The sequence below is a fragment of the Paraburkholderia sp. WS6 genome (genome assembly GCF_030464835.1).
GTDB classification, from domain to species: Bacteria; Pseudomonadota; Gammaproteobacteria; order Burkholderiales; family Burkholderiaceae; genus Paraburkholderia; species Paraburkholderia madseniana.
In genome coordinates this window covers 115,343-171,327 of the sequence record NZ_JALQCK010000019.1, presented here as the reverse complement: position 1 = coordinate 171,327, position 55,985 = coordinate 115,343, and the positions used below count along the sequence as shown (strand labels likewise).

47 protein-coding genes and 1 pseudogene (1 of these 48 cut by a window edge) are annotated in these 55,985 nt (G+C 61.6%); 23 read left to right on the top strand and 25 right to left on the bottom strand.

What is annotated here, in order from left to right:
- Positions 1-131: 131 nt before the first annotated feature.
- Both M0D64_RS22935 and M0D64_RS22930 read left to right on the top strand, forming a co-directional pair.
- On the top strand, positions 132-1,286 hold the full coding sequence (locus tag M0D64_RS22935; RefSeq protein ID WP_201124249.1) for an IS110 family transposase: 1,155 nt from the start codon (positions 132-134) through the stop codon (positions 1,284-1,286).
- Between the two features lie 547 nt (positions 1,287-1,833).
- A pseudogene (locus tag M0D64_RS22930) lies at positions 1,834-2,049 on the top strand (transposase); the annotation flags it as partial.
- Positions 2,050-2,140: 91 nt separating this feature from the next.
- Here the strand turns inward: M0D64_RS22930 and M0D64_RS22925 are convergent.
- Entirely contained in the window at positions 2,141-2,275 is a 135-nt protein-coding gene (locus tag M0D64_RS22925; RefSeq protein WP_154566170.1) for an entericidin A/B family lipoprotein, read from the bottom strand.
- A 176-nt stretch (positions 2,276-2,451) separates the two neighbouring features.
- Between M0D64_RS22925 and M0D64_RS22920 the strand changes: the two genes are divergently transcribed.
- The 6 genes from M0D64_RS22920 (at position 2,452) to M0D64_RS22895 (ending at position 10,659) form a co-directional block, all read left to right on the top strand.
- Positions 2,452-2,763, top strand: coding sequence for a hypothetical protein (locus tag M0D64_RS22920; protein WP_154566169.1), 312 nt, complete (start codon positions 2,452-2,454; stop codon positions 2,761-2,763).
- An 853-nt stretch (positions 2,764-3,616) separates the two neighbouring features.
- Positions 3,617-4,543, top strand: a complete 927-nt coding sequence (locus M0D64_RS22915; protein WP_154566168.1) for an ABC transporter substrate-binding protein — start codon at positions 3,617-3,619, stop codon at positions 4,541-4,543.
- Positions 4,543-6,159 (top strand): amino acid ABC transporter permease/ATP-binding protein, encoded by a 1,617-nt coding sequence (locus M0D64_RS22910; RefSeq protein ID WP_266239640.1) that lies wholly within the window; start codon positions 4,543-4,545, stop codon positions 6,157-6,159. Before M0D64_RS22915 ends, M0D64_RS22910 begins: the two co-directional genes overlap by 1 nt.
- Positions 6,160-6,223: 64 nt before the next feature.
- The gene (locus M0D64_RS22905; RefSeq protein ID WP_171929281.1) at positions 6,224-7,474 is read left to right on the top strand and encodes an acetamidase/formamidase family protein; all 1,251 of its coding nucleotides are present in this window, start codon (positions 6,224-6,226) and stop codon (positions 7,472-7,474) included.
- 283 nt (positions 7,475-7,757) lie between these two features.
- Complete coding sequence (locus M0D64_RS22900) at positions 7,758-10,166, top strand: acetamidase/formamidase family protein (RefSeq protein ID WP_266259354.1); 2,409 nt, start codon at positions 7,758-7,760, stop codon at positions 10,164-10,166.
- A gap of 79 nt (positions 10,167-10,245) precedes the next feature.
- Positions 10,246-10,659, top strand: a complete 414-nt coding sequence (locus tag M0D64_RS22895; RefSeq protein WP_266239642.1) for a RidA family protein — start codon at positions 10,246-10,248, stop codon at positions 10,657-10,659.
- A gap of 123 nt (positions 10,660-10,782) precedes the next feature.
- Here the strand turns inward: M0D64_RS22895 and M0D64_RS22890 are convergent, their stop codons facing one another.
- From M0D64_RS22890 to M0D64_RS22875, 4 genes are all read right to left on the bottom strand, one after another.
- Positions 10,783-12,252, bottom strand: a complete 1,470-nt coding sequence (locus tag M0D64_RS22890) for an MFS transporter (protein ID WP_266259352.1) — start codon at positions 12,250-12,252, stop codon at positions 10,783-10,785.
- 136 nt (positions 12,253-12,388) lie between these two features.
- Complete coding sequence (locus tag M0D64_RS22885; protein ID WP_266259351.1) at positions 12,389-14,356, bottom strand: aconitase family protein; 1,968 nt, start codon at positions 14,354-14,356, stop codon at positions 12,389-12,391.
- Positions 14,357-14,462: 106 nt separating this feature from the next.
- Positions 14,463-15,365 carry a LysR family transcriptional regulator gene (locus tag M0D64_RS22880; RefSeq protein ID WP_266239645.1) on the bottom strand — a complete coding sequence of 301 codons (903 nt, stop codon included), beginning with the start codon at positions 15,363-15,365 and terminating at the stop codon, positions 14,463-14,465.
- A gap of 297 nt (positions 15,366-15,662) precedes the next feature.
- Positions 15,663-16,871: an MFS transporter gene (locus M0D64_RS22875; RefSeq protein WP_266239646.1), complete on the bottom strand. Its 1,209-nt coding sequence runs from the start codon at positions 16,869-16,871 to the stop codon at positions 15,663-15,665.
- Positions 16,872-17,032: 161 nt separating this feature from the next.
- Between M0D64_RS22875 and M0D64_RS22870 the strand changes: the two genes are divergently transcribed.
- Positions 17,033-17,971 (top strand): LysR family transcriptional regulator, encoded by a 939-nt coding sequence (locus M0D64_RS22870; RefSeq protein ID WP_266259350.1) that lies wholly within the window; start codon positions 17,033-17,035, stop codon positions 17,969-17,971.
- Between the two features lie 20 nt (positions 17,972-17,991).
- Here the strand turns inward: M0D64_RS22870 and M0D64_RS22865 are convergent, their stop codons facing one another.
- Positions 17,992-20,652, bottom strand: coding sequence for a winged helix-turn-helix domain-containing protein (locus M0D64_RS22865; protein WP_266259349.1), 2,661 nt, complete (start codon positions 20,650-20,652; stop codon positions 17,992-17,994).
- Positions 20,653-20,846: 194 nt separating this feature from the next.
- Between M0D64_RS22865 and M0D64_RS22860 the strand changes: the two genes are divergently transcribed.
- Positions 20,847-22,085, top strand: coding sequence for an MFS transporter (locus M0D64_RS22860; protein WP_266259348.1), 1,239 nt, complete (start codon positions 20,847-20,849; stop codon positions 22,083-22,085).
- Between the two features lie 173 nt (positions 22,086-22,258).
- Here the strand turns inward: M0D64_RS22860 and M0D64_RS22855 are convergent, their stop codons facing one another.
- Positions 22,259-23,500 carry an ammonium transporter gene (locus M0D64_RS22855; RefSeq protein WP_216674285.1) on the bottom strand — a complete coding sequence of 414 codons (1,242 nt, stop codon included), beginning with the start codon at positions 23,498-23,500 and terminating at the stop codon, positions 22,259-22,261.
- Positions 23,501-24,051: 551 nt separating this feature from the next.
- Between M0D64_RS22855 and M0D64_RS22850 the strand changes: the two genes are divergently transcribed.
- The 3 genes from M0D64_RS22850 to M0D64_RS22840 are packed head-to-tail and all read left to right on the top strand — an operon-like array spanning position 24,052 to position 27,925.
- Positions 24,052-24,783: a gluconate 2-dehydrogenase subunit 3 family protein gene (locus M0D64_RS22850; RefSeq protein ID WP_266239650.1), complete on the top strand. Its 732-nt coding sequence runs from the start codon at positions 24,052-24,054 to the stop codon at positions 24,781-24,783.
- Positions 24,783-26,561 carry a GMC family oxidoreductase gene (locus M0D64_RS22845; RefSeq protein WP_266259347.1) on the top strand — a complete coding sequence of 593 codons (1,779 nt, stop codon included), beginning with the start codon at positions 24,783-24,785 and terminating at the stop codon, positions 26,559-26,561. The genes M0D64_RS22850 and M0D64_RS22845 overlap by 1 nt, the downstream gene beginning before the upstream one ends.
- Entirely contained in the window at positions 26,558-27,925 is a 1,368-nt protein-coding gene (locus tag M0D64_RS22840) for a cytochrome c (RefSeq protein ID WP_266259346.1), read from the top strand. Before M0D64_RS22845 ends, M0D64_RS22840 begins: the two co-directional genes overlap by 4 nt.
- 135 nt (positions 27,926-28,060) lie before the next feature.
- Here the strand turns inward: M0D64_RS22840 and M0D64_RS22835 are convergent, their stop codons facing one another.
- From M0D64_RS22835 to M0D64_RS22805, 7 genes are all read right to left on the bottom strand, one after another.
- Positions 28,061-28,918, bottom strand: a complete 858-nt coding sequence (locus M0D64_RS22835) for a helix-turn-helix domain-containing protein (protein WP_266259345.1) — start codon at positions 28,916-28,918, stop codon at positions 28,061-28,063.
- 142 nt (positions 28,919-29,060) lie between these two features.
- Positions 29,061-29,609, bottom strand: a complete 549-nt coding sequence (locus tag M0D64_RS22830; RefSeq protein ID WP_266259343.1) for a carboxymuconolactone decarboxylase family protein — start codon at positions 29,607-29,609, stop codon at positions 29,061-29,063.
- A gap of 195 nt (positions 29,610-29,804) precedes the next feature.
- Positions 29,805-31,025, bottom strand: coding sequence for a porin (locus tag M0D64_RS22825; RefSeq protein WP_266239655.1), 1,221 nt, complete (start codon positions 31,023-31,025; stop codon positions 29,805-29,807).
- A gap of 80 nt (positions 31,026-31,105) precedes the next feature.
- Entirely contained in the window at positions 31,106-31,648 is a 543-nt protein-coding gene (locus M0D64_RS22820) for a hypothetical protein (RefSeq protein ID WP_266259342.1), read from the bottom strand.
- An 89-nt stretch (positions 31,649-31,737) separates the two neighbouring features.
- Complete coding sequence (locus tag M0D64_RS22815; RefSeq protein ID WP_266239657.1) at positions 31,738-33,081, bottom strand: MFS transporter; 1,344 nt, start codon at positions 33,079-33,081, stop codon at positions 31,738-31,740.
- Between the two features lie 113 nt (positions 33,082-33,194).
- A complete protein-coding gene (locus tag M0D64_RS22810; RefSeq protein WP_266259341.1) occupies positions 33,195-33,554 on the bottom strand; it encodes a protocatechuate 3,4-dioxygenase in 360 nt (119 codons plus the stop codon).
- The gene (locus M0D64_RS22805) at positions 33,551-34,396 is read right to left on the bottom strand and encodes a gallate dioxygenase (protein WP_154558466.1); all 846 of its coding nucleotides are present in this window, start codon (positions 34,394-34,396) and stop codon (positions 33,551-33,553) included. The genes M0D64_RS22810 and M0D64_RS22805 overlap by 4 nt, the downstream gene beginning before the upstream one ends.
- 467 nt (positions 34,397-34,863) lie before the next feature.
- Here M0D64_RS22805 and M0D64_RS22800 point away from each other — a divergent pair, with 467 nt between their 5' ends.
- Both M0D64_RS22800 and M0D64_RS22795 read left to right on the top strand, forming a co-directional pair.
- A complete protein-coding gene (locus M0D64_RS22800) occupies positions 34,864-36,111 on the top strand; it encodes a LysR substrate-binding domain-containing protein (RefSeq protein WP_266259340.1) in 1,248 nt (415 codons plus the stop codon).
- Between the two features lie 87 nt (positions 36,112-36,198).
- Positions 36,199-36,555 carry a hypothetical protein gene (locus M0D64_RS22795; RefSeq protein ID WP_266259339.1) on the top strand — a complete coding sequence of 119 codons (357 nt, stop codon included), beginning with the start codon at positions 36,199-36,201 and terminating at the stop codon, positions 36,553-36,555.
- A gap of 310 nt (positions 36,556-36,865) precedes the next feature.
- Here the strand turns inward: M0D64_RS22795 and M0D64_RS22790 are convergent, their stop codons facing one another.
- From M0D64_RS22790 to M0D64_RS22740, 11 genes are all read right to left on the bottom strand, one after another.
- Positions 36,866-38,485 (bottom strand): methyl-accepting chemotaxis protein, encoded by a 1,620-nt coding sequence (locus tag M0D64_RS22790; protein ID WP_266259338.1) that lies wholly within the window; start codon positions 38,483-38,485, stop codon positions 36,866-36,868.
- A gap of 109 nt (positions 38,486-38,594) precedes the next feature.
- Positions 38,595-39,725 carry a porin gene (locus tag M0D64_RS22785; protein WP_233464743.1) on the bottom strand — a complete coding sequence of 377 codons (1,131 nt, stop codon included), beginning with the start codon at positions 39,723-39,725 and terminating at the stop codon, positions 38,595-38,597.
- A gap of 189 nt (positions 39,726-39,914) precedes the next feature.
- Positions 39,915-40,046, bottom strand: coding sequence for a hypothetical protein (locus tag M0D64_RS22780; RefSeq protein WP_266259337.1), 132 nt, complete (start codon positions 40,044-40,046; stop codon positions 39,915-39,917).
- A gap of 101 nt (positions 40,047-40,147) precedes the next feature.
- Positions 40,148-41,161, bottom strand: a complete 1,014-nt coding sequence (locus M0D64_RS22775) for an ABC transporter substrate-binding protein (RefSeq protein WP_154558469.1) — start codon at positions 41,159-41,161, stop codon at positions 40,148-40,150.
- 279 nt (positions 41,162-41,440) lie between these two features.
- A complete protein-coding gene (locus M0D64_RS22770; RefSeq protein WP_166618145.1) occupies positions 41,441-41,599 on the bottom strand; it encodes a hypothetical protein in 159 nt (52 codons plus the stop codon).
- 148 nt (positions 41,600-41,747) lie between these two features.
- A complete protein-coding gene (locus M0D64_RS22765; RefSeq protein WP_266259335.1) occupies positions 41,748-42,317 on the bottom strand; it encodes a phasin family protein in 570 nt (189 codons plus the stop codon).
- A gap of 104 nt (positions 42,318-42,421) precedes the next feature.
- Entirely contained in the window at positions 42,422-42,619 is a 198-nt protein-coding gene (locus M0D64_RS22760) for a hypothetical protein (RefSeq protein WP_266259334.1), read from the bottom strand.
- 576 nt (positions 42,620-43,195) lie between these two features.
- Complete coding sequence (locus M0D64_RS22755) at positions 43,196-44,302, bottom strand: 4-oxalomesaconate tautomerase (RefSeq protein WP_266259333.1); 1,107 nt, start codon at positions 44,300-44,302, stop codon at positions 43,196-43,198.
- 15 nt (positions 44,303-44,317) lie between these two features.
- Positions 44,318-45,013: a 4-carboxy-4-hydroxy-2-oxoadipate aldolase/oxaloacetate decarboxylase gene (locus M0D64_RS22750; RefSeq protein WP_266259332.1), complete on the bottom strand. Its 696-nt coding sequence runs from the start codon at positions 45,011-45,013 to the stop codon at positions 44,318-44,320.
- Positions 45,010-45,738, bottom strand: a complete 729-nt coding sequence (locus M0D64_RS22745; protein WP_266259331.1) for a PIG-L deacetylase family protein — start codon at positions 45,736-45,738, stop codon at positions 45,010-45,012. Before M0D64_RS22745 ends, M0D64_RS22750 begins: the two co-directional genes overlap by 4 nt.
- 240 nt (positions 45,739-45,978) lie before the next feature.
- A complete protein-coding gene (locus M0D64_RS22740; RefSeq protein WP_266259330.1) occupies positions 45,979-48,150 on the bottom strand; it encodes a tetratricopeptide repeat protein in 2,172 nt (723 codons plus the stop codon).
- 273 nt (positions 48,151-48,423) lie between these two features.
- Between M0D64_RS22740 and M0D64_RS22735 the strand changes: the two genes are divergently transcribed.
- The 8 genes from M0D64_RS22735 to M0D64_RS22700 all read left to right on the top strand — a co-directional run.
- The gene (locus M0D64_RS22735; RefSeq protein WP_266259329.1) at positions 48,424-48,825 is read left to right on the top strand and encodes a DUF2946 domain-containing protein; all 402 of its coding nucleotides are present in this window, start codon (positions 48,424-48,426) and stop codon (positions 48,823-48,825) included.
- 83 nt (positions 48,826-48,908) lie between these two features.
- Positions 48,909-51,290, top strand: coding sequence for a TonB-dependent receptor (locus M0D64_RS22730; protein WP_266259328.1), 2,382 nt, complete (start codon positions 48,909-48,911; stop codon positions 51,288-51,290).
- Between the two features lie 140 nt (positions 51,291-51,430).
- Positions 51,431-52,951 (top strand): PepSY domain-containing protein, encoded by a 1,521-nt coding sequence (locus M0D64_RS22725; RefSeq protein ID WP_266259327.1) that lies wholly within the window; start codon positions 51,431-51,433, stop codon positions 52,949-52,951.
- 36 nt (positions 52,952-52,987) lie between these two features.
- Positions 52,988-53,437, top strand: coding sequence for a copper chaperone PCu(A)C (locus tag M0D64_RS22720; RefSeq protein ID WP_266259326.1), 450 nt, complete (start codon positions 52,988-52,990; stop codon positions 53,435-53,437).
- Positions 53,438-53,596: 159 nt separating this feature from the next.
- A complete protein-coding gene (locus M0D64_RS22715; protein ID WP_266259324.1) occupies positions 53,597-53,860 on the top strand; it encodes a DUF2282 domain-containing protein in 264 nt (87 codons plus the stop codon).
- 34 nt (positions 53,861-53,894) lie between these two features.
- Positions 53,895-54,794: a DUF692 domain-containing protein gene (locus tag M0D64_RS22710; RefSeq protein WP_266259323.1), complete on the top strand. Its 900-nt coding sequence runs from the start codon at positions 53,895-53,897 to the stop codon at positions 54,792-54,794.
- Positions 54,778-55,665, top strand: coding sequence for a DNA-binding domain-containing protein (locus M0D64_RS22705; RefSeq protein ID WP_266259321.1), 888 nt, complete (start codon positions 54,778-54,780; stop codon positions 55,663-55,665). Before M0D64_RS22710 ends, M0D64_RS22705 begins: the two co-directional genes overlap by 17 nt.
- 114 nt (positions 55,666-55,779) lie before the next feature.
- Positions 55,780-55,985, top strand: partial view of a DeoR/GlpR family DNA-binding transcription regulator gene (locus tag M0D64_RS22700; RefSeq protein ID WP_266259319.1) — the 5' end (the start) only. Its footprint extends 589 nt past the window's final position; only the first 206 of its 795 coding nucleotides appear in the window; it begins with the start codon at positions 55,780-55,782; its stop codon lies off the right edge, out of view.

Sequence of the window (55,985 nt, the reverse complement as noted above, 5' to 3'; positions counted from 1 at the left end):
CCCGCTGCGCGGTTACTATCCGGGCCCGGGCGCGGCAACGACAGCGCCCAACAAGATCCTATGTACAGGAGGGGTCGACGAACTGATACGTAAAATCAACGTGTCGAGTCCTGTTCAAAGGAGAGAGCATCATGCGCACCGATCAGACGTTCACGACGGGTGGTGAAGAGGTGGTGCTGGCGGTCTCACTCGAGCTCGCCGCGGCAAAGTGGAAGGTCGCGCTGCACGATGGCCGGCGCGAGCAGCCGGCCGTACACACGGTGGCGCAACCGCAAGCCGCCGCCCGCCTGCAGGCCGTGCTGGATTTGATCGGCCGGTACAAGGACAAGTGGTCGCTGCCCGCGGGCGTGCGGGTCGTCGTGAGCTACGAAGCCGGCCAGGACGGGTTCTGGATCTGTCGCGCGCTGCATGCGCACGCCATCGAGTGTTATGTGGTCGATCCGGCGAGCATTCCGGTTGAACGTCACAAGCGGCGCGCGAAGACCGACCGGCTTGATGCGATCAAGCTGGTAATCAACCTGCGCGCATGGCTGCGCGGCGAGCGCGACCGCATGCACGTGGTTCACGTGCCGTCGCCGCAGGACGAGGCGTCGCGCCAGCTGATGCGCGATCGCGGCCAGTTGCAGAAGGAGGTGCTGCAGCATCGCGACCGGATGCGCAAACTGCTGGTCACACTGGGTTGCTGGGATGAGGTCGATCACAAACACTTCGCCGACCGGCTCGCTCGTGACGAGGTGAGGTGCCACGACGGCACGCCGCTGCCGCCCGAATTGCGCGAGCGGCTGCTACGCGAGTGTGAACGGCTGGCGCTGGTCAGGCAGCAACTCGCGGCGCTGGAGAAGACGCGACAGGCGAGTGTGCCGGCACCCGCGCGCCAGCGAAGCGATGACCTGGCGCGCCTGAAGGGGATTGGCGAAGTGGGTGCGTCGCGCCTCGCGCTCGAGCTGTTCTGGAGGGAGTTCGACAACCGGCGTCAGGTCGGTTCGTGCACCGGCCTCGTCCCGCAACCCTACGACAGCGGCGAGAGCCACACCGATCAGGGCATCAGCAAGCAGGGCAACCGGCGCGTTAGGTCACTGCTGGTCGAGATGGCGTGGTGCTGGCTGCGCTACCAGCCCGGCAGTGCGCTGACACAGTGGTTCAACCGGCGCACGCAGGGCACGGGACCGAATCGGCGGGCGCGGCGCATCGCCATCGTCGCGGTAGCGCGGCGCCTCGCGATAGCGCTGTGGCGCTATCTGAAGGACGGGATGATCCCTGAAGGAGCGCAGTTGAAGTCGGCGTAAGGCCCCCCAAAGGTTTGGCAGGCAGAAGGTAACGGTAGGTTAGGCAACTATGCAGCACATACGGTCTGGAGTGAACATGCCCGCTAAACGGCCGGGTTGCTAATGCAACCGATTCTCAAGATGGGGCGTGTTCCCGGTAGGTGATTCCGGCGTAACGCGCATACTGGATGAGGCTGGCCTGGTGCCGGCGGATAGAAGGCGGTGAGACACTGGAGTCTCACGGGCGCGACCATCGGCTTCAGACCACAATGGATCGCAGCAATGGTTGACGGCGGTCCCGGGAACAGGCAGCCGCCCTTGCCCCCCGCTACGGCGCTTCCGAACTGGACCCGCCCGAAGGACCTGGTCGATGATTCGTGAGTCAGGTCGTGAAAGGCCTTGACAACTTCCTGCTCATAGAAGGCCGTTTATAGGTGTGCAGTCTGTCTCGCCGCTCAATGCTGGCTGGGTCCCTGACAACTTCGGAGTCCAATCGATGGATGAATGAAAACCGAGCTTGCTAAAAAGGGGAAGTCCTTATAGGTGAGCGGCCGCTCTTTTTGCGAGGTTGGGACATTCGGAGAAGCATCCGGCCGTGCTGCTGAAGATCTACATCTACGGCTATCTGAACCGGGTTCAGTCGAGCCGCCGCCTGGAACGCGAATGCCAACGCAATGTTGAATTGATGTGGCTCACCGGCCGTCTTGCGCCGGACTTCAAGACCATAGCTGACTTCCGCTGTGACAACGGCACCGGCATCCGCAACGTATGTCGCCGCTTCGTCTGCTGCGATGATTGGGAGCGAATGAGTTTGTTGAGTTCGGCTCCTGACTTCGGGTCTTGACTTCGTTGGCGCACTCGCTCAGTTGGTTCCCTTACTTGGATTCCTGTGCCTCATTCTTGATCGCCTGGCCTCCCTTCGAAATGTCCTGGCCTGCGCCCGCCATCGTGTTGCAGCCGCCGAGAACTACGGTACCAGCAATCAGCATCCATGCAATCAATCGAATCATTATCTTCCCCTTGTTCAAATCAGGATCGGACCAGATTAATTTTAGACGATTTTGCCGTCGGCGCTGCCTGTTTCGCCTGTTGGCATCGCTTGACGCGGCATCCGGTGAAGTTCGTTAAGTCTGCTAGGGGTTCCCTTTGATTATGCGTTTTACGGGAGTAGCACGATCTTGGTCTCATGCCGATGCGCTCGTGGAAACCGGCGTTTTGCCCTGTTCCCTTCATTTCGGAAAACGTGGCGTTACCCGTCGATTGGTACGTCGAACCGCGTCCGACAACCTGGGCATTTGAATGGCTCGAAGTTACCTTGCGCCGGCAATGCTGCGAGCGGCTGCTCCTCGCCGGCGAGGTAGCAGACTGGGCATGGAAACGCTTCGTGCGATCGAAGTCGGTGCCACCGATCGATAAACCGCTGAATATCGATAGGCTGGGTGCCGTTCGCTTCGAGGTGGTCGAGAAGCACGTGGAACAGAGCGGGGCTTTGCATTGAGACCTCTGCGGCAATTTCCAGCCATCGTAGCATCCGCCGCCCATGCGCGGCCCGCGCTCAAGCAGTTCCGCGCGCAAGCCACCGTGGATGTTCAGTGCTAGTGTAGTGGTGGGGATTTTTCCCAGTCACCGGGAGAACGCGATGCCGTCAGACCCCGCCACAAAATCCGCCGAGCCACCTTCGCCGCGAGACAAGCCGCTTCCTGCCGCGGCGCCGCAGGCCGAGTCATCTGCACGGGACGCAGATAAAGACGAGCCGGTACCGCATGAGCGCCCGCCAGTCCGATCAGACGACAACTGACTTTCCGCCGCGCCCTCGGTTTAACGGAAGGGTTCGTGTGTGCGGAGGTCAGAGGTCTCTCGACAGGTAGTAGCTACGCACCAGTGAAATCTGAGAGCGACTCGACTGCCTATCTCGGCCGGACTCTCGAAGGTCCGTTCTGCTCAGTTAGCTGCCCTTGCCCTGCTCGAGGGACGCTGCGGCGGTTTCGTCCATGACGTTGGTCACGCGCTGCACCGATTGCGTGTTCTCATCCATCGCAGCGCCGGACGCTTGACGAGCTCGGCGCCAGCTCGCACGCCCCCCTCGAAGTCCTGGATAGTCAGTGTTGTCGCCTCCTCCGGAGCGTCGGCGGCGAAATGGCATTTCGGTCGCGCGGAAGATCTACTGATCGATCTTTCGTGTGACGCTCGATTGCGGTTCGCTGTATGCCAACCTCCTTCGCCTCTGTGCAAACATTTGTGCGCGCTGGAACAAGTATGCGGAATTTCGTCTATCTACCCTTGCGCTGGTGCGATGCAACAAGGCGTACATGGTGTGGGCCATTGCCATCTGCCGCTCAGGGAGTTCCGGGATGTATATCAATCTTGTCGATCACGGGCATGGAGTGCTGCGCGCAGGCGCTCTTGCCCGCCGCTGGCGCGAGCTGGTTCTTGGCGCCGTCAGTCTGCTGGCGCTGCTGATCTCGAGTCACGCACAGGCTGCCGCGCCGGCGCCTGCCGAATGCGCGGCGCTGCAGGCGAAATACCCGCAATTCAAGGGCAAGACACTAATCAACGCGATCAACCCACACACGCCGGGCTATGAAGCGCTGGACCCGAACGACCCGAGTAAATACATCGGCTTCGACATCGACCTCGGCGAAGCGATCGGCAACTGTCTTGGCTTCAAGATGGCGTACAAGCCTGTCTCGTTCGCGGCGCTGCTGACCACGCTGCAAAGCGGCCAGGCCGACATCGTAATCTCCGACATCTATGCGACCGAAGAGCGCGCGAAGGCGGCGGACTTCATCACCTATTCGAAAGTGTTCGACGGCGTGCTCGTCGCGAAGGGAAATCCGAAGAAGATCAGCGGCATCAACCCGACAATGTGCGGCACGACTGCCGCAGAGAACACCGGCTACGTTGAAGTGCCGCTGATCCAGAATCTTGCGCCGGCCTGCAAGGCGGCGAACAAGTCGGAAGCGGCCGTGCAGCTGTATGACAACAACGCGAACGCGATCCAGGCGATTCTCTCGGGCCGCGCCGACACGTACATCAACGATGTGAACACGGTGGACCAGGCGGTCAAGGCGTATCCGAACCAACTCGAAAAGGCTAGTGCAGTGACACTGCCGTATTCGATCGGTATCGGCGTTCCGAAAACTAATCCGGCAATGCGCGCAGCCGTGATGGCAGCGCTTGTCGCGATCCAGAAGGCCGGCATCCAGACTGACTTGCTGAAGAAGTGGTCGCTCGGTGTTGAAAACCTCGAAACCCCCAAGCTGATTGCCTCGAACTGATGAATCTGTTTCTGCACTATCTCGGTCTGCCGTATCTGCTGAGCGGCATCGGTTTTACGATCGCAGTCACGGCCCTCGGGCTCGCGGGCGGTCTGATCGTGGGACTGGTGCTCGCGAGCATGCAACTGAGCAAGGTGGGGCCGCTCGCCGCGATCGCGCGCGGCTACACAGTGATTTTTCGCGGCACGCCGCTGATTCTGCAACTCGTGTTCGCGTACGACGCGCTGCCGCACATCGGGCTGAAGTTGAGCGCGATGGGCGCAGCGGGTCTCGCGCTCGCGGCGAACGAGGGGCCGTTCATCGCGGAGATCCTGCGCGCTGGCGTGCTCGGCATCGACCGCGGGCAACTGCTCGCGGGGCAGGCGCTCGGCATGACGCCGACCGTGCTGCTGCGCCGTGTGATCGCGCCGCAGGCCATCCGCACGATGATCCCGGCGCTCGGGAACGAGTCGGTCAGCGCGTTGAAAAACTCGTCGCTGGCCTCCGTGATCGCGGTCGACGAACTGACCTTGCGCAGCACCCAGCTCGCGTCGTCGACGTTCGATTTCTTTTCGATCTTCTTCGCGTCCGGGCTGATGTATCTCGTGCTGACAGGCGTGATCGCCGCGATCCAGTTGTTCGCCGAAACCGCGCTCGATCTCGATCGTAGCCCGTCCGGGCGCTTCGCACGGCTGCTGCCGTGGCGCCGCGCCGGGATTGCGGCGAACTCGACCGGCGCGGCCCCGACGTTACCCGTCGATGCGCCGTTCGGACCGACGCCGTCGCCCATGCCCAACGCGGATGACCTTCACGCAGAGCGCGCGCAGCGCTACACGGCGCTCCAAAAGCAGAGCGCGACCGTGCAGGTGAAGGGTCTGCGCAAGCGTTACGGCGGGCAGACGGTACTCGACGGTTTCGACCTCACAGTCCGCTTCGGCGAGGTTATTGCGCTGCTCGGGCCAAGCGGATCGGGCAAAAGCACGCTGCTGCGCTGTATCAATCACCTGGAGCAGTGGGATTCGGGGGAAATCCGCATCGCCGGCAAGCGCCTCGGTTTTCGGGTCGATGGTCAGCAGATGACCCAGGGCGATATCGCCAACGAGCGTGCGAGTGCCGGTGTCGGCATGGTGTTCCAGCATTTCAACCTGTTCAGTCATCTGACGGCGTGCGAGAACATCGCGGGGCCGTTGCGCTGGGTGCACGGCATGGCGCCCGCCGATGCCGAGCGCCGCGCGCGCGAACTGCTCGAACGCGTCGGCCTCAGTCATCGCGCCGATGCGTTGCCGCGCCATCTGTCCGGTGGCCAACAGCAGCGCGTCGCGATCGCCCGCGCGCTTGCGCCCAATCCTCGCGTGCTGCTGCTCGACGAACCGACGTCCGCGCTCGACCCCGAACTCGTCGGCGAAGTACTCGACGTAATCCAGCGGCTCGTGAACGAAGGCGGTCTGACGATGATCATCTCAACGCACCAGTTACGCTTCGCCGATCAGGTCGCGGATCGCGTCGTGTTCATGAGCGGCGGCGCGGTGGTCGAACAGGGGCCTGCGCACGAAGTGCTCACACACCCTCGCCATCCTTTGACGGCGCGATTCTTGAGCGTGATGGGCGCCGACGACCGACTCAAAGTCGCGTCGTGACGGCACGCGCCATTCAGCATCGCCCGGCCCTTTGCGCCCGGCGCCTTACGAGGTTCGAACAAACATGAAGCACCATACTCTCCCCGTGTCGCCCGAAACGGTTCATTGGGGTTACTTCAGCAAAAAAGTCGAGCCGGCGTTGACGGTGCGCTCCGGCGACCGGATCACGATCGAGACGCTGACACACCATGCAAACGACGATCACGAACGCATGGTCGCGGGCGACCCCGGCGCCGAAAGCATCTTTCACTGGACCCGGGAGCACAAGGCCATGCCGCGCCGCGGCGCGGGCCCAACCGACGGACCCTTTACGCTAGGTTCGGGCGAAGGTGTCGGCGTGCATCTGCTGACCGGGCCGGTCGCGATTGAAGGGGCCGAGCCCGGCGACGTGCTCGAAGTGCGGATTCTCGACGTACGGCCGAGGCCGAGCTGCAATGCGTGTTATCGCGGCCGTTGTTTCGGTTCGAACGTCGCCGCATCCTGGGGCTTCCACTATCGCGATCTGATCGAGGAGCCGAAGCCGCGTGAAGTCGTGACGATCTTCGAGCTCGATACCTCCGGCGAGCCGTTCGCACGTGCGGTCTACAACTACGTGTGGACGCCGCAGACCGATCCGGACGGCGTCGTTCATGCGATGATCGATTATCCGGGCGTGAAGGTCGATCATTCGCTGGTTCGCAAGCGAGAGAACATCCTGTCGAACGTGAAGGTGCCGGCCAGGCTGCATTTCGGCACGATGGGGCTGGCGCCGACGGAGGCCGACTACGTCAGCTCCAATCCACCCAGCTACACCGGCGGCAATATCGACGACTGGCGTGTCGGCAAGGGGGCGCGGATGTATTACCCGGTCGCCGTCGAAGGCGCATTCTTTTCGGTCGGCGATCCGCATGCGGCTCAGGGCGACAGCGAGCTCGGCGGTACCGCGATCGAGACCTCGTTGACGGGGGACTTCGAATTCGTGCTGCACAAAAAGAACGACCTGGGCGGCACGATCCTCGAAGGCCTCACGCACCCGATGCTGGAAACCGACGACCAATGGTCGGTGTACGGCTTCACCTTCCCGAACTACCTGGCGGCACTCGGCCCGGCCGGACAGATCGAGGTGGCGCAGCACTCCAGCCTCGACAAGGCGATGCGCGACGCGTTTCGCAAGCTGCGCCGCTTCCTGATGACCGTACACAGGCTGAGCGAGGACGAGGCCATCGCGCTGATGTCGGTCGCCGCGGATTTCGGCGTCACGCAAGTCGTCGACGGCAACTGGGGCGTACATGGCTCGATTCGCAAGAATGTCTTCGTCGACGGCGCGGGGGACTGAGCGTTCCCGTGTGGGCCGCGAGGCGATGCGGAGCCCACAAGGGCTGGCGTGCCGGATGCATCGGTACGGTGCATATGCGCGCTGCTGGTGCGGTCTCGCGCACGACTGTGGCGGCCTCGCGCGCGCTGCCGCTCAGGGCCGGCCGGGCATCATCGATGCAGTCGACGTGCGATGGCGCGAATATTGCTCTTCTGCGATGACCCGTCCGGCTCCCCGAATCCATCCAAGGGTAGCGGGCGCCCTGCGACGCGCTCGCGCCGCAGGCATCGGCCCTGGAGTCCACTTGGATCTGCTGCGCTTTACTACCGAATCCTATCCGGAAGTCGAACGGCTGCGCGCCTGGCGGGAAGCGCTCGACAGGATGGGATGGCGTAGCGGCGCGATACCTCCGGCACGAGCGTTGCACGGGACGATCCAGACGCAGCGGTCGGTCGGGGGCTTCGATCTGAGCCTGCTGGCGTCCGTTGCGCAGACGCTCGAGCCGAATGCTGCCGGCGGCGACAGCGTGCTGATCATGCTGCACCTTGACGGCGTGGCGACGCTGCTCGCCGACGGCCGACGCCAGCCCCTGACGTTGAACGACCTCGTCTATCTGCCGTCACGCGAGGGTTGCTCGCTGGTTTTCGCCACGGATTTCCGCGCCTTTGTCGTGCGTATACCGCGTGCGGCGATCAGAGGGCGGCTGCTTGCGCCGTCGTCGATGTGTGCCGGGCGGATCGCCGGAGATGCCGGCATCGGACATGTGTTTTCCGGTTTTCTGGCGTCGCTGGCGGAAAGCGTGGACACGTTGTCGGCCAACGAGTTGCGTCCGCTTGAACTCGCGCTGATTGAGTTCCTGGTAGCGATTCTCGTAGTGCATCAGCGCGAAACGCCGATCAGCGGGCTGACATCGTCGCAGGCGGCCATCTTCTCGCGCGTTTGCCGCAGTATCGATGAGCGGCTCAGCGACCCGAAAATCAGTCTCGCGCTTCTCGCCACAGAAGAGCGCGTCTCGCAGCGCTACCTGCAAAAGCTGTTCGAAACCGCTGGCCAGAGCTTCTCCACCTATTTGCGGCTGCGCCGCCTCGAACGTTGCAGGGCCGAACTAGTCGATCCGCTACACGAAAAGATGTCGATCTCGGATATCTGCTTCCGTTGGGGTTTCAACGATCCCGCGCATTTCAGCCGTGCGTTTCGCGACCAGTATCACACCTCGCCGCGTGCCTTCCGTAACGAAGCGAGCCTGGATCTGGCCCGGCATCTGGTGCAGCGCATTTCGCGCGGACTGCCGTTCAACACGGAAGCGCTGCTGCTCCATGCGCAAGCCGCGGCGCAGGCCAGCGCGCAAGCGCGGCCGCGGGAAGCAACGCTCGACGATGCGGGTACGGTCGTGGCCAGCCCCACCGTCGAGACGCGGACCGAGTCCACAAGGGGCGTCGCCCGCCGGCCGGGCAAGCCGCGCCACCACCTGTTGCGTGCGACGGCAAACACGGTGCACTGGGGCTATTTTTCGCACGACCTGAAGCCGGTGCTCGAAGTCGACAGCGGCGATACCGTGACGATAGAGACGCTGACGCAGCATGCATCGGACGACTGGGCGCGCATGGTTGCCGGTGACCCAGGCGCCGAAAGCGTGTTCCACTGGACCGCAGAGCGCAAGAACGTGAACCGGCGCGGTGCCGGACCGATCGATGCATCGATCTACGGACGCGGCGCCGGCGAAGGGTTCGGGGTGCATATCTGCACTGGTCCGATCGCGGTGCGCGGCGCCGAACCGGGCGACGTATTGGAAGTCAGGATTCTCGATGTACATCCGCGGCGCTGCGCGAATCCGCAATTCAGCGGGCGCGCGTTCGGCAGCAATGCGGCCGCGTGGTGGGGCTTCCATTACCGCGAGCTGTTGACCGAGCCTAAACCGCGCGAAGTTGTCACGATTTATGAACTCGACGCCGAGCCGCAGCCGCACGACGGTCCGCCATATGCACGTGCGGTCTACAACTACCGCTGGACGCCGCAGCGCGATCCGTTCGGTGTGGTGCATCCAACGATCGATTATCCGGGCGTGCCCGTCGACCATTCGACGGTCGAGGAGAATCACGGGATCCTGAAGGGTGTCAAGATTCCCGTGCGCCCGCATTTCGGCCTGATCGCGGTCGCGCCGCAACAGGACGGCCTCATCGATTCGATCCCGCCGTCCGCGTTCGGCGGCAACCTGGACAACTGGCGCGTCGCGCAGGGCGCAAGCGTCTATCTGCCGATTGGCGTTCCCGGCGCGTTGCTGTCAGTCGGGGATCCGCACGCGTCGCAGGGCGATTCGGAGCTGTGTGGGACCGCCATCGAATGCTCGCTGACCGGCGACTTCCAACTGGTGTTGCACAAGAGAGCGACTCTTGCCGGTCAACCGTATGCGGACCTCACGTATCCGCTCGTCGAAACCCCCGAAGAGTGGGTGCTGCACGGCTTCAGCCATGCAAACTATCTGACTGAATTCGGCACGCACGCGCAGAGCAAGGTCTACGAGAAGTCGACGCTAGACCTGGCGATGCGTGACGCGTTCATCAAGACACGCCGCTTTCTGATGACGACCAAGGGTCTCACCGAAGATGAAGCAATCTCGTTGATGTCGGTTGCGGTCGACTTCGGCGTGACACAGGTTGTCGACGGCAACTGGGGGATGCACGCGATTATCCGCAAGGCCTTGTTCGCGGATTAATTATTGTGTGACGTTCGCTATGGCGCTGCCAGGCGTCGTACGCGTACGACGCTTTTCTTTGTTCATGGAGTTACGGTAGATGGATTTATCGACGAGATTCTGGATGGTTGAGGATGCGCCTACGCCAGTCGGTCCCTTTTCTCATGCCACCGAGCAGCACGGCTGGGTGTTTCTCACTGGCCAGATGCCGACATCGCCTGACGATGACAACGCCCCGCTTCCCGAAGGTGTTGCCGCACAGACAACCCGGGTGATGGACAATCTGGTTCTCGTGTTAAAGGGGATCGGGCTTGGGCTCGAAGATGTCGTCTCCGCGCGGATCTTTCTGACCGAGTTCAAACGCGATTACGCGGCGATGAACGCGGTCTATGCTGCCTATTTCCCGCCTGCGAAATTGCCGGCGCGGACTTGCATCGGCGTGACTGGATTGGCGCGTGACGCGCTCGTCGAAATTGACTTTATTGCACACAGGCAGACTTCAGCAGCCGCTTGATATCGGTGGGCGGATGTTGACCATTCCGGTGCCGGATTCATGACTGTCAGCAGCGGGTCGGCCGTTCTTCTTGCCTGGGCCGTCTGGATGAGTCGGGAGCACTCATTCGTGCCCCACGCCCGACTACCTGGAAATCTTCTCCAGCTCGAGCCCCTTCGTCCGCGGCCCCATCAAGCCGATCACCAGCATCACAATCAGCATTGCCCCGGCGATGAACACAAACACACCAGTCGTCCCGAAGTGCTTCAACACGGCAGCGATCAGAAAGGCCGTGAAAATCGCCGAGAAGCGGCTCCACGAATAGACGAAACCCACCGCCCGCGCGCGGATACTTGTCGGAAAAAGCTCGGTCTGATACGCATGGTAGCTGTACGAAATGATGTTGCCCGCGAGCGTCAGACACACACCAAGGCTCACCAGCAACACCGCACCAGACGCCTGGCTGAACCACAAACCGCACACGATATTCACCGCCGCCATTACCACGATCACCGTCTTGCGCTCGAAGCGGTCTCCGATGAAAAGTCCGATCACCGGACCGATAGGCGCGGCCAACGCGATCACGCTCGAGTACATCAGGCTCGTGGTGATCGTAATGCCCTGCTTGATCAGCAGCGTCGGCACCCAGTTCGCAAAGCCGTAAAAACCGACAGTCTGGAAGATATTGAAGATCGTCATCATCAGCGTGCGGCTGCGGTACGGCGGCACCCACATATCGCGGAAGCTGCCGCGCGGCGCGACCGGCGCGGGCGGCGCCGGCGGCGGCAGTTCACGGCCGTATTCGCTGCGTACTTTCGCTTCGAGTTCGCTCATCACGCGATCGGCTTCGGCGAGACGCCCTTGTTGCGCAAGCCAACGCGGGCTTTCCGGCAACGCGCGCCGGATCCACCAGACAAACAGCGCACCGTGTGCGCCGATCAGCACCACCCAGCGCCAGCCGTCGAGGCCGAACAGCGTGCGCGGCACCAATAGATAAGAGAGAAAAGCCACCACCGGGACGGCCGTAAAACCAACGGCCTGCTCGCATGCGAAAGCGCGGCCACGAATCTGCTTGGGCACCAGCTCCGAGATATATGTGCCGATCGTCACGAGTTCGACGCCGATACCGACGCCCGCCACGAAGCGCCAGAAGTTCAAACCCGTCGCCGTTTCCTGAAACGCCATTACGACGTTGGCCGCCGTGTACCACAGCAGCGAATACGTGAACACGGCGCGGCGGCCGAAGCGATCCGCCAGAAAGCCGCACGCGATCGTGCCGATGAACAGCCCGCTGAACAACGCGGCGATGAAACTCGCAACGCCAGTCGAGCCGAACAGGCCGTGCGTCGTTGCGGTCAGCAGGCCGCTTTTGACGAGACCAGGCGCAACGTAGCCCGAGTACAGAAGGTCGTACAGTTCGAAGAAGAAGCCGAGGCTCAGCAGCACCACCAGCTTCCACACGGAACGCGTGGCGGGCAGCCGGTCGAGGCGCGCGGAGATGCTGCCGGCGTCGAGCGTGGTGGATGCAGCGGACGCCGCAGCAGTTGCGCTTGCGGAAGACGCCGCGCCGCCGGCGCTGCGCGCGACGGACCCGGCGTGATCGAGGGATGCCATATTGTTTGTCTCCTGGTGATGCAGGTCATTCAGGCGATGCACGATGATGCTCGCCGCGGCCGGTCTTGTGCCGGCCTTGGGTACTTTCGTATGTCACACGCACCGCGATGCCGGGCCGCAAGGTCCGGCCAGCATTCTAGCGGCGCGCGTGCTTCAATTGTTCGAAGGTGGTGATTTTTCCGGCCAGCGCGCTCGCCGCAACGGTGTACGGGCTCGCGAGCCACACGTTGCCCGGCCCCGAGCGGCCGGGGAAATTGCGGTTGATCGCGCTGATCGTCACCTCGTTCGCATCGGCCGACTGACCTGGTCCGCAGTTCGCGCACGAACCGCAGCCCGGCATCACGAGCGTCACGCCCGCGCGCTCGAAAACCGGCAAATAGCCCTGGTTCTCGCAGTAGGCGCGCACGGCCATGGTGCCGAATTGCAGGAAGAGACGCGTGCCCTCGGGCACATGCATGCCCTGCTCCACGCCCCAGCGCAATACCTCGTGATAGAAGTCGAAGTCTTCGCGCTTGCCCGCCGTACACGAGCCGCCATACGCGATATCGATTGCGACGTCCTGCTTCAGTTGCGGCGCCGGCACGCCATTGCCCGGATCGCCCGGACGCGCGAGCATCGGTTCGATGGCGGTGGCGTCGATGCGGATCGTGTCGCGATACGTGGCGCCCGCATCGCTTTTCATCCAGTTTTCAAGGGCGAAATCGACGCCGCGACGCTCCTTCAGGAACGCCACGGTGCGTTCGTCCGGTTCCACGATGCCCGTGAAGCCGCCCAGTTCCGCGACCATGTTGGTGAGCGTGGCGCGTTCGTCGATCGACATCGCGCGCACCGCGGCGCCGCCATACTCGAACACGAGGCCGATCGCGCCGCCCGAGCGGATCACGTCCATCTGCAAGAGGTGCAGCACGAGGTCCTTCGCAGTGACGCCGTCGCGCAACGTGCCGTCGATTTCAATGCGCAAGGTCTCGGGCACCTTGCAACGCACGTAGCCCGTCACCCAGCTATTGGCGATTTCCGTTGCGCCCGCACCGAATGCAAGGCAGCCGAGCGCGCCGGAATGCGGCGTATGCGAGTCGGTGCCGCATGCAACCTGTCCTGGCAATGCGTACTGCTCGGCCATCAACGCATGACAGATGCCTTCCGAACCCGGCGAGTTGTCGAGCGCGCCGTGCGAGCGCACCGGATAGTCGCGCGAGAACGACGTGTGCCCTTCCATCAGATTGGCAACGCCCGGCAGCAATCCGTCGCGCACGTGCGGAATGCTTTGCGAAGCGAGCACCAGGTGATCCTGGAACGCGATGATGTGATCCGGCGCATGCAGCGGCGCGGGCTTGCCGAACGCGCGATGCATCAGATGCGCGCACATGCCGGTGAAGTAGTCGTGGCTGAAGCGCCAGTCGGCGGCGATGAACACGCCGTCGCCGCGCTGCGCGCTTTCAATGCCGGGATGAAGATGGCGTTCGATGATCTTCTCGACCAGCGTCTTCGGCTCAGGGGCGGTTGCGGTGCTTGCCGCGTTTGCCGGGTTTGCCATTTCCCGCACACGCGGCGCCGGCCAGTTCGCGAACTTGCTGTACGCAAGCAAGCCACCGCTGCGAATGATCTGCTGCGTGAGCGCGTCGCGGCCTTTGAGAAACTCGTCGATCGGCACCGTCTCTCCCGCGATCAGACGATCGAGCACGGAGAAATCGGTGGTCGTGAGAATGCCGATGTTGTCGCAGTTCTGCTGATAGATACGCTCGAAACTCTCCGCGACGATCAGGCGAATGCCCGCCGACAACTCTGCCAACGGGCTCGATTCGCGCGACGACCCCTTGCCGTAGCGCTTGCCCGCCACCGTCACCTGGAAGCCACCGTTCTTGACCGCATGGCGGCCGATCGGCATGCGCTCGCCGGCCTTGAAGCCGACGTACGGATACTGGCCGAGGCGTTCGTCATAGGTGAGCATGACGGTGACCGGTGTGATTTCGTCGGTGGAGACGTTATCGCGCAGCGCACCGGCGGTGGCGCGCGTGAAATTTTCACCGGCAAGTTGCGCCTCGATCACCGCGGGGTCCTGTGACAGGTACAGCACGCGGCCGTCCAGACGAATCGTATCGCTCATGAGCATTCTCCTTGCGCCCACTATACGGCGCGCGCAGGCAATGCCGAAGTGCCGGTCCAGCAACACAGACGTCTCGTTTGGAGAATGGTGCGAGGCGCCCTGCGGGCTAGGGCTTGCTGCCGAGGAACCCCACCAGTGCCGCCGCGCTGGCGCTTAACTGATCTCGCGACTTGAAGATCATGATGAGATGCCGCACCGCCCAGGCGTCGCTCAAGGACAGCAGGCGCACGTCGAGCGCATTCACATAGAGCAGTCCCACCTGCTCGGGCACGATTGCGATGCCGAGACCGGCATGGACCATCCGGCACAGTGCGTCGAGACTGCTGACGCGGATCTTGACGTCGATCTGCCGCCCAGCGCTGGCCGCCTGCTGTGCGAGAAGTTTGGTCAGCGCACTCTCACTGCGCAGGCCGACGAAGCTGTCGTCGAGCAACTCGTCGAAGGCCACGCGCGAAGCGGAGGCCAGACGATGGCCGCCCGGCACCAGCACCGCCAATCGGTCTTCCCGATACGGCACCTGCTCGAAAGCTTCACTGCCCGCCACCGGATTGCAGATGCCAAAGTCGGCGCCGTGTTCGTCGACGATACGCAGCACGTCGGCGCTGTTCTCTTCCTCCAGTTCGATCGACACCTCCGGGAACGCGCGCCCGAAAGCCGCCACGTCCTCCGGCAAAAACTGCACGATCGACGAGAGATTCGCCACCACCCGCACCCGCCCCTTCGCCCCCGAGGAGAAGCGCGACAACTCGGCGCTCATCTGTTCGATGTTGCCGATGATCGCCTGCGCATAGCGCAGCACGGTCTCGCCGACCGGCGTTACCGTAATGCCGCGCGACTGGCGCTGAATCACCGGCAAGCCGATCAGCGCCTCGATTTCAGCAATGCGCCGGCTCACCGCGGACGAGGCGATGAACTCACGCTCAGCCGCGCGCGCGATGTTCTGCTCCTGGCAGACGGCGACGAACAGGCGCAGCGAGGTGAGGTCGAGCTTTTTGAGGAGGTTTTCCATGGTGCTGCGTTTTACATTTGAGAGTGCAAAGGCATTGCCTTTTTCTACATTTGAATAAAGCGGTGACCGCTCCGCGAGCAAAGTCGCCGCCTTTTTAACGCCCGATTTGCCTCTATCCTACCCGTCGGCGTGTCTCGCCCCTGAAGCGGCTGCTTCGAACAATAGGTGAGGTTTGCTATGAGCATCAATGAACGTTGTTACCTACTTCGGCATTGCTCCTGCCATCGTCGTGATCAGCGAGCAGTCCATCCATACGCCTAAGGCAGTGCGATCAGTTTGATTCGAACGCTAGATCGCCTATCGCGCTTCATGCACCTTATGGTCGGCGCTTCTCTCGCGTTCCGCCGCAAACGGCCGCGGACCGGACGCGGGAATGATCTGCAGCAGCATTGAGGCGCTGGCAAAAACGAGCCCGACACCGCACACGCCCGGCCAATGCCACACGCTCCATGCATAGTTGCCAAGCGTCGCGCCGAGCGCCCCGCCCGCAAAGCGGATCGTCATATAGAGCGTGTTGGCGCGACTCATCGCGGTGCTCCGAACTGCCAGATTGCGCGCCATGTTCGAGACATGCGAGCTTTGCAAGCCTAGGTCGAGCAGGACCACGCCGACGATTAGCCCGCCGATGCTCGCGCCTTTCCAGGCAAGCAGCATATACGAGGCGATGAACACGATGCTGGCCACGAAAATGACACGACGCGGATCGTGCCTATCGGTCAGCTTTCCAACGGCATAGGACGCGCTCGCGCCGGCGACACCGACAAGCCCGAACAATCCGGCTGTCTCGCTGCCGTAACTGGCGTTGAGGCCGTGCAGGTGAAACGCGAGCGTCGTCCAGAAGGCGCTGAATGCGGCGAATTGCAACGCCGCGATCGAAGCGGTCTGCCGTACCACGGGCTCCTCGCGCAGCAGCGCAAGCAGCGAACGCATCAACGCACCGTAGCTGCCCGAGAAGGTCGGCTCGACGCGCGGAAGCACGCGCGCAAGCATGACGGCAACGGCCACCATTGCGACTGCCGCGAAGGCGTAGACAGCGCGCCATCCGAAATACGCAGCGATCACGCCCGATACCGTGCGAGAGACGAGGATGCCGCAAAGCAGGCCCAACATCACGATTCCGACGGCCTTGCCGCGGCCTTGGGGTCCTGCAATCTGCGCCGCAAGAGGCGTGAGCAGTTGCGGTGCCACACTTGCCATGCCCGCGGCAAAGCTCGCCGCCACAGCCCAAGGCAGCGTGGGCGCCGCCGCCATCGCAACGAGGGCAACGACGGACGCCGCCAACGTGAACGCGAAGAGCTTGCGAAGCTCGACCTTGTCGCCCAGCGGAATGAACAGGAGCAGGCCGAGCGCATAACCAGCCTGCGCGGCGATGGAAACCACGCCGGCCTGCCCTTCAGCAACCCTGAACGTATGCGCGAAATCGACGAGCAGCGGCTGGTTGTAATAGTTGTTGGCGACGACGAGCCCGGCTGCGAGTGCCATGACCCAGTAGATCGACTGTTTCATCTGCGTCCATCCTTTGCCGGAAATGTTCGAAGAGCTCACGCGCTCCAGGCGTGGCGCGCGGGCTTTTGCGGTTTGCTCAAAGGGGAATGTAGACTATTCCCCGATTCGGGAGTACGGTCATAAAGCGATAATGACTCTTCCGCTTCGAGGAAAGGTGACCAATGGACCGATTCGACGCGATGAACGTGTTTGTCCGAGTGGTGGAAACCGGCAGTCTGTCTGCCGCTGCACGTGCGATTCCGATGTCGCTCACTTCGGTGAGCCGCCACTTGTCGGCGCTCGAAAAGCAATTCGGCATGCAACTGCTGCGGCGCACGACACGGCACATTGCGCTGACGAACGAGGGGCGTCTATTTTTTGAGCGCGCGAAGTCGATCCTCGCGGAGCTGGACGAAGTGGGCACGTTACTCAGCGCGGGCCAGAGCGAGCCGGCGGGCCGTTTGCGCATCGCTGTGCCCACGCTGCTCGGCCGAACCGTCATCGCGCCGCTCTTGCCGTGCTTCCTTGCGCGCCACACCGCGGTTTCGGTCGAACTGCTGTTGATCGACCGCGCCGTGAATCTCGTCGAGGAGGACATCCACCTCGCGATTCATGTGGGCCGCCTGCCCGATTCAGCGCTCGTGGCACGCAAGCTCGGTGACGTGCGCATGGTCGTTTGCGCCGCGCCGTCTTATATCGAACGCCGCGGCGCGCCTTGCTCGCCTGACGAGCTGCGCCGGCACGACTGCCTCGTTTTCTCCGATCAGCCCGGCCCCGTCGATTGGCGCTTCAAGTCCGCAGGCACCCGTCATTCCGCCCGCATTACAGGTCGCCTCTGGGCCAACGCGCTCGACGTGCTCGCGGCCGCGGCGATCGACGGTGCGGGCATCGTGCGCGCCCCGTCGTGGCAAGTGGCAGCCGACATCGAGTGCGGCCGGCTGCGGCGTATCCTGCAGGACTACGAGACTATGCCTGCACCTGTGAATGTGCTCTTCGAACGCGCGCGACGCACGTCACCCTCTGTGCGGGCCTTCCTAGACTACCTGGTCGAATCGACGGAAACGGGCCCGCTCGCGGGCATGTCCCGCTTCGGCGAAGCGCTCGGCGCGGCAAACGGGTGATACCGCATTACGCCGGGCGCCTATGCGACATGTTCGTTCGTGAGTCTTAGCTCCCACGCCTTGGCGCCCTGAGCGCGCGCCAGCGTCAACGCTTGCTGCAAAATCAACGCCCGTGGCGCTCGCCGAGATGACCTCTTCTCCGAGAGCGTCCGAGACTTGACTCTCATCAGTTCAGGGGCGTTCCAAAACTGTCCAGTAGCGTCGCCGGCCAGCCGGGCATTAATGAGGCTGGCTGCTTCTCGCATACGGCCCTGTTCCAGCATTGCGCTCGCAAAGTCGGATAAGAAAACGGAATAAGCCGGATCAAATCCACGGGCTTGCAGCGTCTCCAGTGTCGATCGAAGCTCGACGAAAGAGACAGCGTTCGGATCCTGGAATACTTTCGCCCAAAGTGAAAAAGCCGAACCATAGAGTCCCCAAAAGTCCAGACCGTGAGTTCCTGCCACTTGGATAAGCTGCTGGGACACACGCTTGACGCCTTCTACGTCTCCCGAAAGTGCGCCCACGTTACAGCTTCCCTCCGCAAGGGCGCAGCATAGGGTGCAGGCGTGATCCAGTGCCATCGCCTCGTCAATCGCTATCTGGGCAGCCCGTCGCGCTTTGGCCGGGTTTCCCATTACCCACAGAATGCGCGAAAGAAAGGCCCAACCTGCCACGCGCTGGTCCATTCCAAATCTGAAATGGGAGCCATGACGTTCGTCGCGCGTATAACTGTCGAGCATGCACTCAATTTCAGACAAAGCTTCAGTGTGATTTCCCAGAAAATGATGAGATGTCCCAATCAAACGACGTGCCGTCAGAAGTGCCGCTTGATCGCGATGACTCGCGGCTAGATCTGCCATGTTTTTCCCGTGCTCGAGGGCCTGTGCGTAGTAACCGCTGCGGAGATGATAAAGCCATAGACCGTATTCAGCCTGCAGTTGCGTTTCCGCGTCGTCCAGCCGGAGCGCGAGATCGCTGGCCCTGCTCCAGGCCCGCCCATTAGCCGGAACGGGTCCACGTGACCAGGTCAGCGAAGTGGCCAGTGCGGTCTGGATCATCATCTCCTGGCGCTCTTCAACCGGAGGAATTTTCGTTTCTTCCAGTACGTTCGTAATCCGCAGGCGACACTCGTCGTAGAGTGATAGTTGTATCCAGAATGGGGCGGAGTTCGCGAGAATGAGCAGACCCGAGGCACGGCGCTTACTATCTGACAATGACCAGTCAAGAGCGGCCCTGATATCGTCAATGTGGTGTTCGTATTGTCGCTTCCATTGCGTCGTGGGTAGCGACGTCCAATCTCGTTGGGCTTGAGAAGTCAATTGCTCAACGAAGCGAGCATGCTTTTCAGTCATGGCCGCCGTGCGGTTCGCAAGCTGCTCCAGGGCGTATGCCCGCAGCATGGTTAGATAGCGATAGCGAATCGGTTGGGTTCCGGCCTGCAACGTGATCAGCGACTTGTCAACGAGGCTGCAAAGCACATCAACCAGTCGGGTGGGCTTTTCCAGATTGGTGGATACGATACGTTCTGCGGCAGCGACGGTGAAATCGGCAGGGAAAATGGCCAGCTCCTGGAACACCGCTTGTTCCACGGAGTCGAGTAATTGGTAACTCCACTGCAGCGCGTCACCAAGCGTCCGATGGCGACCTGGGGTCTGGCGTTTCTGAGCGGCAAGCAATCCGGACGAAAGGGCTAAATCTTCGGTGACCGCTGCGAGACCCAACGATGGCACGCGAGCTGCAGCGATTTCCAATGCCAGTGGAACCCCATCGAGCGCCCTGCATAACGTCGTAACCTGCTCTACGTTCGTTTCCGTAAGCTCGAAGTGATAGTCCGCGGAAGTTACACGCCGGACAAACAGTTCAACCGCACTATAGCTTCTTGCGTTTGCTGCGTTGATGGTGCGCGGAGGTAACGCGAGGGGACTGAGCCGGTAGACCTGCTCACCGTCCAGCCCCAATGGGGTCTGGCTGGTGAGCAGCACGCTCAGTTGCGGATCAGATTCCAGAACCCGCTCGAGGGCCGCTGCACAGGCCGACGTAACGTGTTCGCAGTTATCAACGACCAGTAGTGCCCTTCCCGGGTGAGACGCCAACTGTTGTGTGCTTGTCCCAGCAAGCCCCGCCAACGCGCTCGAAATAGCTGGCGATACTGAGGCTGCGCTCAGTTGCGACAAGTCGGCGAAGTAAACCCCGTCGGGAAACCAGGGACTGGATTCTGACGCGGCCTCTATCGCCAGGCGGGTCTTACCTATGCCGGCAGGGCCTGTGAGCGTACATAGCGTTTGGGTAGCCAGCAGCCGGTTCAATTCCAATAGCTCCTCAACGCGGCCGATCAAAGGAGACCGTGGGCTCGGCAGGCCAACTCGTGGTTGAGGTGCGCCTATGGACGACGTGACAGCCCGATGCGCCTGCACTGAACCTGTAAAACGATAGCCTCGACCGAATTCCGTCGCGATAAGGTCCCGATCATCCCCCAGTATTTTTCGCAACGACGAGATCTGCGCCTGCAAGCTGTTTTCCTCGATGACCTCCTTCGACCATATCCGGGAAAGAAGCGAATCTTTGGATACGACCTGGCCTGCCGTACTGACAAGCTGGACTAACACGTCCAGCGCACGCTCACCTACGTCCAGTCGTACACCGTCTCTTAACAATAGCCGCAAACGTGGGAACAACTGGTAGCTGCCGAAAGCAACCATATCGTCGTCGCGGGAGTCCGGGCCCTTCGACGGCCTTTCATGGCGAGTCTTTGTACCTGTAGGCATTTGTCAATGTCACACGGCGAGATTTCGGGGATCAACAGGGATTTCAGACGTCTGAAATTGTAGGCCAAAGACTTCTTGTGTGCGCTGCATCACGATGAAGGTCCCTGTACTACGTCGTGAGTCTGGACATGTCACCCAATACAGTTGGTAGCGAATCTCCGGCGCAGTCCGCCGCCCCTGAAGAGCCCGGGTTAACACATCACCTGGACAGTTCATTGCTGATGGTGATGGCGGTTGCCTGCGGTGTCTTCGTCGCTAATATTTACTACAACCAGCCGATCCTGGAACTATTGCAGCAGGCTTTCCCACGATCGGTTGGCCTCGTCAATCTGGTTCCGACGGCGACACAACTGGGTTTCGCCTGTGGTCTGTTTTTTCTGGTACCTCTGGGAGACCGGATTGATCGGAGAAAATTGATTCTCGGGCAAACGGCAGTGTTAGTCGTGGCGTTGGTATGCCTTGCTGCAGCCCCGAATGCCTGGTTGCTGGTAGTCGCTTCAGCAGTAGTAGGTATTTCAGGATCTGTTGCCCAACAAGTCGTACCGTTCGCGGCAGAACTAGCCGGATCCAATCGCCGTGGCCAGGTCGTCGGTACCGTGATGAGCGGCCTGCTTTGCGGCATTCTGCTGGGACGGGCCGTCGGCGGATTTACTGCCGATCATTGGGGCTGGCGTGCCACGTTTTGGCTAGGGGCCGCGATGACCGCCATTATCTGGGTCATGTTGCTAGTCAAACTCCCACACAGTGAACCCAAGACAAGTCACAGCTACTTTCGTCTCATGAAGTCACTCATCGAGTTGTGGCGAGAAGAACCGTCACTGCGCCGTGCAACGTGTATTCAAGCCGCGATGTTCGGCTCCTTTATTGGGCTATGGACGATTCTGGCATTGCGTCTGCATGAAGCCTTCGGCTTGGGGGCTGATGTCGCAGGCCTCATGGGGATCGTTGGTGCGGCCGGTATTCTGATTGCCCCACTTGCCGGCCGTGTCGCCGATCGTCGTGGACCTCATGCCGTTATCGGGCTTGGTTGTCTGATCATGCTGCTGTCATACGCGGTTCTCGGCCTTTGGGGCAGCCTCGTTGGCCTGATCGTCGGCATCATCCTGTTGGACTTCGGTGAGCAGTCGGCTCTCATCTCCAACCAACATGTGGTGTACGCACTTCGCCCGGAGGCAAGAAGCCGACTCAACACGCTATTCATGAGCGGCATGTTCGTAGGCGGTGCCGCGGGTTCCTGGGGAGCAAGTCTCAGTTGGCGACTAGGTGGATGGCACACAGCGTGCATATTCGGCAGCGCATTGGCATTGCTCGGGTTTGTTCTTCATTTCTCCGGGAGGCTGGCTGCTTATGGCACCACCAGGAGTTGAAACGTCGACAGTGGCTGAAAGCAACCGGGAATGGAATCGATGCCTCCCCCTGTAAGGGCCGACGGACGTAGCAGCTCGAAGGAATCAGGAAACTTTCGTACTCGACTCAATGTGAACGTAGAAAAGAGAGCGGGACGCAAGCGTCCCGCTCTCTTCTCACCTTGTGCTTTTGCTTACGCGTCCAGATAAGCCACTTCGCCATGCAACTCGGTATCGAGCCCGTGCTGCGCGGCGGCTTCACCGACCTTAACGGGTGTCACGCGGTTGATCAGCCACAACATGCCCCACGTGAACACGAACGCCCAGACGCCGGACACACATACCGCCACGCATTGCTTGACGAAGAAAGCGCCGCCACCTAACAGCAGGCCATCCGCGCCATTCGGATTCCACGCTTTCGACGCGAACACGCCGAGCAGAACGGTACCGACAAGACCTCCCACGCCATGCACGCCCCACACGTCGAGCGCGTCGTCGAGGCCAAGCCGGTTTTTCAGCGCAACAGCGTAATAACAGATCACACCGGCAGAAATGCCGATTATCGCGGCGGTGCTCAACGACACATAGCCGGCCGCGGGCGTGATGGTCGCAAGGCCGGCGACCGAGCCGGTCAGCAAGCCGATGAATTTCGGCTGCCGTGCGTTGGCCCATTCGATCAGCAGCCACGTAATGGCAGCGAACGAAGCGGCGACGTCGGTGTTAAGGAAAGACGAGGCCGTGATGGCGTCGACGCGCAGCTCGGAGCCGGCGTTAAAACCATACCAGCCGAACCACAGCAGACCCGTGCCGAGCGCGATCAACGGCACGTTGTGCGGCTTGTGCGTGAGGGTCTGACGGCGTCCCACATACAACACCGACGCTAGCGCGGCGAATCCGGCGGTGTTGTGGACCACAATGCCGCCCGCGTAATCGAGCACACCCCACTTCGCGAACAGTCCATCCGGACTCCAGACCATGTGCACGAACGGGAAATACACCAGCACCAGCCAGCCGGTCAGAAACAGGAAGTACGCCTTGAACGTCACGCGGTTGGTGAACGCACCTGTGATCAGCGCCGGCGTGATGATCGCAAACATCATCTGATAGGCGACGTGGACCACCAGCGGAATGCCCGCGTCATTGCCCGTGTACATCGTTTGCAGCGTAATGCCGCGCAGGAACGCATAGTAGGTCGGGTCACCAATGATGCCGTGCCAGCTTGGGCCGAAGCACATCGAGTAGCCGAACGCGAACCACAGCACGGTTGTCCACGCGAGCGAGATGAAGCTCTGCATCATGATCGCCAGCACGTTCTTGCGTTCGACTAGGCCGCCGTAGAAAAACGCGAGACCCGGCGTCATCAGCATGACGAGGCTCGCGCACAGCAGCATGAAAGCGGTATTGCCAACGTTGATCGGCATGGTTGCGGGAAGCACAGCTTGTCTCCTTGATGGTCGTCGTGATGTGTGCCTCCGGCGGCGCGAGGCACGGGCGTCGAAAAGAGCCCTTCAGCGCGGAATTTCTTTCAATTTGTAGGCTTCGTCTGTTTTCGCGCGTTTGCGGCAGGCGAAAAGTATTCTCGCGCCGGAGTCGGCGCAATACGGCTGGAAGATATAGCGGGATTCACGTGCCCCGTATGGCCGTCTCAGGCCCGACCGGCGACCGCTCGCCATCGTCAGCGTGCTGTAAGCGCGGGTAAACCACGTCCGCTCGAACGGCCGCTCATAGCGATGCCTGCGCAAAAACGTCGCTTTTTTGCGTCAGTTTCACATCGCTCCGTCCGCCCCGCCCACAGGCCACACAGGCTTAAAAACACCTATGATTTACAAGACATATTTCCTTCAAAAGGAAATTTAATCACTTCATGAAACAGCTTATTGTAAAAAAGTAGAGACACATTAGAACCGGTTCCATTTACTATGGCGCCGAAATCCGAAGACCGTCCGTGCACACCACGGCGCGCCCCCATCTCGCGATAAAGAACAATATGGCTCAATCTCCCCTCACCTCCCGCCGCGGCTTCTTACGCACGGCCGTTGCGCTGGTTCCCGCCGGGACCCTCGCCGGCTGTGAAGTCAAGCAATCCGCCACGACTGCTCAGGGCGCGAGCGGCACCGCCTCCGCGGGCCAGCCCTCCGGTGCCGACTACAAGCCGCATTTCTTCGACGCGAAGGAATGGGCGTTCATCCACGCGGCGGTCGATCGCCTGATTCCATCGGACAGCGAAGGCCCGGGCGCGGTCGAAGCCGGCGTGCCCGAGTTCATCGACCGGCAGATGGACACGCCGTATGCGCACGGCGCGCTCTGGTACATGCAGGGCCCATTCATGCAAGGCGCGCCGGAACTCGGCTATCAGTTGAAGCTCGTGCCACGCGATCTGTACCGGCTCGGCATCGCGGCGGTCAACGCCTACTGCACGAAGACCTACTCGCATCCGTTCGACGCCCTCGACGCACCCACACGCGACACCGTGCTCGCCGCGCTGGAGACAGAAAAGATCGATCTCGCGGACGTCCCGGCCGGCGTCTTCTTCGGCCAGTTGCTGCAAAACACCCGCGAAGGCTATTTCTGCGACCCGATCCACGGCGGCAATCGCGACATGGGCGGCTGGAAGATGATCGGCTTCCCCGGCGCGCGCGCCGATTTCATGGACTTCGTCAACCAGAACGGTCAGGCCTATCCGTATGGCCCCGTGTCGATTGAAGGAAAGCGCACCTGATGACCACACAAACCAAACCGCACGTCGACGCGGTCATCGTCGGCTTCGGCTGGACCGGTGCGATCCTCGCGAAGGAACTCACCGAGGCCGGCCTCAAAGTGGTCGCGCTCGAACGCGGCGAGTATCGCGACACCTATCCGGACGGCGCGTATCCGAACACGATCGACGAGCTGACCTACAACGTCCGCAAGAAGCTGTTCCTCGACCTCTCCAAGACCACCGTATCGATCCGTCATAACGTCGGCGACACCGCCCTGCCTTATCGGCAGCTTGCCGCGTTTCTGCCGGGCGAAGGCGTCGGCGGCGCCGGCTTGCATTGGTCAGGCGTGCATTTCCGCATCACTCCGGAAGAGCTGCGTCTGAAGAGCCACTATGAAGAACGCTACGGCAAGCGCTTCATTCCTGACGGGATGACGATTCAGGATTACGGCGTCAGCTACGACGAACTCGAACCGCATTTCGACTTCGCCGAGAAAGTGTTCGGCACCTCGGGCCAGGCTTATAAGGTCAACGGCAAGGTGGTCGGCGACGGTAACGTGTTCGACGCGCCGCGCAGCGACAACTTCCCGCTCCCCGCGCAGTTGAACACCTACTCGGCCGAACGCTTCGGCAAGGCCGCGCGCGAACTCGGACTGCACCCGTACCGCCTGCCTTCGGCGAATACGTCGGGTCCGTACACGAACCCGTACGGCGTGCAGATGGGACCGTGCAACTTCTGCGGATTCTGCAGCGGCTACGCGTGCTACATGTACTCGAAGGCGTCGCCCAATCTGAACATCCTGCCGGCGCTGAAGCAGTCGCCAAACTTCGAACTGCGCTCGCGTTGCCACGTGCTGCGCGTCGAACTCGACGATACGAAAAAGCGCGCCAAGGGCGTCACGTACGTCGATCCGGCGGGCAACGAAGTGTTTCAGCCTGCGGATCTCGTGATCGTCGCGGCGTTCCAGTATCACAACGTTCACCTGCTTCTGCTCTCGGGCATCGGCAAGCCGTATGACCCGATCTCGGGCGAAGGCGTGGTTGGCCGCAATTTCGCGTATCAGAACCTCTCGACGATCACCGCGTTCTTCGACAAGGACACCTTCACCAATCCGTTCATCGGCGCGGGCGGCAACGGCGTCGCCGTCGACGACTTCAATGCAGATAACTTCGATCACGGTCCGCTCGGCTTTGTCGGCGGCTCGCCGTTGTGGGTGAATCAGGCGGGCACCAAACCGATCAGCGGCATCGCGACACCGGCCGGCACGCCCAACTGGGGCGTGGACTGGAAGAAGTCGGTGAAGGACCACTACGCGCACACGATCTCGATGGACGCGCACGGCTCCAACATGTCGTACCGCGACGTGTTCCTCGACCTCGATCCGACCTATCGCGATTCCTACGGCCAGCCGCTGTTGCGCATGACCTTCGACTGGAAGGACAACGACATCAAGATGGCGCAATACGTGACCGGGCAGATGCACAAGATCGCGCAGCAGATGGGGCCGAAGTCCATCGGCGTCTATACGCGCGAGTTCGGCGCGCACTTCGATTCGCGCCGCTATCAAACGACTCACCTCGTCGGTGGCGCGATCATGGGCACCGATCCGAAGACAAGCGTGTTGAACCGTTACCTGCAAAGCTGGGACGTGCACAACGTGTTCGTGATGGGCGCGTCGGCGTTCCCACAAGGCATCGGCTACAACCCGACCGGCCTCGTCGCGGCGCTCGCCTACTGGTCGGCGCGTGCGATTCGCACGCAGTATCTGAAGAACCCCGGGCCGCTGGTGAGCGTATGAAGAAGAAGATCGATACGAAACGCCTGGGTCAGGCATTCAGACGCGTGCGCGCTGCATCATTCTGCGTGGCGGCTACGTTGTCCGTTCCGCTCGCCGCGCAAGCCGCAACGCTCCCACCTCAATCCGACGCGACGTTGATCGCGCACGGCGCGTATCTCGCGCGTGCCGGTGACTGCATTGCATGTCACACGGCACAATCCGGCAAACCCTTCGCGGGCGGCCTGAAGTTCGACACGCCGATCGGCGCGATCTACTCGACCAACATCACGCCCGATCGCAACACCGGCATCGGCTCATGGACCTTCGCGCAGTTCGATCGCGCGGTCCGTGCCGGTGTGCGGCCGAACGGCGACACGCTGTATCCGGCGATGCCGTACCCGTCGTATGCGCGTTTGAGCGATGACGACATGCACGCGCTGTATGCGTACTTCACGCAAGGTGTCGCGCCGGTGCACCAGACGAACCGTGCGGTCGATATCGTCTGGCCGCTGTCGATGCGCTGGCCACTCGGCATCTGGCGTTACCTGTTCGCGCCTGATCCCGCGGCGTTCAATTCGAAACACTATGCCGATCCGGTGGTTGCACGCGGTGCGTACCTCGTGCAGGGCCTCGGCCACTGCGGCGCCTGTCACACACCGCGTGCAGTGACGATGCAGGAACGCGCGCTGAGCGATCTCGACGGCTCCGAGTTTCTCGCAGGCGGCGCGGCGATCGACGGCTGGGTCCCGTTGAGCCTGCGCAGCAATCCACGCACCGGCATCGGTTCGTGGAGCGAGGCCGATATCGTGCGATTCCTGAAGGCCGGACGCACGCAGCACAGCGCGGCATTCGGCGGCATGACGGACGTCGTGCAGCACAGCATGCAGCACATGAACGACGCCGATCTCACGGCGATCGCACGCTACCTGAAGACGCTGCCGTCGACCGATCCGAACGAAAAGCCGTACGTGTACAACGATACGGCGGCTCGCGCCCTGCGTACCGGCGACGCCACAACGCCAGGAGCCGCCGTATACCGCGACAACTGCACCGCCTGCCACCGCAGTGACGGCCGCGGCTACACGCGCGTGTTCCCGGCACTAGGCGGCAATCCAGTCGTGCAGGGCAAGGACGTGACCTCGCTGATTCACGTGCTGCTGACCGGCAACACGCTCGAAGGCACGAAGACCGCGCCGTCCTCGTTCACGATGCCCGCCTTCGGCTGGCGCCTGAACGATCAGGAAGTCGCCGACGTGACGAACTTCGTGCGCAACAGTTGGGGCAACACCGGTTCGACAGTCAGCGCGGCAGATGTCGCCAAGGTCCGCAAGACCGTCACGGTGCATGCGCCCGAAATGCCACCTGCCGCGGCACTAAGCCACTAACATCGCGCCCTTGCAACTCGCCCGCAATCAGGGCGAGTGACGACAAGGATCGCGCAAGCCGCTTCTCCCCTTCACGCAATCTGCTCCGTTGGTCATGAGGCGAAGCGGCAGTAGCGATTAGCTTGCCTCTGCCGCTCACTGCTGTTGCTGGACCGCGTCGAGCATCTCAAGATGACGCGCTTCCGTCTCGTCGTCTGCGGGGAACATGCATTCGATACGCAGCTCCTGTGCCGCGACGGCTTGCGGCGTGCCCACGGTTGCGACCATTGAAAAGTAATTCAGGACCTTGCCGCCCTTGACGAAACCGATTGGGATCACCGGCATGGCCGCAGCAGCGGTCCCGGTTTCCACGGTGCGCTGCGAAGCCTTCAAATCAGGCTGCACATCCGGATAGGCACGCAGCGCGGCAAGCAACTCGTGCGTCTGTTCGTCGACCACGCGACCGACCGATTCCCGATAGACACGCTGAATCAGGCTATTCGACACCGCTTGCCAATCGGCAACGAACGGACGCATTCCATCCGGATCGAAAATCAGATGCAGCATGTTGCGCGGCCCCTTGCGCGCAGCCATATCGATGAAGCAATTGAAAAAGCGCGGCGCGGATTCGTTGGTCATCAGCACGTTCCAGTAGCGGTCCATAACGAGTGCGGGAAACGGCTCGTGCTGACGCAACATTCTCCCAAGTGCTTTCGTGACACTCTGCATTTCCTGTGCGTTCCAGGTGCCATCGGCATACATCGGCGCATAGCCCGCTGCCAATAGCAACGTGTTGCGTTCGCGCAGAGGAATGTCGAGCGTCTGAGCGATATCCATCAGCATCTGACGGCTCGGCACGCTGCGTCCGCTTTCGATAAAGCTGATGTGACGCTGCGAGACACCCGCGTTGAACGACAAGTCCAACTGGCTGATGCCGCGCATGTCTCTCCAGTGACGCAACAACGCGCCGAGTTCATTCGGTGGCGTCTTCCTTCCGGGATTCGCAGGATTCATCGGTCTGTGGTCCGCTAGTCGATACAGATCAGGTTCGGTGATCGATGGCGCCGGAGCATCGTGGACGTCCGGCGCCAATCGGTCGTTCGAACCGCGCCGGTCAGCATACTCCCAGTTGCCGACCAACCCTTCCAGACGCGACCTATGCGGTCCAGACATATTCCTGGAACGGCGCTTCGAGCGGCGGCTTTGTGATGTTGCCGGCGTAGTTCGTGATAGTGGAAGCAGCCAGCACCGTGAGGACCTCGAGCACCTGGTCCTGACGGAAGCCGGCCTCGATAAACGGGTCCACGTCCTTATCGTCCAGGTGTCCGCGCTTTTCGATCGCTGTTTTCGTCACGGTCGACAACGCGGCATGCTTGCGATCGGCAGGTGCGCGGCCATCGCGAATCGCTTCGACATCGGCGGGTGAAAGGCCCTCTTTCAGTGCGAGCGCGGTGTGAAACGCAACCGCCCACGTACACGCGTTGGTCACTGCGTTAGTCAGCAACAGCGTCTGTATCTGCGCTTCCGTGAAAGTACCCGCATGAACCTTCTGGAAAATACCGATGAAACCGTCGATCAGCACCGGCGATTCAGCCATCGCGCCCGCGATGTTGGGGATAAGGCCGAAGTTTTGCTCAAGCTGCCGAAGCACCGGCCTGGATTGTTCGGGCGCGGATTCAATCGTGTGAATGTGAAACGTCGACATGGTATGTCCTCGATCGTAAGCGCCGCTCGGGATGAGTTGCGCGATGACCGAAGATTAGGCGTGAGTGTGCGGTCCGCCAATTACCTCGGATGTAATAGGTTTCGGTAACCGGCACGCGGCCATGCAAGCGTTCACGAAAAGCAAAAAGCCGGGTCTGAACTGCCCCCGGCCTTTCTCACCGCAAAAAACTACCAATCAGAACCGGTGAATAATACCCACACCCACCGCCAACTGACTGCCTGAGGAAGACGGCGCACTGTTATACCCATCGCCGAGTGTTGCCGTGGCGTCGATGATCTGCCCGGCGCCGTTGGTGCCCAGCGTCTTGCCCTTCGCCTTCTGATAAGCCTCCAACGCATAGAAACCCGTGCGCTTGGACAATGCGTAGTACTCGGAGAGATTGAACTGGTGGTATTGCGCATTGTCCTGAATGCCGTTCGCGCGTGTAGCACGGGTATAGCTGTACCCCGCGCCAAAATCCCACGCAACGGCCGGTTTCCAGTGCAAGACCGTACCAGCCGTATTGAAGATCGCCGTATCGTGGAACTTCGAGCCACTGCCCGGAATGTACTGGACGTTCGAATAGGTCGCCGTGATATCCCACGCGCCATTGAACTTATAGCCGCCACCCACCGCGAAACGCTGTTGCGCCTGCGCAGTCTGATAGCCGTTCGTCAACGCGGATACGCCGATCTGCGAGCCGCCGTTCGTGGTGGTCGAATCCGCGCCCCATGAGCCGCCGCCCGCGGTCGAATTGTTGATTCGCGAGAAGCCGACTGCGAGGCCGACCGGCCCCATCGCATACTGCACCGCGGTCGCCCAGGTCGAGCCTTGGTTCGTGCTGCCCGCCACGCCGCCCAGCGAATACGAGCCGCTCACCGTCAGGCCATAGAGCTTCGGCGACGTGTACTCCAGCGTGTTGTTCGCACGGTAGATCGTGTCGAGGCCGTCGATATCGCCAGGATGCGCGCCGTAGTAGCCGGTGATCCATGTGGTCGGGCTATACGGTGAGAGCAACTGGTAGTACGAAGCGTACTGGCGGCCCGCCGTGAAGGTACCGTACGTCGGGTTGGTCAGGCCGACCCACGCCTGCCGGCCGAACATCGCGTTGGTGTATTGCTGGGCACCGGTTGCCGAATTGAAGCCGGACTCGAGTTGGAAGATCGCTTTTGTGTTGCCACCTAGGTCTTCCGCGCCCTTGAGGCCGAAGCGGCTGCCCGCAAATACACCCTGCGTCATCTTGACGGCCGATTTTCCTCCGCTAGTGGAGCCGAGCGACGTCAGATTGTTCGTATAAGAAAAGCCGTTGTCGACGATACCGTATAACGTGACGCTGTTTTGCGCGAAAGCCGGCACGCAAGCCGCGATCGCTGCTCCCAACAGCACAACGTCTACTCGTCTGATACTTTTACTCATTCTCCAGATCTCCAAATCATACGTGTTATTGAAATTGTCTCAATCGGCATTGACACTCGAGGTTCGCCAAACACTTTGTTCTATCGCCCTTGCGGCTGCAGCAGTCGCTTTACCGTAAAGGCTAAGGGGACCGTGAAGAAGATATGGGACATGAAGCCACCGATGATCACAGCCGGGTCGTAGTAGTTCGGATGGTTATCGGAGGCGATCATGATTGCCACATGCATCGCGATCCACGCAAAAACCGCGTAAAACAGCGCCACGAAAGTGGCTTCGTATCCGCGCCGGCGAAAGTAAGGCCAGATTGCCGCGAACAGAACGCCCCACGCCGACGCGAACACGAAGTGAATACCCGTGCCGACGATATAAGCCCACACACCGAGCGACTCCTGCACCTGCTTGCCGAACACCAGCCCCGTCGCGTTGCGTGGAATGCCCGCCAACGGCATCAAGTGCTGCGCCCCTACCCAGACGAGTGCTTCGTAAATCCAGATGATCACGGCGCCGACCAATCCGCCGATCACGCCCGCGCGAATCATGGCCATGCGGTTCGGCCATTCCGTCACATTGGCCGTCTCACCCTTGTTGAGCCCACTTCCGCTCACGCTCAAATCGCCACTCATGTCTGCTCTCCTTCAATAACTTCTGGTTAGGGCTGCCGTGCACACAGCAGCCAACACGCCCTTGCGTGGGCCCGCCGCTGGAAACGCGTTCAGGCGTCGGCCACGGGACTCGTGATAAAGCGCAGCGCGAGACGGTTCATGACGATCGCCGCAGCAGCGATCAGCGCAGGCACAGCGAGCACCGCGAATACGGTTTCGAAACTGAATCCCAGCGACAGCAACGCGCCTCCCACGAGCGAGCCCAGAATGCCGCCGAGCCGGCCGAACCCAAGCATCCAGCTCACGCCGGTTGCGCGGGCACGAGTCGGATAACAGCTCGGGGCAAGTGCATTGAGACCGGTCTGCGCGCCGCTCATGAAAAAGCCGGCACAGGTAACGAGAACCGGCAGCAGGTTCGACTTGAGCGTGCCCATGCCCAGCGCGAAGATGAACACGCCACCGAACAGATATGCCGCACCGATCACCGCGTTGCGATCCATGCGGTCCATCGCGAAGCCGACCGCAACGGCGCCCACGGTGCCGCCCAACTGGAACATGCCGGTGATCGCGGCGGCACGCTCGACCGGCAAGCCGGCATCCTTGATCAACGTGGGCAGCCAGCCAGTGAGCAGATAGATGATCAGCAGGCCCATGAAGTACGTGAGCCAAAGCATCAGCGTGCTGAATGCGTAGCCGTCCGCGAACAGCATCCGCACCGGCGCCTTCGCAGCGACCACCGGTTCGGGCGCGGTGAAGCGCACGTCTTGACCGAAGACATGTCCGCAGACGCGGCCGAGCGTTGTCGCGATGCGTTCGGTCGACATTTTGCGCACCAGCATCAAACGCGCTGACTCAGGCAGCAGCCACAACAGCAAGGGAACACTGAGGATCGGCAAGATGCCGCCGAACATGAACACCGCGCGCCAGCCGAAGTGCGGAATCAGCGAAGCCGCCACGAATCCGCCGGCCCCCGAACCGAAGTTGAAGCCAGTGAACATGATCGTGAGCAACAGCGAGCGACTGCGTGACGGTACGTATTCGGAGAGCAGCGTGGTCGAGTTCGGCATCGCGGCGCCGAGACCCAGGCCCGTCAGAAAGCGCAGCGCAACGAGTTCCATGGGTGAGTCGGCGAATGCGCAGGTCAGGCTGAAGAAGCCGAAGCAGAGCACGGAGGCAATCAACACTTTCTTGCGCCCGATGCGATCGGCAATCGGCCCTGCCGCCAGCGCACCGATCGCGAGGCCTACCATCGCGGCGCTCATCACGGGACCGAAGGCGGCCCGGCTGACGTTCCAGTCATGCATGATGACGGGCGCGACAAAACCCATCACGGCCGTGTCCAGCCCGTCCATCATGACGATCAGAAAACATAGAACGAGGACCAGCCATTGGTACGCCGACATCTTGCGTGCGTCGATAAACGCCTTGATGTCGACTGAGTCTGCAGATTTCATGCGTGTCTCCGGAGAAAACAGTTTCCCGCCCCGGCGTTCTGTCGAAGCCGGGGTCTTCTTGGTATTGAAATGAAAAGCCGCTAAAAAAAGATGCGGCGCAGGGCCGAGTCGCCTTAGACGGCTTCCGGCACCCTGCGCGTTTTCAGAAACGCCTCGAGCGTTTCGCCTCGCATGCTGGCGTACATGCCGAGATTCGTGATCTTCACCACGCGCGCAAATTTCTCGAGGACGAAGAAACACACGCCATATCGAATCAGCCCGATCCAGTCCGTGTTGGCGACGAGCGCGCGCTCCTCCGCCGTCAGGCTGGCCACGTCGTACGCAGCGGTCCGGTTCTCCAGCCACAGCGTGCGAGCCGGCGCTTCGCGCATCTGCCAGAAGAAACGGTTCAGGCGCATCGCTTTCATACTCTGGCGGATATCGAACGGATACGTGCCCTTCAATTCCTCGATACCGATCAGTTGCGGGTTCATTGCATCACCTCTTCTTCGTAGAGGGTCACGGCCATCGCGGTGCTCGTCGCAAGGTAATAGCTGCGATGCAGTTCACGGACCTTCGGCCCGAGCGCGCCGCGCATCGCGAGCCACATGATCGTCTCGACGCTCTCCGCGCCTCCAAGGCGCACATAGTCGACATGCTTCATCGCGGCGAGACGCTGCGGCTCATGCACGATCAGATCGAGGAACTCGATGTCCCAATCAGTATTGTTGAAGCCGCTTCGCTCGCCGTGGACCTGGTGCGACAACCCGCCGGTGCCGACCACCACGACATCCAGATCCTGCTCGAACGACTCGATCGCGCGGCGCAACGCCTGACCGAGACGGTAGCAGCGGTTCGCGGTGGGCAGCGGATATTGCAGCACGTTGACTTCCATCGGCACGAGCGACATCGGCCAGCCGCCGTCGTGCGGCAACATCAGCGAAAGCGGGGAATTGCATCCGTGATCGAGTGCACGATCCTGGAAAATCGTCAGATCGAACTCGTCGTTGACGAGCTGCTCCGCAATGTGGATCGCCAGATCGGGATGACCGGTTATGTCCGGCAGTGGGCGCTTGCCTGCGCCCTCGTCCGCGAACTCGTGATTGGCCGATACACCTAGCGCGAAGGTCGGATAGCAATCGAAGAAGAAGCTGTTGGCGTGGTCGTTGTAGAACATCACCATCACGTCCGGCTTGCGCTCGGCGAGCCAATCGGCCACCGGTTCGTAGCCTTTGAAGAGCGGCGCCCACGCGGGATCGTTCTGCTTGCCCTTGTCGTACGCCATGCCGATAGTGGGCACATGCGACGTGCCGATTCCACCAATGATCCTTGCCATATCCCGTTGTCTTCCGTTGCTTCGTGCCGCGCGCCAACCAGCGCCAATCGGATGGGTCGCCGCTACCGGGGTGGCAGCCATTGCAACCATCTTGAGGTGCAACCATAAGGATCATGCAGGCTTGCCGAAAGTGCGGGTAAACCACATTCGCACCGGTTAAATTGCTCGCAAGCGCCCTGAATGCCAGTGACCGGCGCACGGATAAGCGCTGAAAGCCCCACCGGATAGGGGGTTTGGGGCATCGCTGACGAGCGTGCCGAGCCCCGGCCCAGCCTCCTGACTATCCACATGCGATAAACAAAACAGATGCCCGGGAAACGAAGTCGCAAGCCGTCTGGCAAGCGTGGTACGAGACTTGATGCGTCGCTATACTTGATGGCCTCGAATGAGTAGACACCCATGAACGAGATCACCCAGCACACGATCGCGGACACGTTGAACATCCGCCAGCCAGAACGCCACCATCCGTGAGCAGCAAAGAACTCCTCAACCTCGCGCAATTGCGAGCATTTCGACTCGTTGCCGAGATGGGTAGCGCCACGCGTGCGGCAGCGGCGCTATTTCGCGCCCAGTCGGCTGTGACGCGTTCTGTGCAGGAACTGGAGTCGGCACTCGGCGAGGCCCTCTTCGATCGCGGCCCCTCCGGCATGCTGCCGACACCCGTTGGCCGCGCCGTGCTGCAGCGTTGCGAGCGGATCTTCGCCGAACTGGAAGAACTCGCGCAGTGGTGCTCGGCGAGGCAGGCACGCCGGCGGCCAACAGCAGAAGGCGCGCTGCCGGCCTATCTGCTCAACACCCGGCGGCTTCAGCTATTCATCGCATTGGCGCGTCATCGGCACATGCCGAGCGCGGCGAAGACCTTCGGCATCAGTCAGCCGGCCGTGAGCACAGCGATCCGGGTGCTGGAAAGCGGCGCCGGTTTGAGTCTGTTCCATCGCAGCCCGCGCGGCATCCTGCTCACCACGGAGGGCGAAACGTTTCTGCTTCACGTGCGCCGCGCATTGAACGAATTGCGGCATGTGCCCGACGATATCGCCGCCCTGCACGGCAAGATTCAAGGCGCGGTGACAGTGGGCGCATTACCGCTCGGGCGCACGTTGCTCCTGCCCAAGGCGATTGCGCGGATGACCGCGCAGCATCCGGGCGTGAGAGTCGTCACTGACGAAAGCGCCTATGAGGCGCTGGTCGCCGGCCTGCGCGCGGGCGATATCGACTTCATTCTCTGCGCGCTGCGCGATAACGACGCCAGCAGCGGTCTGAAGAACGAGCGCCTGATGTCGGAAGATATGGTCGTTCTGGTGCGCCGCGATCACGCGCTCACTCGCGCGCGCGATCTGAGCATCATGGATTTGCGCGACGCGCAGTGGATCGTGCCACGCAGCAATGCGCCGGCTCGCGCACTGTTCGAAGCGCAATTCAAGCGAATGAAAGTGAAGCCGCCGATGCCCACGGTCGAGACAGCAGACCTTGCTGTGATTCGTGGGCTGCTGCTCGGCACGGACATGGTCGCGGCGTTATCGGGCCAGCAACTGCACTACGAAGTTCAGTCTGGTCAACTGGCGATGCTCGACGTGCAGTTGTACAACACCCGGCGCGACATAGGACTGACCATGCGGGCAGCCGGCACGCCCTCACCTGCGGCGCGTGCGCTGATCGACGCGATCAGGCTTTCGGTTGTCGATGTCACGCGCACGATCAGCATCGCCGCGAATTAGTCGCTGCGTACAGGGGCTTTCACAACGAGCCTTAACGCGCCATAGTCACTGGAAACTGGAATTCAGAATTACAAAGATAGCCAGAATATGCTGCTGCCGCCTTGGTCGAATAGTGACGATCAAGACAACGGAAGCAATATGAAAAGCCAACCTTTTTTGTTAGCACTATTCGCGGTCGCCGCGTTCTGGACTGCCGATAGCCAGGCCGCGCAGCCGGGTTACGCCTATTCGACGACGGTGCGTCTTTCCGACGGCAAAACGCTGAACTGTGCTGTGAACGAGCCCCTGAGCGCTGTGCGCGACACCGGTACTACGCTCACCCGACGCGAAACGACGGAAGCCGACGTATTGGCAACTCAGCGACTGCGCCTGCTCAGCGGCCCCACGTCTGAGTATCCGTCACCGTACACTGCGCCGAACGTCACGTGCGGGGCCATCAGTTGACGCTGAGTGGGACGACGGAGTTCGTGCGGCTCATTCGGTACGATGCGGAACATCGTTCGGGAAAGGATAGGGGGCGTGAGGTCCTGGCCATTCCGCCGCCGGTGGACCGCGTAGCGCATCGCATCCGGCGAGACCTGCGAGAAAGCTGCACGTGAGTAAAGCGGCGCAAATGCACCGGACTACTGCTCGACCGTTCATCGCACACCTCCTCGCATCTACCGCATACGCTACTTCTTGGACCTCCGGTCGGGGTGGCAGGTTGCACACAGGCCGGTTCGACCATCATAGAGCCGGCCTGCGGCGAGGGGTGTCATGCGAAAACCGTGCTATCTGATTCCAGTTCTGTCCGCTGGGTTCGTGGGGCGGACAGCTTGTCTGTTTCGCGCAGCCTGAACACGGCCACCGCATCGACGAGCGCACGAGCCTGGTCTTCCAGCGACGCCGCAGCCGCTGCGGCTTGCTCGACTAGCGCGGCGTTCTGTTGCGTCGCGTTGTCCATCTGCGTCATCGCGGTATTGATCTGATCAATACCGTGCGATTGCCCTTCGGATGCAGCACTGATCTCGCTGACGATACCCGTCACGTTGCGGGCCGCCGTGACGATTTCGGCCATGGTTTCGCCGGCGCGCGTTGCCAGTTCGGCGCCGTTCCTCACCTTCGCAACTGAATCGCCGATCAGTTCCCTGATCTCCTTCGCGGCGGCGGCCGAACGTTGCGCGAGCGCGCGCACTTCGCCCGCGACCACCGCGAATCCGCGTCCCTCCTCGCCGGCACGTGCAGCTTCGACGGCCGCATTCAAAGCGAGTATGTTGGTCTGGAACGCGATCCCCTCGATCGCGCCGATGATATCGACGATCCGCTTTGAACTCGACGACATGTCCGCGATCAGGTCGACCACCTGGCCAACAACCTCGCCGCCGCGTGCCGCGATCTCCGACGCATTTTCCGCGAGCGCGCTGGCCTGCCGCGCGTTATCGGCATTTTGCCGGACCGTCGCCGTCAACTCTTCCATGCTCGATGCGGTCTTCTCCAGCGTCGCCGCCTGCTGCTCCGTACGCGTCGACAGGTCGGCATTGCCGCTCGCGATCTCGCCCACGCCGTGCGTAATCGCCGCCGTTCCCTGCCGCACCTGGCTCACGGCGGCAACGAGCCCCGCCTGCATCCGGCCGAGTGCGGTCATCAATCGTCCCATTTCGTTGACGCGCAGCGTTGCGATCTCACTGGCCAGATCACCAGCAGCAATGCGCTCGAAATGGCGAATAGCGGCATCGATAGGCCGCACGATCGAATTCGTCAACGCGGATCGCGCGACGAGGCCGAGGATCATTGCAGCGGACCCGATTGCGCCGAACAGCCAGAGCAGCATATGAAAACGCTGCTGTGCCGATGCAAAGCGCGCTCTTTGCTGCTCTGCCTGAAAATCCTCCAGCGCGCGCGCGGCGTTCCGGTAGTCGCTAAACAGTGTGTCAGGCGCCTGCCGTTGCGTCGTTCGGAACGACATGAAATCGTTCTGGTCGAGCGCCGCGATTTCGGGGCCAAGCGCCTGTTTCATCAATAGCTCGCGCTTCACACGCAGCGCGTCGGTCAGCTTCCTCTCCACCTCGTTCGACGGCGGTTGCGCAGCATAGGCCGCCAGCTCGCGATCACTACTCGTCTGCTCCGCATGCACTCGCGCGAGCACCGCATCGGTTGGCTTTCCCTGCGCGACGAGCGTCTCGTACGCACCGAGATCGACTCGCACCTGCAGAAGCGCTTCGCTGCTGGCGCCAAGGTGTCGCAGCGCAGCCGTCTCTTCGCTGTACATCCTGTCGAGCGCTGTATTGGCCGTTTCGAGGCCCGCAATCGACGTTGCGATCACAAGCATCAACGCGGCCGTGTAGCCGGCGATCGTGATGGTCAGAGCGGTCCGGATACTGGTATTTCTGAACATGGCTGTCTTCCTCGACCCGGTGAGCCAAAAAAAAGCGGCGGGTGGATAAGTCCGCCGCCGCTAGTAGGAGCACATCGATGAATGAATCAGCGCGAATCTGATTCCCGGATCAGAAGCGAGTGCGCACGCCCGTGGTCAGTTCGAGCTGGTTGGTCGCGCCGAAGGTGGATCCGACGGTGTAGCCGCCATGCAGCTTCATGTAGTCGCCGGCCAGATACACTTCAGTACGCTTGGACAGGTGATAGAACGCCGACCAGTACAGCGTTTCCTTGAAACCGTTGTGGAGGCCTGACGTCGGATCGAAAGCGCCGATGTTCGCGTTCGGAATATCGCCGTCGACGTTGTAAGCGGCGTTGTGCACGCGCATTTGCTGATAACCGAGTTCGTAGTCGAACGGACCCTTGGGCGACAGCTTGAGCGACGCCGTCCACGCATTGTCCTGACGCTGACCGAGCGCGCCCTGATTGCCCAGGTAACGGAAGTAACCCGCATTGGCGCGCAGAATACCGAACGTGTAGTTGCCGCCCACCGAGAACGTCTGGTTTGTAAAGCCAACGCGATTGACATGGCTATAGAAGCCAGACACGTCGAACACACCACCGTTGTACCCGAGCGCTGCCTGGTAGTTGGAGTTGGAGCCGAAACTCGTGGAGTTGCCGAATGCGTAGCCTGCGCTGGCGAAAATGCCATTGCTGAACAGTTTCTTCCATGCCACGCCATTGTTATAACGTGTGCCGGTCGCGCTGGCCGCGTAGAAAATCATCTGCTTGAAGTTATTCGAATTGGTCCAGCCGCCCTCTTCCGTCGTCAGGCGCGCCGAGCCGTACGGGTCGCCATAGATCGTCGATGCGTCGCGCGCGATCGTGTTCTGGAAACCTGCCGTGATCTTGCCGAACGTGTCGTTCTCGATACCCACCCATGCGTCACGGTCGAAGATCTGGCCCGGATCTTCCATCTGGCCGTTGGCGACAACGAATTCGCTCTCAAGGCGGAAAATGACCTTCGTTCCACCACCGATGTCTTCCGCGCCCTTCAGACCCCAGCGGCTGCCGCTGAACCACGGTTCGCCGTCGTTGCCCATACCAATGACGTGATTGCCGTTCGCATCCGCGTGCGTCCGATAGGTGGGAAAGCTCAGGTCCATCAGGCCGTAAAGCTGGACGCTCGACTGTGCGTGCGCACCGGTTGCGGCGAAAGCGCCTGCCGTAACGGCCAAAGCCAGATACTTTTTCTTCACGATCGTCTCCTCTGATTACAACGTTGAAATTTTCGTTCTCGTCGACTGCGGTGACTGCCGTCCGAATATCCGGACAACGGCCCCGACTGCCGATGAGCGCAATCCTAGTTTTCTCAATCCTTCACGCAGCTTTCCCGTATCACCTGCACAACTAAGTGAATTCACTGATATACGTCGCTAATTCGGCGTTCGCTACGCGGTATCGATGCTGCACGGGATGGTGCCGACCCGCTTCAGCGTGGCAGGCCGTTCGGAGAAGTAAAGCGGCACGCCACCGGCGTCGAACTCGATCACCGGCGCGTCTTTTGAAACAACGTGATCCATCAGGTAAAGCCGTGCAAGTCGCCGGCACCGCGAAGGCGGCGCCGGCGGCGCAACGAAATTGCGCTGCAACAGACAGGCAGCAGCGACCGGCAAGCGCCGGCTTATTTCGAACCGGTGAACTCGTTGGTGTAGGTTTTCGCCAGCTCGATATGCTTGCCTTTGACCGACGGGTTGAACGCCGACAGCACCTTCAGCACGGTCTCGGGACCGTCGGCCGGCATCTTGCCGTCCTTCGTAAACATGGGCAGCGACGCTTTCAACGCGCTCACGTAAAGCTGTTTGTCTTTCTGATAGTCGTCAGGCATCTTCGCTGCAATTTCTTCGGCGCTATGCGTGCTGATGAATTGCATCGTGCGAACGAACGCGTGCGCAAGCTTTGCTGCTTCCGCCTTGTGGGAATCGACCCATGCCGCCTGGACATAGAGGCTCGACGCCGGGTAGGTGCCGCCCAACGCCGCCTTCGTGCCTTCGACCGAACGCATGTCGACAAGCACCTTCGCGTCGCCGGATTTCTGCAAGGCCGAGACGGTCGGCTCGGTCGTCATGCCGGCGTCGATGCGACCTTGTTTGATCGCCGCGATAAAGCTGGCGTCAGCGCCCACCGGCAGCATCGTGTATTCCGTGGACTGGATGCCGTGCTGTCCGGCGAGGTATTGCGTAAGGAAGCTTGTTGAAGAACCCAGGCCAGTCACACCCAGCGTCTTGCCCTTCACGTCCGCCATCGATTTGACCGTTTCGGCCGCTTTGGTCGATACCATTTCGACCTCGCCCGGCACTTGCCCGAACACGACGATCGCCTTGACGTCCTTGCCCTTGGTTTGCAGATCGATCGTATGGTCATAGAAACCGACGACGGCCTGAACGGCGCCGGCCAGCAGTTCGTTTTCAGCGTCAACGCCGGCTGGCTGCGACAGAAGCTCGACATCGAGCCCTTCATCTTTGAAATAGCCGAGCTGTTCGGTCAGGCGCGCCGGCAAATAGATCAACTTCGTGATACCGCCGACCATGATCGTGATCTTCTCGCCGCCGGCGGCTATCGCTTGCTGCGACGCAAGACTGAACAGCAGGCCGGAAGCAACGGCGATATGGCGCAGCGTGCGAAAGCTAGGGGTCATCGATAGTCTCCGTTATTGTCCGGTGCGGCGGAATGCCGCCCGTCTGCATCGATGAGGCGATTCTAGGGGGCCGAATCCTTCTCGCTGCTTACACGGAGACCGAGGATCCGTACGGGATTTCCATGAGAGACGAGCACCCAAAAAAAAGCCAAGGCGGTGGAGCCTTGGCTTGGAGAATTCTGCGGATCGAGCGATCCGGCAGAATCCAGAGGTGCCTGCTGCGCCTTGGAACGCAGCAGCCCCCAGGTACGGCAACAACAGCCTGGCGAGCGCGAAAGCTCAATGCCGGGCTTTGCTCCAGTGCGGCCAGTAGTGGCGGTGATCCAGATGTCTAAGCCGCTTGCGACGCATCTGCTCCCGGTAATAATGAGCGGCGACGAACACAGGTGCCATCGCCAGCACGAACGAACCCATAACGATTCCCACTGCTTCACTCATCGCGACCTCCATTGCAGAACTAGCGAACAGGTGACCACACCACTTTCAGTCCACGAATTGGACGCTGGAATTCGTGATCCCAGCATCCGTAAGCAATCCTTCATATGGGCCAGAGACCTCAACACGGGCATTGCTGCCCGCGCCAGTTCTATCGCTTCGCGCCCGCGGCTACGGGAGCCTGCTCTGAGTTGTTGCGCACGGCCTTCGATGCCGTGGCTGTGACTGCATCAAAATTACTCTCGACGGCATGCACGGCCTGCTGCCCCGTTTTCTGCAGCGTTTCATACAGGGTCGTGGTGGCGGCAATCGCGGATTTCCACGCGGCGATCGCTGCTTCGGAGCCAGTGGGAGCATGCTTCGCCGCTTCTTCGACGAGTGCCTGCACGCGATCGTTGTACCGCTCGTAGTGCGTCTGTGCGAGTTGCGTAACTTCAGCCTGAGTGGTCGATGCGATCTCGAACACTTGCTTGCCGTATGACAGCGATTTTTCCGCGAAGGGCCCGGTGAAACCGGCTTGCAGCGAGAACCATTGCGGCGGCTCCGTCGTGCCGGACGCCTTCGCCATGTTTTCCTGCGTCTCGGCCAGCGTGGCCCTGACGGCCTGCAGGTTCAGCGCGACCAGTTTTTCGACGCCTTCAAAGATCTTTCCGGCCACCCCGAAGAACGCGTCGACGTTGGCCTTCTGTGCAGCAACCTGCTCGGGACTCAATAGAGCCATGATTGAATTCCTCAAAATTCGGTCCGGCGCGCGAAGCCCCGATCAGACGGGTGTGATGCGGCGGATCGCGATGGTGAATAAATCGAAACGGGTGTCGCAGATGCCTAGCGCATCCGGGCAACCGCCTTGAGAATGGAATCACCTTCGCTTGTGATCCGGGGTCGCGAACGTCCTGACGCGAGGTTTTCCAGTGATATGAGTTGCTGCTCGAGCAGGGCGTCGAGCTCGGCGCGGTCCAGTTCGATCTGATCCGGCGCGTTCTTGATGAGCATTAAGGTAGCGAATTCATGGGGACTCAGCATATCGTCTCCTCGATTTAGTCTATCTGCACGGGAAGCATTAATTACCCCTCCAGCGTGAATGCCCGGCAAATATTCCTGCCGTCTCCGCAAAGCGATCGTTCGAGAAATCGCATCGGGGAGACGCCATCATAACCGCTCAATTTTCAAATGCAATATGCGGGATGCGTTTTATCAAAGCGGCTGTTTTGTCTGCTGAATACTTCCGCATCGCGTGGTCGCGCCTTGCTCCCGACAACACCGCCCCACCCCCGTGGATACCGGCCTGGCATGGCCGATAGGTTGATCCGGTCAACCCGCCAATGTTTGAATCGAAGGCTTAATTAACAATATCGATTCACCGTGATTTCATGGAGTCTGTTTATATTTGAATATTGTATTTATAGACCGGCACTTTATCGCGGCGACCATCCATACCGCGACATTGCGAAATATTTATTACAGCGCGCATCAATTTTAAAAATAGCCGGAATTTCAATCAGCGCGAAGGCCTCTGACTTATTTATCGGGTTGAACTCCACAACCCGCAATACCGCTAACCGCGCAGAAACCAACGGAGGCGATTCGCCTGAAGTCCGCTCAGGTCCGTGCCGGCCAGACTGCCGAAGGAATGCCGACTGCTCCGTCGAATAGCCACCTCGCTGTGCGCAACAGCGCCGCGCTCAGCACTTCAGGCTGGCCGGGGCTTCCGCCGAGAACGAGTTCCACCGTAAACTCGCCTGTCGGGTGCTCCACCGACACGCGTTTTCGCATGCCGTCAGCGTCCACATCGGCCAGGCCCGCGCAGACCGTACCCGGCAGCACCGCGGCCGTGGCCACGCTCACCGCACCGAGTACACCGATCGACGCGTGGCAGCGATGCGGAATAAAGCTGCGCGTACTGATCGTGCCGCCCTGGCGAGGCGCCGCCACCAGACACATCTTCGGGACCGTGCGCGCGCCCACATCGCCGAGATTCATCATCGGTCCCACCGCAAGCCGGATCTTTTCGATGCGCGCTTTCAGTTCTTCATCCGCGTCGAGTTGCTCGCGCGTTTCGTAGCCGGTTCGCCCGAGATCGCGCGCTCGCATGAGCACGAGGGGCATGCCGTTGTCGATGCACGTCACGTCGATACCGTCGACCGTAACCTTGAGATGCCCCGTAGGCAGCAGCGTGCCGCAGGTGGAACCAGCCGTGTCCCGGAACTCGAGCGGAATGGGCGCTGCGAGGCCTGGCACGCCGTCAATGCGGGCATCGCCTTCGTAGGTGACGCGGCGTCCCGGCGTGCTGACCGTCGCTACCGCGATCTGCCCGGTGTTGACCATGTGAATTGCGACCCGTGTGCTGCCATCGCGCGCATCCACGAGACCGCGTTCGATCGCAAACGGGCCGACGCCCGCGAGAATGTTGCCGCAGTTCTGTCCGAGATCGACCCGCGCCTCGTTCACGACGACTTGTGCAAACAGATAGTCGACGTCGGCATCGTCGCGTGTGGAGGACGAGATGATCGCCACCTTGCTCGTCAACGGATCGGCGCCGCCAATACCGTCGATCTGACGCGGATCAGGCGAACCCATCACGGCAAGCAGAACACGGTCTCGCTCAGCGGGATCGGCCGGCAAATCCGACGCCATGAAATAGGCGCCTTTCGACGTGCCGCCGCGCATCATCATGCACGGAATACGCGTTTGTGCGCGACTGGGCATGACCTCGCCTCTCCGTCAAAGATCTTCGGCCGAGACGACGTAGCGTAGGCCTTTTTGCGCGAGTTTCTCGCGCATCGCGTAGTAGTCGAGACCGAGCGCGCCGCCGGCCAGCGCAGCACGCGTCCTCTCTTCCTTCGCCATACGTGCTTGCGACGCCTGCGCGACACTCACCACGGTATCGAGCGGCACAACGACCACGCCGTCATCATCCGCAACGATGACATCGCCGGGATTCACGATCTGCTGCGCGCATACCACCGGAATATTCACCGAACCGAGCGTTTCCTTGACCGTGCCTTGCGCGGACACGGCCTTCGACCAGACTGGGAATTTCATTTCCCTGAGCGAGGCGACATCGCGACATCCCGCGTCGATGATCAGTCCGCGCACGCCGCGCGCCGCGAGCGAGGTCGCCAGCAGGTCGCCGAAATAGCCGTCCTCGCAGGGCGAAGTCGGCGCCACAACGAGAACGTCACCCTCGCGGCATTGCTCGACGGCAACATGCAGCATCCAGTTGTCCGACGGCGGCACCAGCACCGTCACCGCCGACCCCGCGATAGCCGGCCCCGAGTAGATCGGCCGCATGTAGGACGCAAGCAGGCCGAGACGGCTCTGCGCCTCGTGAACGGTGGCGGCGCCCGCATGCTGCAGCCCGGCCACGTCGCGCGGATCGGCGCGGCGGATAGTCGTCACCACGACGCCCCGCTTCATGCCAGATCTCCCGTCACGGCCGGCGTGATGCGCTGATAGCCTTCCGCGTATTGAATATCGCGCGTGGCCGTGATGCCGATATTGCGCTTGGCCTGCACGCCGCGTTGCAAGGCGACCCGCGTGTAGTAGTCCCACAGGTGCTCCTGGCCGGCCATGCACTCGATCGCGCGGCGTTTGGTGTCCCAGACCTCGGTGATATCGAGGAACGTATTGGGCATCCATTCGCATTGTTCCGTCTGATGCGGTTCGAACGCGTAGACGGGCGGCGCACCGACCACCTTCTGCCCGGGATTGTGACCTTCGGCCTGGGCGATGATCCGCGCTTCCTGCGCCACGTGCATAGCGAGCGGATGATCGAAGTTGTATGGGTCTTTCTGCGAATGACTCAACACGAACGCCGGCTGCAGTTCGCGGTATACATCGACAAGGCGCATCAGGGCCTCGTCCGACACGCGCAATGGGTAATCGCCGAGGTCGAAAAAATCGACTTCCGCACCGAGGATGTCCGCGGCCCGCTCGGCCTCCTCCCTGCGCGCCGCCTTGACCTTCCCGATCGTCATTTCGCCTTTGCGCCAGAGTTTGGCCGACTCTCCGCGCTCACCGAATGAGAGACACACGACCTTCGTACGGTATCCGTTTTTTTTGTGGAGAGCGATTGCGCCACCTGCTCGCCACACGAAATCGGCGCTATGCGCGCTCACCACCAACATCGCCTTGTCTGCCATTTCCAACCCACCCGTGTTCACTATGTGATGGGCACTATTGTAGGATTCGAAGGTGGCCAGGAAGCACCTAAAGGAGCGTGCAATGCTATCTAATCTGTTTATCGGAATGTATCGGAACCGCGCTGGCCCGGCATTTTTCCGCCAGAACGGGGCAGGAAGATTTCTTGACCCACATCCACCCGGACGCGCACCGTTTCTATGAAAAACTCTGCTTCGTTGCCAGTCACGAGGGTTGCAAGATCATTTTCTGGTGCTGCAGAGTTCGGTAGCCTTCTCAGCGGAAAACCGCTCCGCACACGCCCGCCGCACCCTCTCGACCGTCACGGACCAGCCTTCGCCCGCTGCCCGGCGGAACAGCCGCAGCGTGTGCGGATACCACGGCGAATCGTTGCGCTCGTGCATCCAGCGCCAGTCAATGTCTTTCTCCGGCAGCATCACCCAGCACGGTTTGCCCAGCGACGCGGCCAGATGCGCCGTGGACGTGTCCACGCAAATCACCAGATCGAGTTGCTCGATGATTGCGGCGCTGTCCGCGAAATCGTTCACCGCCGAGCCGAGTTCGAGCAGCGGTTGACCGGCCGGTGGGTTTTGCGCCTCATCCTCGCCCTGGCCTTTTTGCAGGCTGACGAAGCTCAGACCCGGCACGCTCCAGAGCGGCGCGAGCGTGGCCAACGTTGGAATCGACCGGTTTGCATCGTTATGGTGTTTCGCATTGCCTTTCCACACCAGCCCGACCTTGCGGCCGGGCGGCATGGTCTCGAGTATCGGCCGCCACTTTTCGACGAGCGACGGCTCAGCCGCAAGACGAACCGCGCGCGGAATCGTGTCCACCGTCGTACGCAAGTGGAGCGGCGCGCTCAACAGGCTCGTCCAGCAGTCGTATGTCGATGCGGCTACGCCGGCCAACGCCGTATCGTGATCGAGCACGGCATCGACGCCGTCCACCGTAGCCATCAGCCGGTGCAAGGCAGGCGCACACGCAAAGGCGATATGCCCGGCCCCTTGCGCCTTGAGCAAAGCGAAATAGCGGCTGAATTGAACCATGTCGCCGAGTCCGTCTTCCTGCCAGACCAGCAAGGACTTGCCGGCGAGCGTGTCGCCTTGCCACTGCGGACAGCTCAACATGGCGCGCGTCTTGTGATGCACGAAACCCGGCTGTTCATAGCGGCACTCATATAACCGCCAACCCTCTTCAAAGCGGCCCATGCCGAGCACCAGCACAGCCAGACCGAACCGGGCGTCGCCGTAATCGGGGCGTAGAGCGAGCGCCCGCAGGTAAGCGGCTTCGGCTTCCGGCAGCCGCTTGAGTTGCGCCAGCGCGGTCCCGACGTTGTAGTGAGCCTCGGCCAGATCGGGACGGAGCGCGAGCGCTTGTGCGAAGGCCTCGACCGCCTCCGGCAAACGGTCGAGCTGACGAAGCACGCAACCCAGGTTGTTGTGCGCGTGAACGATGTCGGGCCGACAGCGAATCGCCTCGCGGTAAGCCATTTCGGCCTCGGGCAGACGCTCCAGGCTGGCTAGCGCGAGGCCGAGGTTGTAGTGCGCCTCGGCATAGTCCGGGCGAAGCGCGATTGCCTCCCGGTACGCCGCCTCAGCCTCGGGCAGACGCTTGAGATCAGCCAGCACCGCACCGAGGTTGAGGTGCGCCTGGGCGTAGTCCGGGCGAATCGCCAGCGCGAGCCGGCAAGCCAACTCGGCCTCGGGTAGGCGGTACGTCGCCTTCAGCACACCGCCGAGGTTATTGAGCGCTTCAGGATACTGGGGCTTGATGGTCAGCGCCTGCCGGTATGCGGCGTCCGCCTCGGCAACGCGGCCGAGTTCCATCAGCACGTTGCCCAGGTTGTTGTGCGCCTCGGCGTGTTCCGGCAGCCCGATCAGCGCCTCGCGATAGGCCACTTCCGCCTCATGCAGGCGGCGCAGTTCGTGCAATACGATAGCCCGGTTGTAGTGCGCCTCCGCGTAGTCGGGGCGGATCGCGACCGCCTGACGATATGACGCCTCCGCCTCGTCCCTGTAGCCCATCCCGTAGAGCACGGTGCCGAGATTGTTGTGCGCGTCGGCCTGGCCGGGACGCAACGCGACCAGTTGCCGATAGACCGCCTTGGCCGCCGACAGGCGGCCGTGCGATTTGAGCAGCATGCCGAGACTGCTGTACACCTCGGCATAGTCGGGTTTTGCGCGCAGACACTGGCGCCAGTAGGTTTCCGCGTCGGACAGGTTGCCCATGCCGTACCAGCAGGCGCCGGCAATATTCAACGCGTCGGCCCGCGCGTCTTGCGCCACCTCGTCGTGCGGTTCGAGGATCGGCTTCACCAACGACCAGGCATCGGCGAATTGCCCGTTTTTGCAGAGCAATGCCGCCTGCTGATTGATGTCGGCTATCGAGGAGGCGCGCGTCTGCGTGGCGGTCATGAGTCGTGGTTACTGGTTGCGGTGGCGGTCGGGCCGGGTCAATCGTGTTTTGTGCACCCTGTCCGGCGTTTCGCGTTTCTGCGCGTCCACGCAGGGGGCGAAGCGCTGACAGGGAGAGCGGAACATTTACCACGCAGCTTAAGGGAAACGGTCAGGCTGTAACGCCCCGAAATGAGCGGGATTCGGCCTTCTAATCCAACGCTATAAACGGAATCACACGAGAAAAGACCGTGTGGCAGTGCTAGAATCGCCCGCGTCTTTACGTTCACCACCATGACTCCACGCTCCCATAACCGCATGACCGCATGGCTTGGCCTGATCGCCATGTGGCTTGTCGTGTTCGCGCCGGTCGTGAGTCAGATGCTGGTATCGAACCGCGCGAACGAGCCCTTCGCGGCGCTCTGTTCGGCGCTACAGCCGGCCAATCAGAGCCTGGTGAGCCAATCTACGCAGGCCAACCCGGCGCCTGTCCATCCCAGCCATGACGACGCCTTCGGCGCATGCGGCTACTGCCACCTGCTCCAGCATCACGTCGCCCTGCCGAGCGTCGCAGCCGTCGAACCGCCGCCCGCGCTCGCGCTTGCCGGCACTGTGCCGCCCGCCCTCTCCACCCGCTTCACGCCGCTCGGCGCGTTCCCGTCCGGACGCCCAAGAGGCCCGCCCGCCGTTTCCTGATCGCTGTTGTTCCTGATCGCGCATCTTGTCGCACCCGTTGAGGGGGCGCGCGATCGCCTGTTCAATGCATCAAGGAAACGTTCATGCTCAACTTCGCTTTGCGAAGGCTGCCCTTTTGCGCCCGGCGCGGCGCTCGGCGCATTCCATCCGGCCTGCGGCCGCTGTCGTCGCTGTCGTATTTCCCAGCGCTAATTCCGGCCTTCGCACCGGCATTTATCGCCTCCCCGGCTCACGCGGATAGCGCGCCCGCCGACGCCACGCTGCCTGCTGTTAGCGTCACCGCCAATGCCAATACCGTCGCCGCCCCGCGCGCCGTCGACCCTGACCTGCCGGCCTCGGTCGAGACCGTGACGCGCGGACAGTTCGACAACTGGAACATCGTCAACACCGAAGACGTGTTGAAGTACATGCCGAACCTTGCCGTGCGCAAGCGCTTTATCGGCGATCTGAACTCGATCATCGCCGTACGCGGCACCAGCAATACGCAGAGCGCACGCGGCCTCGTCTACGCGGACGGTCTGCTGCTCAGCAATCTGCTGGGCAACAGTTATTCGTTCCCGCCGCGCTGGTCGATGGTGTTTCCCGACGAGATCCAGCAGGTCGACGTGATCTACGGCCCGTTTTCCGCGCTCTATCCGGGCAATTCGCTAGGCGCCACGGTACTCATCAGCACCCGCATGCCGAAGAAGTTCGAAGCCGAAGCCGACGTCAAAGCCTTCACCCAGCACTTCAGCCTGTTCGGTGTGAATCAGAATTTCAACGGCAGCGAGACGAGCGCGTCGATCGGCGATCAGATCGGGAAGTTCTCGTATCGGTTGGGCGTGAATCACCTTGAGAACACGAGCCAGCCGCTGCAATTCGCCTCGCTGGCGAAGTCGAGTACGCCCGCGAAGGCCGGCGACACGCCGGTGACCGGCGCTTACTTCTACAACAACCAGACCAACACGCCGACCGCGGTGCTCAGCGTGAACGGCGAAGGAATCGAACACACGGTGCAGGACCAGTTCAAGCTGAAGATGCAGTACGACTTCACGCCGACACTGCAGGCCGCCTTCACGCTCGGCTACTGGCACCAGACCTATAACAGCACGACGTCGAGTTTCCTGCGCGACGCGAACGGCAACCCGGTATACAGCGGCAAGGCCGCGATCGGCGGCTACGAGTACACGATTCCGGCTGCCGCTCTCGCCCCGAGTCTCGGCCACAGCGAGAACTGGCTATACGGGCTCACGCTGAAAACCCGCAACGCCACCGGCTGGAACGGCGAAGCGATCGCTTCGTACTACGACGTCGGCAATAGCGTGGCGCGCACCGCGAATTCGGGTGCACCGGGCAACGGCCCCGGCACGGTGATCTTTGGCGACGGTACCGGCTGGAAAACGCTCGATCTGCGCACCACCTACACACCCGTCACGCCGCAAGCGGGCCTGACGAGTCACGCGCTGAGCTTCGGCTATCACTACGACAACTATTTCCTCGACAACGAGAGCTACAACACGCTGAACTGGCGCGACGGTGCGGCGACGTCGTTTGCCAATGCATTCAAGGGCAAGACGCAGACTCAGGCGCTGTATGCCCAGGATGCATGGCACTTTCTGCCGCGCTGGAAGCTGGTCTACGGCGTACGGTACGAAGACTGGCAAGCCTATGGCGGCTCGCAGGCGCTGCCCGGCAAAGCCTTTCCGTACAGCGACGCGAACCAGCATCATTTTTCGCCGAAAGCCTCGCTGTCGTTCGACGTCACCGACGATCTGAGCTTGCGTGCATCGATTGGCCGCGCCTATCGGTTTCCGACGGTGGGCGAGATGTTCCAGGGGCAAATCAACGGCTCGTCGGTCATCAACAACAATCCGAATCTGAAGCCCGAAGACGATCTCTCGAAGGAGTTGACCGCTGAATGGGCTCACTGGAATGGCGTGTTCCGTTTCTCGCTGTTTCAGGACGACGTGAAGAACACGATCTTCAGTCAGACCGATACGACGGTGATTCCGAACGTGACGAATTTCCAGAACATCGGCAAGGTGCGCTCGCGTGGCGTCGAAACCAGCTACTCAGGACAGGATGTATTCGTGCGCGGTCTCGATCTGCTTGCGAGCGTGGCGTACACGCAGTCGAAGATCATCGCCAATGCGCAGAACCCGGCGACCGTCGGCAAGTACTTCTATCGGATTCCGCTGTGGCGCGCGAATCTCGCGGCGACGTATCACATCGACGAACGTGCGGCGCTCACGCTCGCCGCGCGCTACTCCGGCCGCGAATACAACACGCTCACCAATACCGACACGAATCCCGATGTATTCGGCGGCACCAGTTCGTACACGGTGGCGGACGCGAAGTTCACGTTCAAGCCGACCAAATTGAGTGAAGTCGGCATCGGCGTCGACAACCTGTTTGACGCGCGCTATTTCGTCTATCACCCGTATCCGGGCCGCACGTTCTACGTCGAAGCGAAGTTGCGTATGTGAACACGCGATTGGCATGCGCGGTTTGCGCTCGCCCGGTACTCGACGTGCTCGTCTTGTACTCGACGCGCTCGCGAGTTGCAAACCAGCGCATGCATCGCTGCGCAAACCGATCGACCCATTTTTTGCTTCAGGAGGATTGAATGTCCACCACCACCGCTCAACGCGCGACCTCGGCAACTGGCGCCGCGAACGCCGGCTACCGGACGCTCTGGCGCTGGCACTTTTACGCGGGTCTCTTTGTGATGCCGTTTCTGGTGGTGCTTGCGATCACCGGCACGCTATATTGCTTCCAGCCACAAATCGAGCCGCTGCTTTACCCGCACCGCCTGATCGTCGAACCGCAATCCACACCCAGGCTGACTGAAGACGCATTGCTTGCCAAAGCCCGCGCGGCGATGCCGGCCGATGCGCGCGCGGTGACGGCGCCTATCGCGAGCGCGTCGGACCGCAGCACGGAGTTCATCTTTCGCCTAGCCGATGGCGAAAAACAGAGCGTCTATCTGAACCCATACAGCGGCGAAGTATTGGGCACGCTGAGCGTCGAGCGTCGCTTCATGCAGGTGGACCGCATGCTTCACCGTAAGCTGCTGCTCGGCAAACCAGGCGAGTTGCTGATGGAGTTGGCCGCGTGCTGGACGCTGGTGATGATCGGCACCGGCATCGCACTCTGGTGGCCGCGCGAGAAGACTACTGCGCGCGCGGCGCTGGTGCCGCGTTTCTCGCTGCAAGGACGCGCGCTTTGGAAGAATCTTCATGCCGTGATGGGTATCTGGCTCGCGCTCGGCGCGCTCATCTTCGTGCTGAGCGGTCTGCCGTGGACAGGCTCATGGGGTAGGCAGTTCAAGGCGCTCGCGAGCGCCGCCAATCTTGGCGCGCCGCCGGGTTCGTGGGGCGGCTTGCCGTTGCGTTCCGCGATGCCGGGGATGAGCGCCGGTGAGCATGCGGGTGTTGCCGATACACGCGCTGAAACGCACACGGCTCACAGAGCGAACGGAGCCCACGCATCAAGCAATGAACACGGCGCGCACGAAGCGAACATGGACTCGATGCCGGGCATGGTGATGGACGATCTGCCGTTGCCGCTCACGCCATGGGCCGTCGGCAACACGCCGGTGCCGCAATCCGCCGATGCACACGCGGCGCAAGCGCTGCCGCTCGGGCGCATCGTTGCTCTCGTCGCATCGCTCGGCGTCCCGGGCGGTTACGACATCGTGCTGCCTGCATCCGCTACAGGCGTCTACACCGTCTCGTACTTTCCCTCCGATCCGAAAGACGAGCGCACGCTGTACATCGACCAATACAGCGGCACGGTGCTGAAAGACATCCGTTACGGCGATTACGGCGCGGTGTCGAAGGCCGTCTCGTACGGCACATCGTTGCATATGGGCCGCTATTTCGGCGTCGCCAATCAGATTCTCTGTGCCGCGATTTCGCTTGGGCTCGCGGGAATGGCCGTGACCGGTTGCGTGATGTGGTGGAAACGTCGGCCGCAGCGCTCACTCGGCGCACCGTCGCGCGAACGCGCCGCGCCACCGATGCGTGGCTGGAAAACCGGCCTCGTTCTGCTCGGCATCGTCTTCCCATTGATGGGCGCCACGCTGCTCGCGGTGTGGCTCGCCGATCGCACGATTTTTGGCCGCGCCATGCGGCAATCTGCTTAACGCTTCATTTCCGCCGTTAGAACCAAAGAGCACATCATGAAGACATCACGCAAACTTTTACTCGCCGCCTTGCTGTGCGGTTCATCCATTCAGGCCTTCGCGGGTGCCGCTGCAACCGCGAGCGTATCCGACTGCTGGATCCGCGCGCTGCCGGGTGACCTGCCATCGGGTGGCTATTTCAAGGCCAGTAATGCGGGTGATCAACCGGTCAATCTCGTCGGCATCAGCACTGAAGCTTTCGGCATGGCCATGCTGCATCAGACGCAAAGTCAGGGCAGCACGTCTTCCATGGCGATGGTCCATCAGGTAGCGGTGCCCGCGCACGGCTTGCTCGTCTTTGCACCGGGCAACTATCACGTGATGCTGGAGCATCCGAAACAGCCGCTCAAGATCGGCACGACGATCCCGCTGACGTTCTCGTTCAGCGACGGCGAGAAAATCACCGCCGCCTGTGCCGTAAAAAGCGCGAGTACGATGAGCCAGTAACATGCCGGATAATCAATGCGGCAAGCTTAAAATCGCCTTACACATGACCCCGGCGCGGCGAATCAGGCGCACCGCATCGGCCCCGAGGCAGCCCATGCCGAAGCGACACTTGCAATGGTGCGGCGTGCGATCCACCGCCGCTTACTCAGGAGAAGCAAATTGAACTCGAAACTTAGCCGGCCGGCATTGATCGCCGCTGCCCTCGCAGGACTCGCGGCCACCGGGATCGGCGCAGCGCATGCGGACGAGAAGGTTCAGTGCTTTGGCATCGCCAAGGCCGGTCAGAATGACTGCGCGAGCAAGACCGGTGTGCACGGCTGCGCCGGTGAGGCCAAGGTCGACAACGACAAAGGCGACTTCAAGACCGTGCCGAAAGGAACCTGCAAGAAGATGGGCGGCAAGATCGACGCACAGCATTCCTGATGCCAATGCGGCGATCCTGTGCCAGTCGATGCCTATGATGCATCCCCTCGTCCCTTCTGCCTGCGCGCCGCCCGGCATCGGTATCGGGTTACGCCATGCCCATTACCGCGACTTCCTCCGTGCTACGCCGGCGGTCGACTGGGTCGAGGTACACAGTGAAAACTATTTCGGCGACGGCGGCTTCGACCTGCACGTGCTCGACACCGTGCGACGCGACCTGCCCATCAGTTTGCACGGGGTCGGTCTCGGCCTTGGCTCGGCGAAGCCACTCGACGCAGTACACGTTGCGAAGCTCAAACGTCTGATCGAGCGGATCGAGCCGGCTGTCGTCTCCGAACATCTTTGCTGGGGCGCGACATCGGCCGGCCATCTGAACGATCTTTTGCCGATGCCTTTGACTGAGGCAGCGCTCGCGCTGCTCGCTTCGAGTGTCAGCGAATTGCAGGATGCGCTCGGGTGGCCCGTTCTACTGGAAAACGTCTCCACCTACGTTCGATTCCGCGACGATCAGTACAGCGAGACGGCATTCCTTGCCGAACTCGCGTCACGCACGGGTTGCGGCGTATTGCTCGACGTGAACAACCTGTATGTGAACCAATGCAATCATGGAGAGGACGCCATCGCGGCCATGAACGCACTGGCGATCGGCACGATTGGCGAGATTCATCTTGCAGGTCATCGCGTGACGGACATCGCCGTCGTCGACGATCACGGTTCGCCTGTCACCAACGAAGTCTGGGCAGTCTATGAATACGCACTGCAGCGGTTCGGCACGATACCGGCGCTGATCGAGTGGGATACCGATATACCGGCGTTAAGCGTCATGCTCGATGAAGCCAGCCGCGCCCGTGATATCCAGAAAACCGTTCACGCCAGGCGCTCGGCCCTCACCCCTTCGACTCAACACGACGCCGGCGATGCGCACGTCGCTTGAGTCACTGCAGCGCATGTTCGCCGAATCGCTGGAGGGCGAACAGCGACCTGTGCTTTCGCAACTGCAATACACGGGACGCGGAGTCGATCACGCGCAAGGTCGCGCCGACAGCCCTGCATGCGTCGCTGAACAAACACCACGCTGCAACGGCAACGGCAATGGCGCCGAACTCGCGGACAATCTGCGCCAGCGCGTCGACCTGTATCGGAGCAGCATTCGCGCTAATCGGCGGACTGCACTCGCGAGCGCCTATCCCGTCTTGTTGGCGCTAGTCGGCGAAGACTACTTCGATGCACTGTCAGTGGCCTACGCGCAAGCACATCCGTCACAGAGCGGCGACCTCAATCGCTTCGGCGCAGCGCTACCGGCTTTCATCGAAACCTACGAACAGGCCCCCCGTTTCCGTTATTTCGCCAACCTCGCGCGTCTCGAATGGTCGCTGCATCTGGCCTACTTTGCCGCGGACGCCAACGTGCTTACGCAAGCGGAATGGACCGTCATCCGTCCCGAAGATTTACTCGAAGCGAAACTGGCCGTGCATCCCGCCTGCGCGCTCTTCTCCTCGCGCTATGCGATCGCCGAGATCTGGACTGCGCATCAGCCGGGTGGCTCCTTTCCGGCAGATCTCGAGTCACCGACCTATGCACTGGTTGTGCGACCGCAATGGCGGCCGCAGATACTCGTTCAAAGCGCCGCCGCACATGCGGCCTTCGATGCGTTGCAACGCGGAGCGACGCTCAATGAAGCGCTCGACTCGGCATTTGCAATCGATGCCGAATTCAATTTCACGTCGCAATGGCGCGCGTGGATCGCGGCCTCGGCGATTACCGGCCTCCAGCCCGGTACGCAGACCGCCCAGCCAGCGCCTTAACGACCTGCCGAACCGTCCATTCAGAAGAATTTCGATTGCACCGTTGCTCACTCTGCACGTTTACGTTAAATTATGCTCGATTATGCTCGTTTGGCAATCGAGCAAGGTGAAGTCATGCAACGAACGCGACAGGACGCAATGGACGGGCTTCTGCCCGAGGAACGGGAGCGGCTGATTCTGGAACGGCTGCAGGCGCAGGGCCGCGTATTGGCATCCGAACTCGCTGCCGAACTCCAAACATCCGAACATACCGTCCGCCGTCACTTGCGCGAGCTGGCCGATCAGGGCCATTGCAAGCGCGTGTACGGCGGCGCCCTGCT

What these genes read in the sequence shown, in the direction of transcription:
- M0D64_RS22840 (WP_266259346.1), top strand. Translation starts at nt 26,558, where the DNA reads ATGAAGAAGAAGATCGATACGAAACGCCTGGGTCAGGCATTCAGACGC.
- M0D64_RS22920 (WP_154566169.1), top strand. Translation starts at nt 2,452, where the DNA reads ATGCCGATGCGCTCGTGGAAACCGGCGTTTTGCCCTGTTCCCTTCATT.
- M0D64_RS22830 (WP_266259343.1), bottom strand. Translation starts at nt 29,609, where the DNA reads ATGTCGACGTTTCACATTCACACGATTGAATCCGCGCCCGAACAATCC.
- M0D64_RS22765 (WP_266259335.1), bottom strand. Translation starts at nt 42,317, where the DNA reads ATGGCTCTATTGAGTCCCGAGCAGGTTGCTGCACAGAAGGCCAACGTC.
- M0D64_RS22860 (WP_266259348.1), top strand. Translation starts at nt 20,847, where the DNA reads ATGTCACCCAATACAGTTGGTAGCGAATCTCCGGCGCAGTCCGCCGCC.
- M0D64_RS22820 (WP_266259342.1), bottom strand. Translation starts at nt 31,648, where the DNA reads ATGAGTGGCGATTTGAGCGTGAGCGGAAGTGGGCTCAACAAGGGTGAG.
- M0D64_RS22775 (WP_154558469.1), bottom strand. Translation starts at nt 41,161, where the DNA reads ATGACCCCTAGCTTTCGCACGCTGCGCCATATCGCCGTTGCTTCCGGC.
- M0D64_RS22735 (WP_266259329.1), top strand. Translation starts at nt 48,424, where the DNA reads ATGACTCCACGCTCCCATAACCGCATGACCGCATGGCTTGGCCTGATC.
- M0D64_RS22790 (WP_266259338.1), bottom strand. Translation starts at nt 38,485, where the DNA reads ATGTTCAGAAATACCAGTATCCGGACCGCTCTGACCATCACGATCGCC.
- M0D64_RS22710 (WP_266259323.1), top strand. Translation starts at nt 53,895, where the DNA reads ATGATGCATCCCCTCGTCCCTTCTGCCTGCGCGCCGCCCGGCATCGGT.
- M0D64_RS22870 (WP_266259350.1), top strand. Translation starts at nt 17,033, where the DNA reads ATGGACCGATTCGACGCGATGAACGTGTTTGTCCGAGTGGTGGAAACC.
- M0D64_RS22905 (WP_171929281.1), top strand. Translation starts at nt 6,224, where the DNA reads ATGAAGCACCATACTCTCCCCGTGTCGCCCGAAACGGTTCATTGGGGT.
- M0D64_RS22780 (WP_266259337.1), bottom strand. Translation starts at nt 40,046, where the DNA reads ATGGATCACGTTGTTTCAAAAGACGCGCCGGTGATCGAGTTCGACGCC.
- M0D64_RS22875 (WP_266239646.1), bottom strand. Translation starts at nt 16,871, where the DNA reads ATGAAACAGTCGATCTACTGGGTCATGGCACTCGCAGCCGGGCTCGTC.
- M0D64_RS22825 (WP_266239655.1), bottom strand. Translation starts at nt 31,025, where the DNA reads ATGAGTAAAAGTATCAGACGAGTAGACGTTGTGCTGTTGGGAGCAGCG.
- M0D64_RS22705 (WP_266259321.1), top strand. Translation starts at nt 54,778, where the DNA reads ATGCGCACGTCGCTTGAGTCACTGCAGCGCATGTTCGCCGAATCGCTG.
- M0D64_RS22755 (WP_266259333.1), bottom strand. Translation starts at nt 44,302, where the DNA reads ATGCCCAGTCGCGCACAAACGCGTATTCCGTGCATGATGATGCGCGGC.
- M0D64_RS22805 (WP_154558466.1), bottom strand. Translation starts at nt 34,396, where the DNA reads ATGGCAAGGATCATTGGTGGAATCGGCACGTCGCATGTGCCCACTATC.
- M0D64_RS22795 (WP_266259339.1), top strand. Translation starts at nt 36,199, where the DNA reads ATGCTGCTGCCGCCTTGGTCGAATAGTGACGATCAAGACAACGGAAGC.
- M0D64_RS22895 (WP_266239642.1), top strand. Translation starts at nt 10,246, where the DNA reads ATGGATTTATCGACGAGATTCTGGATGGTTGAGGATGCGCCTACGCCA.
- M0D64_RS22720 (WP_266259326.1), top strand. Translation starts at nt 52,988, where the DNA reads ATGAAGACATCACGCAAACTTTTACTCGCCGCCTTGCTGTGCGGTTCA.
- M0D64_RS22835 (WP_266259345.1), bottom strand. Translation starts at nt 28,918, where the DNA reads ATGAATCCTGCGAATCCCGGAAGGAAGACGCCACCGAATGAACTCGGC.
- M0D64_RS22810 (WP_266259341.1), bottom strand. Translation starts at nt 33,554, where the DNA reads ATGAACCCGCAACTGATCGGTATCGAGGAATTGAAGGGCACGTATCCG.
- M0D64_RS22770 (WP_166618145.1), bottom strand. Translation starts at nt 41,599, where the DNA reads ATGAGTGAAGCAGTGGGAATCGTTATGGGTTCGTTCGTGCTGGCGATG.
- M0D64_RS22845 (WP_266259347.1), top strand. Translation starts at nt 24,783, where the DNA reads ATGACCACACAAACCAAACCGCACGTCGACGCGGTCATCGTCGGCTTC.
- M0D64_RS22915 (WP_154566168.1), top strand. Translation starts at nt 3,617, where the DNA reads ATGTATATCAATCTTGTCGATCACGGGCATGGAGTGCTGCGCGCAGGC.
- M0D64_RS22910 (WP_266239640.1), top strand. Translation starts at nt 4,543, where the DNA reads ATGAATCTGTTTCTGCACTATCTCGGTCTGCCGTATCTGCTGAGCGGC.
- M0D64_RS22865 (WP_266259349.1), bottom strand. Translation starts at nt 20,652, where the DNA reads ATGGTTGCTTTCGGCAGCTACCAGTTGTTCCCACGTTTGCGGCTATTG.
- M0D64_RS22885 (WP_266259351.1), bottom strand. Translation starts at nt 14,356, where the DNA reads ATGAGCGATACGATTCGTCTGGACGGCCGCGTGCTGTACCTGTCACAG.
- M0D64_RS22850 (WP_266239650.1), top strand. Translation starts at nt 24,052, where the DNA reads ATGGCTCAATCTCCCCTCACCTCCCGCCGCGGCTTCTTACGCACGGCC.
- M0D64_RS22745 (WP_266259331.1), bottom strand. Translation starts at nt 45,738, where the DNA reads ATGGCAGACAAGGCGATGTTGGTGGTGAGCGCGCATAGCGCCGATTTC.
- M0D64_RS22890 (WP_266259352.1), bottom strand. Translation starts at nt 12,252, where the DNA reads ATGGCATCCCTCGATCACGCCGGGTCCGTCGCGCGCAGCGCCGGCGGC.
- M0D64_RS22880 (WP_266239645.1), bottom strand. Translation starts at nt 15,365, where the DNA reads ATGGAAAACCTCCTCAAAAAGCTCGACCTCACCTCGCTGCGCCTGTTC.
- M0D64_RS22750 (WP_266259332.1), bottom strand. Translation starts at nt 45,013, where the DNA reads ATGAAGCGGGGCGTCGTGGTGACGACTATCCGCCGCGCCGATCCGCGC.
- M0D64_RS22925 (WP_154566170.1), bottom strand. Translation starts at nt 2,275, where the DNA reads ATGATTCGATTGATTGCATGGATGCTGATTGCTGGTACCGTAGTTCTC.
- M0D64_RS22725 (WP_266259327.1), top strand. Translation starts at nt 51,431, where the DNA reads ATGTCCACCACCACCGCTCAACGCGCGACCTCGGCAACTGGCGCCGCG.
- M0D64_RS22815 (WP_266239657.1), bottom strand. Translation starts at nt 33,081, where the DNA reads ATGAAATCTGCAGACTCAGTCGACATCAAGGCGTTTATCGACGCACGC.
- M0D64_RS22760 (WP_266259334.1), bottom strand. Translation starts at nt 42,619, where the DNA reads ATGCTGAGTCCCCATGAATTCGCTACCTTAATGCTCATCAAGAACGCG.
- M0D64_RS22740 (WP_266259330.1), bottom strand. Translation starts at nt 48,150, where the DNA reads ATGACCGCCACGCAGACGCGCGCCTCCTCGATAGCCGACATCAATCAG.
- M0D64_RS22730 (WP_266259328.1), top strand. Translation starts at nt 48,909, where the DNA reads ATGCTCAACTTCGCTTTGCGAAGGCTGCCCTTTTGCGCCCGGCGCGGC.
- M0D64_RS22935 (WP_201124249.1), top strand. Translation starts at nt 132, where the DNA reads ATGCGCACCGATCAGACGTTCACGACGGGTGGTGAAGAGGTGGTGCTG.